Raw genomic sequence first — 56,856 nt, 5'->3', positions numbered from 1 at the left:
CTGCACGAGACACTGCCCGACGCCACAGTTGGGCGGTCGCCGCTGTCGGAGTGGCCCTCATCGCGATGTCCACCAGCGGCTGTATGCGAGCCAGCGACTACAAGGACGACCTGAGCGGCACGGCCGCAGCGTCACACGGTGTGCAGGCCGGGTGCACGCCGATCAAGGACGGCAAGAAGCCCTACATCGCCATCATTTCCAAGGGTTTTCAGCAGCAGTACTGGCAGGCCGTCTACAAGGGCGCGAAGAAGCAGGCGGCCAAGGAAGGCGCCCGGATCACGTTCAACGGCCCGGCCACCGAGTCCGATGTCCAGGACCAGATCAACATGCTGAAGACGGCGCTGACCAAGAAGCCGGATGCGCTCGGCTTCGCCGCGCTGGACTCCAAGGCGTCCGCGCCGATCATGAAGCAGTTGCAGCAGAAGAAGACTCCGGTGATCGCGTTCGACTCCGGCGTCGACTCCCCCGTGCCGCTCACCACCGCCGCGACCGACAACAAGGTGGCGGCCGCCGCAGCCGCCAAGAACATGGCCGAGCGCATCCACTACAAGGGCACCGTCGCGCTCGTCGTGCACGACCAGACCAGCGTGTCGGGCATCGAGCGCCGCGACGGCTTCGTGGAATGGATGAAGAAGCACGCCCCGAAGGTCAAGCTCCTCACGCCGCAGTATGGCGGTGGCGACGTCTCGAAGTCCGCGAACATCGCCAAGGCCCTGTTGGCCGCGCATCCGCACCTGGCCGGCATCTACGGCTCCAACGAGGGATCAGCGGCCGGCGTCGTACAAGGCGCCAAGGAGAGCGGCAACAAGAACGTCGTGATCGTCGGATTCGACTCCGGCGGCGCGCAATTGGACGCCATCCGGTCCGGCCTGGAAGCGGGCGCGATCACCCAGAACCCGATCGCCATCGGCGAGAAGACCGTCTCGGCGGCGATCAAGGCGCTGCACTGCAAACCGGTGCCGAAGCAGATCGACACCGGCTTCTACTGGTACGACAAGACCAACATGGACAGCGCCAAGATCAAGCCGTTGCTCTACCGATGAGCGGGCGCGGCGGGACGCACCATGCGGATCTCGTCGCATTCCAGCGTCTCGTCGCGTTTGGTGCCACCGTCCGGCGCGAAGCCGAGCTTGCGGTAGAACGCCTGCGCCCGCAGGTTCTCGCGCACCACCCAGAGGTATGCCGGACGGTCGCCGAGCGTCTCGTCGACGAGCAGCCGCGCCACCCCGGTGCCCTGGAACTCACGCAGCACGTTGAGCGCACCCAGCTCCTGCGGCACCGGCGCCTCGGCGTCACGCGGGCCGCCGATCATGCAGAACCCGGCGATCCGGCCACTCGGCAGGTGCCGTGCCAGCCTGGACCGGTGCCGCACGCCATCGTCCTGGTCGGCGGCGCCGTGCTCGCGCGCGCTCGTGACACCGATCCGCTTGCGCCAGTGTGCGATCCGCGGCTCGAGCTCCATGCCGTCCAGGTAGTCCTGGGACAGCATGCCGACATACGTGTCGCGCCATACCTGCATGTGCAGCGTCGCCAGCTCGCGGGCGTCGGCGTCGGTGAGCCGCTCGACCCGGAAGTCAGCCCGCGGGTCGTTGCTCACTGCTGGGACTTCAGACGCTCCTCGACCCGCTCGACCTTCTCGGTGAGTTGGCCGGTGAAGCCCGCGCGCATGTCGGCCTTGAGCACCAGGCTCACGCGCGGGCTCTTGGCTGCGACCGCTTCGCAGGCGGCCTTGACGACCGCCATGCACTCGTCCCACTCACCTTCGACGGTGGTGAACATGGAGGTGGTCTCGTTGGGTAGTCCGGACTCGCGCACCACCCGCACGGCCTCGGCGACGGCTTCGCTGACCGAGCCGTCGGGGTCGTCGGTGGTGCCGGGTGCGATGGAGAAGGCGAAGAGCATGTTGCCAGGCTATTCCACTACGCGGGCGGCGCCTGCGCCGTGTCGAGTTGCGGTGCGAGCGACGCCAAGTAGGAGTGCACCGACGGTATGGCGGCCGCGCCCTCGCCGCTCGCCGACGCCACGCGCTTCATCGAGCCGGATCGTATGTCGCCCGCGGCGAACACACCGGGGACGGTCGTGCCCAACGGCTCCGGTGGGCAGTTGTCGATCCAGGCGTCCATCGGGACCTCGCGACCGGTGAGCACGAATCCCTTGGTGTCCCGGGCGATCTCGTCCGGCAGCCAGTCACAGGACGGATGCGCGCCGAGCAGCAGGAACAATCCCGCGCACGGCTTCTGGAACTGCGCGCCGGTCTCGTTGTCGCGCACGGTGATCCACTCCAGCTTGTTGGTGCCGCCTGCGTCGATCACCTCCGAACAGCCCTTCACACCGATGCGGGGGTTGGCGTCGATCTCCCGGATGAGGTACTCCGACATCGTCTCGCTGAGGTCGGGGCGACGCACGATGATCTTCACCGACCGCGCGAACCGGGAAAGGTGCACCGCCGCCTGCCCCGCGGAGTTGCCGCCGCCGACCACCACGACGTCCTTGCCCTCGCAGCCGCGCGCAGCGCTGGTCGCGGCACCGTAATGCACCCCGAGGCCGACGAACTCCTCGATGGTGTCGACGCCGATCCGGCGATATTGCACGCCGGCCGCGATGACCACCGATCGCGCCTTGACGTCGCCGTCCTGCAGGTGGATGAGGTGGTGCCCGCCCGGGTTGGCCGGCAGCGTCATACCTCGTACGGCACGGGCCGAATAGAGCTTGGCGCCGAACCGCGCCGCCTGCGAGCGGGCCCGCTGAGCCAGCCGCATCCCGGAGATGCCGCGTGGGAAGCCGAGGTAGTTGCGGATCATCGAGCTGGAGCCGGCCTGCCCGCCGACGGCGTCCGCGTCGAAGACCACGGTGGACAACCCCTCGGACGCGCCGTACACAGCGGCACCCAGTCCGGCCGGTCCGGCGCCGATGATGACCAGATCGAAGATGTCGTCCGCGTCGAATTCCTCCATCGCGTAGAAGATCCGGCCCAGATCCTCGATCGTCGGTTGGACCATCGCCCCGCCGAGAGTCGAGTGGACTACGGGGTATGCCGGTGTCCCGTCCGGCCATTCGATGTCCTGCAGCACTTCCTCACCCGCGGGCGACTCCGGCGTCACATTGAGCACCGGCACACCGAGCCGATCGAAGAAATCCCGCAGCCGGCCCGCGCCGCTGTTGCTCTCCGGAGCGATGATGCGGGCGGCCGCGACGACCGGGCGATGGGAGTTCCAGCCCCAGTCCGAGAGCAATTCGGTGACGGCGGTGTGGAACTCCTCGTCCCGCTCGCCACGGGGCACCAGGAGACTGGCCTCGATCCGGCCGTCGACCTGCGCCTCCCGCAACGCTTCCCGGCTCCCCCGGAACTCACCGAACCCGTAGAGCATCACCCGCTTGGACTGCGGGCTGACGGCGTGCAGGCAGTCCACCGTGATGAGGCCGGGTGCGTCCGGCAGGCTGAGCTCGACGACGAGCAGCGCCACGTCGACGTGTTGTGCCTGAAGGGACTGCACCAGGCCCATCGCCGGGCCGAGACCGCGAGCGAACTCCACGCGGTAGTCGTCGGTGTAACGGTTGAACTCGCGCTGCATCTGCTCGGCGTTCGCATCGCCGACGAGCACGATCGCAGGCTGAAGGGGTTTCACCCGCTGAGTGTATGCCGGGCACGGCGCAGTCCTCCGCGCACAAAATCGCTACTGTCGTCACTTCCTCGCCCAGAAACGCCGTTCGGGCGAGAAAGTAACGACGGTAGTCAGTTGTTCGACTGGGTCAGGCGAGTCAGCCGCGTCAGCTGCGGGCCTGCGAGTCCAGCTCGACGCGCTGGGGCACGCGGACGATGAGCGCGTCACCCTGACCGCCACCGCCGCACAGGGAGGCCGCACCGACGCCGCCACCGCGACGCTGCAGTTCCAGGGCGAGATGCAGCACGAGACGCGCTCCCGACATACCGATCGGGTGACCCATCGCGATCGCGCCACCGTTGACGTTGACGACCTCGGGGTCCACACCCAACTCGCGCGTCGACACGATGCCGACCGCCGCGAACGCCTCGTTGATCTCCACCAGGTTGAGGTCGGTGGCCTTGATGCCCTCCTTCTCGCAGGCGGCATTGATCGCGTTGGCCGGCTGCGACTGCAATGAGGAGTCGGGGCCGGCGACGACGCCGTGTGCGCCGATCTCGGCCAGCCACTCCAGCCCGAGCTCCTCGGCCCTGGCCTTGCTCATCACCACGACAGCGCACGCGCCGTCGGAGATCGGCGAGCTGGACCCGGCCGTGATGGTGCCGTCCTTGGCGAACGCCGGGCGCAACCCGGACAGGCTCTCCGCAGTGGTCTCGGGGCGGATGCCCTCGTCGGTCTTGAAGTCGATCGGGTCGCCCTTGCGCTGCGGGATCTGCACACTGACGACCTCGTCGTCGAAGATCCCGTCCTTCCAGCCGCGGGCCGCGAGCTGGTGGCTGCGAGCGCCGAACGCGTCCTGCTCCTCGCGGGTCACCTGCTGCTCACCGGTGTTGGCCTGCTCGGTGAGTGCGCCCATCGCCTGGTCCGTGAAGGCGTCCCACAGGCCGTCCTGAGCCATGTGGTCCTTCATCGTCACGTCGCCGTACTTGAAACCGCCCCGGCTGCCGGGCAGCAGGTGCGGCGCCTGGCTCATCGACTCCTGGCCACCGGCGACGACGATCTCGAACTCGCCGGCACGGATCAGCTGGCCGGCGAGCGCGATCGCGTCCAGCCCGGACAGGCAGACCTTGTTGATGGTCAGTGACGGCACGGTCATCGGGATCCCGGCCTTGGCGGCCGCCTGCCGCGCCGGCATCTGACCGGCGCCCGCGGTGAGCACCTGGCCCATGATCACGTAGTCGATCTGGTCCCCGGTGACACCGGCCTTGTCCAGGGCACCCTTGATCGCGAAGCCGCCGAGGTCCGCGCCGGAGAACCCGGACAGCGACCCCTGCAACTTGCCCATCGGTGTGCGTGCGCCGGCGACGATGACAGCGGTGTTTGCTGCAGACGAAGTCATGTTCGCCACTTTAGCCGCGCAGCTTGTGTGCCCGGCCGGGGACCGTGCCTCCGGTCAGTGCCACGATCCCTGCGGCGGCCGACGGTCCCGCGCCGACCAGCACCCGGTGTGCCAGTGCCGCCGGTCCGACACGTCTCCCAGTCCGTCGTCCGGCCACACGACGACGTGCTCCAGGGAGGATGCGAGCGACTGCTGGCAGCCCGGGCAGACGTAGCTGCGTCCGGCTGCATTGCCCCGCACCGGACGGACGACGTAAGACCTGCCGCCATACGACTCACGGCGTATGCCGCTCTCCAGCACCCGCGACACGTCCGGCCGCCGATCGGGCTGACCCGATCGGCGGCTCGGACGACGGTTGCGGCGGGGCACGGTCCGGGGCGGTCAGCTCAGGAAGGGCAGGTCACGCGCCGCGTGCTCGAGCAGTAGCGGGCTGGGCACCACGCTCGGGTCCAGCACCGACTGCTCCACCACACCGTCGGCGACGACGTCCGCGCCGAGTTCGTCGAGGATCGCGAAGAGCCCGCGGGGGTAGCCACAACCGGCCGTCATGGCCGTGTCCACGTCCTGCGGGGTCGCGTAGCCTGCGTCGACCATGGCGACCGCGTCGTTCAGGTGCTGGAAAAGGAGTGCGTCGACCACCACGCCCGGCCGCGCCGGACCTGCGATCGGCACGAACCCCGCGGCGGCCAGCGTCGCGCGCACCATGGCCACCTGGTCCGGCGTCGTGCCGAGGATGACACCGACCTCAGCGACCTGACCACCCTTGGTCTCCTGGTGCAGCCGCAGCGGCAGTATGGCGATGTCCTCGCCCAGCACACCGGCGAGCACGAACTCGCTGACCTCGTCGGCCGTGAGCACGACGGTGCGGGCGTCGACCGTCGATGTGACCGTCGCCAGCCAGTCATCGACCTCGTCCCCTTCGGTGTCGAACCCGCCGTCTGCGCCACCGCCGACGACGACCACCAGAGGCGTCCCCGCCAGGTCCGCGGTGCCGGCTGCGGGGCCGTCGACCGCCGTGACGGTGACGCCGGCGCCGGCGAACGCGTCCACCAGCTGCGTTGCCAACTCGCCCTCTCCGACGACCGCCGCGGATGTCGTCATCGCATCGGTGCCGGCGTCCTCGTCGACCCCCGCATCGGCCGAGTAGTCGTAGAAACCCTGACCGGTCTTCCGCCCCAGCCGTCCGGCCAGGACCAGCTGCCGCAGCAGCGAGGGCGAAGCGTCGGAGGGGCGCTTGGTCGCGTCGTACATGACCTTGCAGACCTCATGGACGACGTCGAGGCCGACCAGGTCGCACAGGGTGAGCGGACCCATCGGCAGACCGATGCCGACGCGCCCGGCGTTGTCCAGGTCGACCCGGCTGACCTTGCCGGTCTCGTAGAGCGCGATCGCCCGGGAGAGGTAGGGGATCAGCAGCGCGTTGGCGACGAATCCGGCGCGGTCCCCCACCACGACCGGCTTCTTGCCGAGTTGCAGCGCCAGCTCGCGCACCGTGTCGGCGACCGACTCGTCGACCAGCACCGTCCTGATGACCTCGACGAGCTTGAGCACCGGTGCCGGATTGAAGAAGTGCATGCCGACGACCCGCTCCGGGTGGCGGGTTCCGGCGGCGATCTCGGTGAGCGACAGGCTGGACGTGTTGGACGCCAGGATCGCGTCCGGGCGCACGATGTCGTCCAGCGCGGTGAAGATGGAGTGCTTGATCTCCATCCGCTCCGGCACCGCCTCGATGACGAGGTCGGCATCGACGAGGTCGGTCAACTCGGCGGTGAAGGTGATGCGGTCCAAAGTGGCGTGCCGGTCCGCCTCGGTCAGCTTTCCCTTGCTCACCGCGCGATCCAGCGACTTGGTGACGAACCCGCGGCCGCGCTCGGCCAGCTCGGTGGTGCCGTCCACGGCATAGACCGCGAACTCACCCTTGGCGAAAACCTCCACGATGCCGGCACCCATGGTGCCGAGCCCGATGACCGCGACCTTTGTGACAGAAACCATGTGGTCAGTCTCTCAGGGGCGCCGTGCCGTGCCCCGAGGTCCCCGCGGGAAGGATGCCGGTTCTTCGCGGAGACAGGAGACACAGAGGACTTCATGCGGGCTGCCGCAGGGGTTTAGGGTCGTCTCTCGTGCGCGTTGTGATTGCCCGGTGCAGTGTCGACTACGTCGGCCGACTGACCGCCCACCTGCCCCTGGCCACCCGGCTGCTGATGGTCAAGGCCGACGGATCGGTGCTGATCCACAGCGACGGCGGCTCCTACAAGCCGCTGAACTGGATGTCGCCGCCGTGCGCCATGGCTGAGATCGAGCCCACCGCGGACGAGGCCGAAGAGGGCGTCGCCGGGGTGTGGTCGGTGCAGCACGCCAAGTCCGAGGACCGGTTGCACGTGCGCATCCACGAGATCCTGCACGACTCCAGCCACGACCTCGGAGTCGATCCCGGCCTGATCAAGGACGGCGTCGAGGCGCAACTGCAAGCGCTGCTGGCCGAGAACATCACGACCCTCGGCGACGGCTACTCGCTGATCCGGCGCGAATACATGACCGCCATCGGACCCGTCGACATCATGTGCCGGGACGCGGACGGTGCGACGGTCGCCGTCGAGCTGAAGCGCCGCGGCGACATCGACGGTGTCGAGCAGCTGACCCGCTATCTCGAGCTGCTCAACCGCGACCCGCACCTGGCGCCGGTCAGCGGCGTCTTCGCGGCACAGCAGATCAAGCCGCAGGCTCGCGTCCTTGCCGAGGATCGCGGGATCCGTTGTGTCACTTTGGATTACGAAGCCCTCAAGGGCATGGACGACGCGGACTCCCGACTTTTCTGAACCACCCCACGAAGTTCCTCCTCCGCTTCGCTCCCCCGGATACTTTGTGAGGACCCCGACACGCTCCTCCGATACTTCGCGAGGACCCCGGTTGACTTGAGAAGCTTGTCCGCAACGCGAAGAAGATGGAGGTGCCAGCATGAGTGAACGCTCCGCCCGGTCGGGTATGACGCGCGCCGCCATCGCCGCACCCAACGCCCTCGCCGCGCAGGCCGGGATCGACGTCGTCGCGATGGGAGGCACCGCTGTCGACGCCGCCATCGCGGCACACGCGGTCACCTACGTGACCGAGCCGGGCATCGTCAGCGCGTTGGGCGGCGCCTATGTCAACGTCTGGCCGGCCGACGGTGAGCCGCAGGTCATCGACGGCAACTGCGAGATGCCGGGCCGCAGCGCAGCGCCAGGGCGGTTCGGCGGCGGGCTGCGCGCCATACCGCTGGATTATGGGGGTGGCATCACCATCGGCGCGGGGTCCGGATCCGCCGCAACACCAGGGTCTTTCGCGGCATACCAGCTGGCGCACGAGCGGTTCGGACGAGCGTCCTGGCGCGACATCCTGGCTCCGGCGATCTCTGCAGCCCGCGAGGGATTCGTGCTGGGCCAGGCCGCGGGTCATTACCTGCAACTGACCGGTCATGGGTTGTGGTCCTTCGACGCGGAGACCAAGGCACAGCACTTCGACGGGGCGGACCCGGCCGGGCCCGGCACCCGGATGACCAATGCCGACCTCGCTGACACCCTCGAACTCGTTGCGCACGAAGGCATTTCGGAGCTCTACACCGGGTCCATCGGACACGCCATCGCCGCACACGTGACAGCCACAGGCGGCCTCATCGGGCGGGACGACCTGGCCGCCTACCGACCGGTGATCCGCCCCGCCAGCCGTGCCGTCATCGGCGAGTGGGACGTCGCGCTGAACCCTCCGCCGTCAATCGGCGGCCCCGTCCTGACCGCGATGCTGCGGCTGATCGCGGAGCGCGGGATGGCCGCTGCGACGCTCGTCGACATACAAGAGATGGTCCTCGGCTACCGAGCCGAGCACCTGGACCGAGCGACCGACCTGCGGGCGGCCGGGACCGAGCTGCTGCTCGCGCTGGAAACGACGGGTCTGGAGTCGCTGCCCACGAGCAAGGACACCGCACATGTCTCCGTCGTGGACAGTGACGGAAACGCCTGTGCCATCACGACATCCGCGGGCTACTCGTCTGGTGTGACAGTGCCCGGCACCGGGCTGATCCTCAACAACTGCCTCGGCGAGCCGGAGCTCAATCGGCTCGGCTTGCACGCGCTCTCGCCGGGCACCCGTCTCGCGTCCAACATGTCGCCGGTGACCGCGCGCAGCGCCTCCGGTGTGACGCTGGCCATCGGCACGCCGGGCGCCGACCGCATCACCACCGCTCTTGCGCAGGTGATCGGCCGCCACTGCCTGAACGGGGCCGACCTCGCGGCAGCGATCGACGCGCCGCGGTTGCACGTGGAGCTCACTGCGAGTGGTGCCCGTGCGCACTACGAGCCGGACGATGACCTGGCCGCAGGTGTCGCCAGCGCACGCGTGGTTGCGGTCGAGCACGAACAACTGGACATGTATTTCGGCGGGGTCGGTGCGGCATACGGCACGGACTCCGATGAACTCGGTGCGGCTGCCGACCCACGGCGGGCGGCGGCGACCGCGGTCAGCTGAGCAGTCCGTTCAGGCCGGCAGGATGACCGGTTGCGGCAGTCGCTGCACGGACAGTGGGATCACTCGGTGCAGGCCGGTCGCCCGCATCAAGCGCTCCAGGCGCATCGACGCGTCGGCCAACACCAGCCGGCGACCGGCGCGCTGTGCCCGGTGGTGGGCGCCGACGATGACGCCCAGGCCCGTTGCGTCCCCGATCTCGGCATTGCCGAGGTGCACCACCAGGTCACCGGTGCCATCGTCGATCGCCCGGCCCAGAGCCAGCCGCACATCGGCCACCGTGTGCACATTGAGCTCACCGGTGACGGAAATCTCCGTCCCGTGGCTCAGCACGTCGATCCTCGCTTCGTGATCCACGAACCGCGTCATCGTTCCGCCACCTTCCCCGTCAGGGTGTCTGAACGTCCTTCGAAAGCCCCTGTTTGTTCGATGCTTCCGAATTCATTGACGCATGGCAATGCGTTTTTGTTGCCCAGGATCAGGTCACGGTTTGATAACCGGCCCTCTCGCGCAGCGCTCGCACGCCGGCCGGGCGCGCCATCAGAACCGTCTGCCACGATGGCCTCATGGTCATCCTCAGCCGCATCTACACCCGCACCGGCGACGCCGGCACCACCGCGCTCGGCGACTTCAGCAGAACCGGGAAGAACGACCCGCGACTGACGGCATACGCGGACACCGACGAGACCAACAGCGTCATCGGACTCGCTGTCGCCGCCGGCGAGTTGCGCGAGGACCTGGTGGCGATGTTGCACCGCATCCAGAACGAACTCTTCGATGTCGGCGCCGACCTGTGCACGCCACTGACCGTCGAGCCGGAATTCCCCCCGTTGCGGGTCAAGCAGCCGTGGATCGACGATCTGGAGGCCGACTGCGACCGGCTGAACGACGAGGTCGAGACGTTGCGGTCGTTCATCCTGCCCGGCGGGACCGTGGGATCGGCGCATCTGCACGTTGCCCGCACCGTTGCACGCCGCGCGGAGCGGTCCGCCTGGCTGGCCATCGAGACGTATGGCGATGCCGAGGCACCTGCCGGCAGTGCGAAGGGCACCGGGGGCGTCAACCCACTGACCGCGCAATATCTCAACCGGCTGTCCGACCTGCTCTTCCTCGCGGCGCGGGTGGCGAACCTGCCCGGCGGCGACGTGCTGTGGCAGCCCGGCGGCGGCCGCGAGGAGCAGCAACAGCAGTAATCCGCCGGGCGCGTCATACCGTCGACCGGCACGCCGCCACGATCGACGAATGCACGATGACGTCGAGCGGCTACGACCGCGGGAGATCCTGAGCTGCGCGGAGCGCGGATCGGGACGCTGGCGCAGGAACTGGTCGTCGCTGATGCCGCGCTGTACTCCGACAAATGCTCCTGGGCGGACCTGGACGACGAGGTCGGGCGCCTTCCGTCGGGCGCCCGTGGCCGGCGACGGGCGGCCCTCGCCATACATCTGGCGGACGGGCGGTCGGAGTCGCCCGGTGAGTCACTCAGCCGCGCCCGCATGTACGAGTTCGGCCTCGCGCAACCGGCCTGCAGGTGAAGCTCGAGGACGACGGCGGCTGCTTCAGCTACGCCGACTTCGGCTGGCCGGGATTGGTCGGAGAGTTCGACGGCAAGGTCAAGTACATCGCGCAGGACGTGCTGTGGAAGGAGAAGCGCCCGGAGGGGCGTGTCCGGCGCACCGGCCTCGGAGTCGGGCGCCGGGGATGGCGAGAGGCATGGCATGGCGAGCCACTGCGTCAGATCCTGTATGCCGCGGGCGTGCCCCCGGCAGGAGATCCCGGATGGCGCCGGTGGGACCCGGCCCGTCAGCCACGACGTCCACGATTCACCGACTGGCACAGCTGACGCCGAGTGGCACACCTGCAGGTGTGCCACTCGGCGGGAAGTGTGCGAGTCGGCTGCGAGAGGCAGTCACGCGACGTTGGCGTTGAGGCCCGGCGGTGCGGACTCCGACCAGGAGCGCAGCGCCGTGTAGTCGCCGGGTGCGATCGCGATCAGGAAGGTCTCGTCGCCGACGGTGCACTCGACCTGCACGGGGTCGGTGATGGCGATCGGTTTGTTACGTGCAAGAACACTGGGTGCGCCGAGATCGAGATCGCCGCGGCGCCATACGAAACGCGGCCGCAGGCCGACCCCGATCACCGAGAACCCTTGCACCGAGTCGGTGCTGAAGCGGGTCATGCGGAGCTTCCAGCCTTCGCCACGCTCCACGGCCACCATGGCCAGCGGCTCACCGCGAGCGATGAGGTGACGACGGACGATGAGGGACGCGAGCCCCAGGACGACCAATAGGAGCAGGCACGCGAGACCGACTGCCACCCAGTCGATCGTCGCGATCATCCGTGCTCCTTCTCAGGCCCCGAGGCCGGCTGCGTCGACGCGCTCGGCGACGAGCGTCACCTTGTCGTTGTCGACCGACATGAAGCCGCCGTCGATCGTCACGGTTTCGCGCTGCCCACCGACGGGATCGACCAGGACGTCACCGTTGCCGAGGACCGCGAGCATCGGCTCGTGTCCCGGCAGGATGCCGATCTCACCCTCGACGGTCCGGGCGGACAGCTGGCTGGCGTCGCCGGACCACACGATGCGGTCCGGGGCGACGATTTCGACCTGCAGGCTCACGAAGAGTCAGCTCCTTGAGATGTACGGCGAAGAATCCACCGGACGGACAGGGTGGACCTTGCACTACAGCTTACCGGGCGTCGGAGGGTGCTCGGTGCACGATCCCGCGGAACGGGCCGACGCCGCCCGGGAACCACTCCGGGACGCGCTCCGTTGAACCGACCCCATGGCCTTCATGACCAGTCCCGACCTGTGGGTCGCCTTCCTGACCTTGTTCGCCCTCGAGCTCGTACTCGGCATCGACAACGTCGTCTTCATCTCGATCCTGACCGGCCGTTTGCCGGAGCGGCAGCGTGCCAGGGCGCGCACCATCGGACTCGCGCTCGCGCTGCTGATGCGCATCGTGCTGCTGGCCGTCGCGTCCTGGATCATCGGGTTGACCGCGACGATCTTCTCCATCGGCGACGCGGACGCGCTCCAGTTGTCCGGACGCGACATGATCCTGTTGCTCGGCGGACTCTTCCTGGTCTACAAGGCCGTCACCGAGATCCACGAGAAGCTCGAGGGCGCGGGCGACGACGCACCCGCCGGTACCGCTGGCGCAACCTCGACCTTCGCGCGCGTCATCGTGCAGATCCTGTTGCTCGACGCGGTCTTCTCATTGGACTCAGTCATCACGGCGGTCGGCATGGTCGACCAGTTGGCGATCATGATCGCCGCGGTCACCCTGTCCATCGGTCTGATGATGATCTTCGCCGGCCGCATCAGTGCCTTCGTCAACAAGCACCCCACCGTCAAGATGCTGGCGCTCAGCTTCCTGGTGCTGATCGGCTCGACGCTCATCGCGGAGAGCTTCGACGTACACATCGACAAGCCGGTGATCTACGGCCCGATCGCCTTCGCGATGGCTGTCGAGGCGCTCAACCTGACCTACCGCAAGCGGCAGGTGGAGCGTGAGTCCGCGACCGCCGAGCCGGCCGCGGACTGACCGCCGCACCATCGCCGAGAGGCTCAGAAACGCCGAGAGGCTCAGAAGAATCGCGCGGCCCGGCGTGATTCTTCTGAGCCTCTCGGTACTTGTGTGAGCCTCTCGGCGAAAGGGGTTGATCCGGCGGTGCTGTCAGTGCTCGACGACGATCGCCATCGGGGTCTGCTCGCCGCCCTGACCGAGCGGGTTGTCGGCGAACATCTCCTCGAAACGCGACCAGTCGCCCGGGACGTCACTGCCCAGGACGTTGCGGCCGATGTCGTTGGCATCCATGACGATCGTGCCCCCGAAGGTGTCCTTGTATGCCGCCGGCACGCGCGCACGGATGGCGGCGGTCAGCCGGGCGGCGACGTCGTTCGGGTCCTTGGGCGCGAGCTTGGCCGAGACGTTCGAGGGGTATGCCGAGTATTCGGTGGGACCGTCGATCGCCCGGATGTCGCCGCCGACCAGCTCGTAGAACATGCCGCGCTTGCCGACGAGCTTGCCGACCGCTCCCCCGGCGCTGGCGTAGAGCACCCGAGGCAGGCCGGCTTCCTGGATCGCCAGCTGCATGGTGAACGGCGAACCCAGGCCGATGCCGGCCGGCGTGCGCGTGACGTATTTGGACAGCACGCGCGCCGGACGCCCGACGTTGATGTCCCAGATGAAGTAGGAACGACCCTGGGTGATTGCGACGATCTTCTCGGAAATGAAGTAGTACCAACGCTTCCCGGCCAGCTCCGCGGCGTGCTCGGAGTCGGCGTCGAGCGTCTCGAAGAACCGGTCGATCTGCGCCATGACCCGGCTGTCGAGGTCGTCGTCACGGCTGAACAGCTCCGTGCGCAGCGGGTACCGCCGCACCGTCTGGCCGGAGGCCGTGACCAGGTCCAGCTGCTTGCCCTCGTTGGGCTCCAGGTCTGTCTTGATGCGAGCCGGCTTGTCGTCCTCCGGCTCCTTCTCGTCGAAGAACTCCTGCAGCCACATCTCCACGTTGAGCATCCGCCAGAAGACCATCGAGTCGACGTCGTTGGTGCCCTTGATCCAGCCCTCGAAGGCGTGCAGCACCTCGGACTGGTCGAAGTAGGGCCGGTTCGCGAACGACTCCGAGAGAAAGATGTTGTAGAAGTGGTTCTTCAGCCGCATGAACCACTCGCCCTGCGGGGTGGTGAAGCCGATCTTGTTGCGCCGGCGGTTGATCATGTCCGGCAACAGGCCACGGGTTGCGTCGCGCAGGATGCGCTTGTTCCAGCCGCCCTTGATGATCGCCTCGTCGGACAGGCTGAAGATGAACTTCACGACCTCCTTGTCGAGGAACGGCACGCGACCCTCGAGTGAGAAGCGCATGGTGTTCTTGTCCTCGTAGCGCAGCAACGACGGCAGTGACCCGATGAAGAGGTCCTCGATGAGGCGCTTCTTGAGGTTGGCGCCCTCGACCGTGTAGGTCTCCGCCGCGTGCGCCGAGACGAAGTCGTTCGCGAGCAGCTGGGTCATCGGAATTCCCTTGCGGCCCTTGAGTTTCGCCTGCATCTTGAAGCGACCGAGCCGGTAGATGACGTCCAGGCTCTTGGACAGCTCCGCGGCCGCGAGCTTGGCGCCCTGCGCCTTCAGCTGGCGCAGGTAGACGAAGTAGTAGGGGATGTAGCCGGCCATCATCTCGTCGGCGCCCTGGCCGTCGAGCAGCACCGTGACGTGCTGGGTCGCTTCGCGCATCACCTGGTACTGCGCGTAGGGGCCGGAGGAGATCAGCGGCTCCTCCTGCGCACGGATGAAGTCGCGCAGGTCGGCCTTGAACTCGTCAGCCGTCGGCTTGATCTTGTGGGCGTCGACGTGCCCGCGACAGATGTCGAGCACTGCGTCGACGTACTTCTCCTCGTCGTTCAGTGAGCCGGGGAACACCGCGGAGAAGGTGTTCTGTTGTGCGCCAACGGCTTCGGTGGTCGTCTCGTCGCCGGCGTTGAGCAATTGGTTGATGATCACCGCGACCGCGCTGGAGTCGAGTCCACCGGACAGCGATGTGCCAACCGGCACCTCGGACTGCAGCCGCAGCCGCACCGCCTCGATCAGCCGCGCCTTGTAGTCGGCGGCGGCCGCGTCGTCATACGGGCGTTGCTCCTTGGCGAGCTCGGCGAGTTCCTCGCGCAGACGGGTGTATGGCGCCCGCTTCGTCCCGCTGGCATCGATCGTCATGGCCTCGCCCGGCTCCAGCCGCTCGATGCCGTCGAAGAAGGTCTCGCGGCCGTCCTCGTGGATGCGGAAGCGCAGGTAGCGAAAAACGGTGCGGTCGTTGGGTTTCGGGTCGTAGAGATCGGACGCCAGGATCGACTTGATCTCCGAGGAGAAGACCAGGGTGTCGCCGAGCTGGGCGACATAGACGGGCTTGATACCGAAGTGGTCACGGCTCAGCGTCAGGCGCTGCTCCTCGCCGTCCCAGATCGCCAGGCCCCACATGCCGTTGAACCGGTCGAACGCCTCGGTGCCCCACTGCGCGAACGCGGCGAGCACGACCTCGGTGTCGGAGTCGGTGCTGAACTCGTGCCCGAGCCCGCGCAGCTCCTCGCGCAGCGGCAGGTAGTTGTAGACCTCGCCGTTGTAGACGATCGTGTAGCGACCGTCGGCGGTCGTCATCGGCTGCTGGCCGTGCGCCACGTCGATGATCGACAATCGGCGGTGGCCGAGGCCCACCGGACCGTCGCTGAAGGTGCCTTCGCCGTCGGGCCCGCGGTGCGCCTGGCAGTCGTTCATCCGTTGCAGCAGAGCTGCGTTGCCACCTGGGCCGAAGTAGCCGACGATTCCACACATGCGGGCCAGCTTATTTGTCCGAGCGGGCGCCGACCCAATCGGCATCCCTTGTGCTTGATCTCGATACACCCTCCCCCGCTGCGCTCCTCCGGGCACTCGATCAGCGCGGGCGGCTACTCGATCCGCTGGGGGCTCAGAGCTGCTGCAGGTTGGTGCGCGCCAGCTCGACGATCTCGCTGCCCCGCCCTGACAGCACGGTGCGGGTCGCGTAGAGGGTGAAGCCCTTGACCTGTGACAGCGTGATCTTCGGCGGCAGCGACAACTCCTGCCGGGCGACCCGCAGGTCGACCAGCGCCGGGCCGTCGTGCTTGAACGCGTCCTGGACGCAGTCCTGGACGTCCTTGGTGCGCTCGGCGCGGAAGCCACGGATGCCGATCGCGTCCGCGATCGCCGCGAAGTCGGGGTTGTCCAGACCGGTGCCGAAGTTGATCAGCCCGGCCTGCTTCATCTCCAGCTCGACGAAACTGAGCGCGCTGTTGTTGTAGACCATCACCTTCACCGGGAGGTTGAGCTGCCGCAGCGTGATCAGATCGCCCAGCAGCATCGCCAGGCCGCCGTCGCCCGCGAGCGCCACCACCTGCCGCTGCGGGTATGCCGCGGAAGCGCCGATCGCCTGGGCGAGCGCATTGGCCATCGACCCGTGGTTGAAGGAGCCGAGCAGCCGGCGCTTGCCGTTCATCCGCACGTAGCGCGCCGCCCAGACCGTGGGCGTCCCGACGTCGCAGGTGAAGACCGCATCGTCGGTGGCCGCCTTGTCGATGACGTCGGTGACGAACTGCGGGTGCAGCGGCGTCTCCCTCGGCTTACCGGGCTCGGCCAGCTCGTCCAGCTTCGCGCGGCGCTTGCGGTGGTGCTTGACGATAGTGTCCGCGAAGCTGCTGTCGTGCTCACCCTTGATGCGGGATTGCAACTGCGGCAACGTGTCTCGCACCGTCCCGACCAGCGGGTTGGACACCTGGACACGCCGCCCGATGCGCTCGCCGCGCACGTCTATCTGGATGACCGGCACGTCGTCGGGCAGGAACGGCCGGTAGGGGAAGTCGGTCCCGGCCATGATCAGCACGTCGCAGTGCTCCATCGCGCGGTAGCCGGAGTCGTAGCCGATGAGACCGGTGAGCCCGACGTCGTAGGGGTTGTCCCACTCGATCCATTCCTTGCCGCGCAGCGAGTGCACGACGGGAGCCTTGATCGCATCGGCGAACGCCACGAGCTCGTCGTGCGCACCGGCACACCCGGCACCGGCGAGTATGGCGGGACGTTTGGACTTCCCGATGATCTCGGCGGCGGCCTCCAGGTCCTGCGCCGGCGGCAGCACGACCGACTCTCGGGTTCGCACCGGCAGCACGTCGGGCGCGGACCACTCCTCCATGAAGATCTCGCCGGGAACCACGATCACCGCGACACCGCGGCGACTGATCGCCGCCTGCAGCGCCTGCTGGAACACCACCGGGAACTGCTCGGCGCAGGACACCAACTCGGCGTAGACGCTGCACTCGTTGAAGATCTGCGTCGGGTGGGTCTCCTGGAAGTAGCCGCTGCCGATCTCCTCCCGCGGGATCTGCGCGGCGATCGCCAGCACCGGCGCGTGGCTGCGGCCGGCGTCATACAGCCCGTTGATGAGGTGGACGTTGCCCGGTCCGCAGCTGCCGACACAGACCGCGAGCTCGCCGGTCAGCTGCGCCTCCGCCCCGGCTGCGAACGCGCCGACCTCCTCGTTGCGCACGTGCGCCCACTGCAGGTCGCCGTCGCGGCGCAGTGCGTCGGTCAGCCCGTTGAGGGAGTCGCCCGGCACGCCATACAGCCGGCGGACGCCGCTTGCCTTGAGCGTGCGAATGATCGAGTCCGCGATAGTCGCCATGGCACCCATTGTGTCCCCCGCCGGGTCCGGGGCGGCCGGGGCGCTCCCTGTCGGTCACGATGAATTCGGCAGCCGGAAACTTCCCCGGCCCCATCCCACCATCGGGGCGCCGACTCGGGCATCATCGACGGCGCGATGACACGCATGCACGATTCTCAACTGGCCATTCACCCGGAATTTATGGAATCGTGATCATGAGCCCATTGACAAATGGGCTTGGCAATCGTCGTCGATCTGAGCAAAGGGTGTCCGGGTGGCCACAGCGCTCCCATCAGCTACAGATGTTTCGGATCCGCATGCCCGCGGCCCGGCGCACGGCTCCCGCGGCGCCGCCACGTCCGCGCGGTCCGGCAGTGCCGACCGGTCCGAGGGCCACGGCCAGCGTCCGGACATCCAGGGCATGCGCGCGATCGCGGTGCTGCTGGTGGTCGCGAGTCATGCCGAGATCAAGCACATCCTCGCCGGCGGCTACATCGGAGTCGACGTCTTCTTCGTCGTCTCCGGCTTCCTGATCACCGGACTGCTCGCCCGCGAGGTGCGCTCCACCGGACGGGTGTCGTTCGCGGGGTTCTACGCCAAGCGCGCCCGCCGCATCCTCCCCGCCGCATCGGTCACCCTGCTGCTGACGTTGCTGGTGTCGACGTTGGTCTACACCGACGGCGACCTCAGCAAGGTCGCCACCGACGTCAGGTGGGCCGCGTTCTTCGCCGCGAACCTGCACTTCGCGCAGGCCGGCAACGACTACTTCGCCGCCGCGACGTTCGAGACGCCGGTCCAGCACTTCTGGTCGCTCGCCGTCGAGGAGCAGTTCTACCTCGTGTGGCCGGTGCTCATCGCGCTGATGCTCGTGCTCCCCTGGCGCCGACGCGAGAAGCTGATCAGCCGCGGCCCGCGGGCCACGCGGGCCAGGATCGCGCTCGGCCGGACGCAGGCGCTGCGCCGCGCGACGGTCCTGATCGCGCTGCTCAGCCTCATCTCGCTCGGCTGGTCCATCCACGACACCGCCGCGTCGCCGCAGTCGGCATACTTCTCGACCTTCACCCGCGGCTGGGAGCTGGGCCTCGGCTCGCTGCTGGCGCTCACCGCGCATCACGTCGGACACCTGCCGGACAGGGTGAAGGCAGTCATGTCCTGGACCGGTCTGGCGGCGGTGTTGTTCGCCGCGGTGGTCTACACGCCCGCGACGCCCTTCCCCGGCGTCGCTGCCCTGGTGCCCGTCCTCGGTGCCGTGCTGATCCTCGCCGGCGGTATCGACGGGCCGCGCTACGGCGCAACGCTCGTGCTCGGGATCCGGCCGGTGCGGTTCATCGGGGACATCTCCTACTCCGTCTACCTGGTGCACTGGCCGGTGCTGATCCTCGCCAATGCGTATGCCGGGGGCCAGCTGCGCATCCGGTACAAGCTGATGCTCATCGTGGTGGCCATCGCGCTGGCCTGGTTGAGCTACCGCTGGGTGGAGACGCCCTTCCGGTCGACCAAGCGACGAGGGCGCCATACGACCGTCCGCGCGTTGGCACTGTGGCCGGCCGCTCTTGCGATGGTCCTCGCTCCGGCGGCGGTCATCTACCAGTCGACGATGGCGCAGTCCTCGACGACGGCGGCCGCGGCGCAGAAGGTCGCCCAGAAGGAGGCCAAGAAGCCGTCCGCCGTGTCGTCGCTGCGCGCCGAAGTGGCCAAGGCCAGCGACAAGGCGCAGGCGGGTGATGCGCTGCCGACCAAGCTCGTGCCGAGCCTCGTGCACCTGGAGGACGACAAGACCGAGCCCTCGGACGACTGCTGGGCCGGCACTCGGGACAAGACATCGCACAAGTTGTGTCCTTCCGGTGACACCAAGGCGACGACAACCGTTGTCATCTATGGCGATTCGCACGCCGCGCAGTGGTTGAAGCCGCTGAGCGCGATGGCGAAGCAGCACCACATCAAGCTGATCCCGCTGACCAAGGCCGGCTGCATGCCGGCGGATGTCCACCTGCGCTACAAGGGCATCGCCTACGACCAGTGCGACACCTACCGCACGTGGGCCATGCAGCAGATCAAGCAGATCAAGCCGAAGCTCGTCATCCTCAGCGGCCTCCTGGACACCCCGATCCTCGACCCGGACACGGGCAAGGAGATGCCTGGTGCCAAGGGCACCGAGCTCTTCAAGGCGGGTGCGGCACGCACCCTCGAAGAACTGCACACCGTCACCGACGAGGTCGACATCATCTCCGACCAGTCGCGACTGCCCAAGGACGCCGGCACCTGCCTCGGCTCACGCACGGCGAACCTGAGCACCTGCGCCGAGAGCCCGGACAAGGTCACCGTCGCGCGCGATGCGGCATGGAAGAGCACCGCAGCCAAGCACGGCGCCGACTACATCGACATGCGGCCGTGGGAGTGCCACGACGACGTCTGCCCGATCGTCGTGGACGGCACGATCGTCTATCGGGACGACCATCACCTCACCACCACGTATGCCGAGCGGCTGCGGCCGGTGCTCGCCGAGAAGATCGACTTCAAGGCGTTGTGACCTGAGCGAGGGATGCAGCATGCCGTGACACCATCACCGCATGCTGGCGTTGCTGGGTGCGGTCCTCGGGGCACTCGCCTATGGCACCGCGACCGTCCTACAGGCCGTCGGTGTGCGGCGTATGGCGGCAGTCCCGCACGCCTCGTCCTGGCCGGCACGTGCTCGCGCCGGCCGGTTGTATGCCGTGGGCCTCGCACTCGACGGCGCGGGGTTCATCGCCAGCCTCGCCGCCCTGCAGACACTGCCGCTCTTCCTGGTCGAGTCGATGCTGGCGTCCTCCGTCGGCGTGACCGCCGTGCTGGCGGTCGCGTTCCTCGGCCTGCGGCTCGCTGCGCTGGAGATCGGGGCGCTCGTGGTCACCGGTTCCGGGCTGGTGCTGCTGGCGGTCGGCGCGCACGAAGGTCCGGCACACCGGATGGACGCCACCGGCGGCTGGCTGTTGCTCGCCGGCGCCGTGGTGGTGGCGCTGACCTTCGCCGTGGGCCTGGCCGATCGCGACCGTGCGAGATCATCACTGGTGCTGGCGGCCGCGAGTGGCCTCGGTTTCGGTCTCACCGGGATCGTGGCACGGGTGCTCGATGCATCGAATCCCTTGTGGCGCACGGTGTTTCAGCCACAACTCTGGGCGCTGGTGCTGGCCGGGGCGGTGGCGGTCGTGGCCTACGGTTTCGCGCTCGAACGCGGCCGGACCACCAGCGTCGCAGCGATCACCTTCGCCGTGGAGACCGTCATACCGGCGGTGATCGGGCTCGCCTGGTTGGGCGACTCGGTGCGCCACGGCTTCGCCGCGGTCGCCGTGCTGGGCTTCATCGCCACGCTGGGCGGGTGCCTCGCACTCGCCGGACACGCCGAAGTAGCGGCCTGAGCCGTCAGCCGGCCGCAGCAGCAGCGGCAGCCGCGCGCTCGACCCAGCCGGGCGTCGCGCCGTAGCGCTGGCTCGGGATCAGTCGCCCCGCGGCACTGTCCCCGACGAGCTGTGCCATCCGCCGGTCGCGTGTCGTCTGCTGCTTCGCGCTGAGGACCCAGTTGACGCACACGCGGCGGTAGCTGTTGGTGGTCACCTGCCAGAAAGCGGTCGCAGCAGGCGACGCCGCCAGCTGCGCGGCGTAGGCCGGCGGCAGCTCGAGCGGCCCTTCCCGCTCGTGGGTGTATGGCGCTGCCTCTCTGCGCCGCGCCTCCCAGATGGCCAGGCCCGCCGGCTGCATCCTGCCCTCCCCGCGCAGGCGTTCGACAAGCTCGAGGTTGACCTTGCTCCAGTGACTGGTGCGCTTACGCGGCGTCCAGCGCTGGCGCACGAAGTCGTCATCGATCCGCTGCGCGACCGAGTCGATCCAGCCCCAGCACAGGGCCTCCGGGACCGCGTCGGCCCAGGTCAGGCCACGGTCGGCCACGTGTTTCTTGGCCAGGCCCATCCACAGCTCGGTCTCGGTGTCGTGGTGCGCCGCCAGCCACGCGCCGAACTCGGCCGCATCGGCGAAGAAACGCGCCGGACGGTCCGAGGTGCCACCCATGCGTCCCGGAGTCGGGTTCTTCGTCATACCTCCCAGCCTGCCACCGGGCGGTGACAAGAATGGTCCGGTTCGCTCACTTCACCAGGTCGACGGTCGGCTCGGGCGCGAGTCCATCGTTCCGATCCAGCTGCACCATCGGGGCCGGCGTGGTCGGATCCGGCAGCACCTTGCTGACCGTGTTGATCGCGCGCATCAGGTGATAGGCGACCAACACCGCCATGGTGCCCAGCGCGATGCCCGCGAGTTGCACGTCGCCGATCGTCCAGGTGAAGTCCGCGATGCCGATGATCAGCCCGATCGCGGCCGGGGTCAGGTTGATCGCGTTGCCGAAGTCGATGCGTGCCTCGATCCAGATCCGCGCACCGAGCAGCCCGATCATGCCGTAGAGCACCACGCCCGCTCCGCCGAGGACGCCGACCGGGATGGTCGCGATCGCCTCACCGAACTTCGGGCAGAAGCTCAGCACGAGGGCACCGAGCGCCGCGAACCAGTAGGCCGCCGTCGAGTAGACCTTGGTCGCCGCCATCACCCCGATGTTCTCGGCGTATGTCGTCGTGCCCGACCCACCGCCGACGCCTGCGAGCGCGGTGGAGATGCCGTCGGCGAACAGCGCCCGCCCCTGCACGTCGTCCAGGTCGCGCGCAGTCATCTGGGCGACCGACTTCACGTGCCCGATGTTCTCGGCGACGAGCACGAGCAGCACCGGCACGAAGAGCGCGATGACACCGGTGTCGAAGTGCGGGCTGTGGAAGGTGGGCAATCCGACCCAGTCGGCCTTGCTCACCGCATCGAAGTCGACCTCGCCGCGCACGCAGGCGGTCACGTAACCCGCGGTGACACCCCCGAGGATCGCCAGCCGGCCCAGGATGCCCCTGCCGAGGACCGTCACCAGGCAGATCAGCGCGACGGTCACCGTCGCCGTGACCGGCGCCTTCACATAGTTGTCCTTGGCCGCACCGGCCAGGTTGAGGCCGATCAGCGCGACGATCGCGCCGGTCACCAGCGGCGGCAGCAGCGCCCGGATCCACCCCGCGCCGGCGACCTGCACGATGAGACCGATCACCGCGAGCGCGACACCCGCCAGCACGATGCCGCCGAGCGCCCCCGCCATACCGTGATCGGCCTTGGCCGCGGCGATCGGTGCGATGAACGCGAACGACGAGCCGAGATAGCTCGGCACCCGCCCGGCAGTCAGCAGCAGGAAGATGATCGTGCCGAGACCGGAGAAGAAGAGCGTCGTCGACGGCGGGAAGCCGGTCAGCAGCGGCACCAGGAAGGTCGCGCCGAACATCGCGACGATGTGCTGCAGCCCGATGCCGGCGGTGCGCGGCCAGGTCAGCCGCTCGTCCGGTGCGACCACCTCCCCCGCCGGAACCGATTTGCCGTCACCGTGCAGGGTCCAGGAGGGAAGAAGACTCACAGGCGCACAGCATATGGCGTGGCTGGACGGGTCCGACGCACGCTGGGCGGTGGCGGGTGAAGCGGCGTGCGGGGCTGATCAGCGCAGCGTGCCGAACTGCCCGGGTCACCCGTCCCGGCATACCGACCGTCGGTCCTTCGAGACGCGATTTCCGCACGCACCCGTCCCGGCATACCGACCGTCGGTCCTTCGGGACACTCTCACGGCAAAATCCCGTCCCGAACCCACGACCGTCGGCACTTCGGGACGCCCTCCCGGCAAAATCCCGTCCCGAACCCACGACCGTCGGCACTTCGGGACGCCCTCGCAACCATCACGGACACGCGAAAACCCCCGAACCACAACTGGTCCGGGGCCTTTCGCTACTGCTCGTATGACGCAGGTCGACTCGTGATTCAGTCTTCCTTGGCCAGCTCGGCGGCCTTCTTCTCGACGTCGTCGAGGCCACCGCACATGAAGAACGCCTGCTCGGGCGTCTGGTCGTATTCGCCGTCGGCGATCTTGTTGAACGCCTCGATCGTGTCGGCGAGCGGCACGGTCGAACCCTCGAGGCCGGTGAACTGCTTGGCCACGTAGGTGTTCTGCGACAGGAAGCGCTGGATCCGGCGAGCGCGGTTGACGAGGATCTTGTCCTCTTCGGAGAGCTCGTCGATGCCGAGGATCGCGATGATGTCCTGCAGCTCCTTGTTGCGCTGCAGGATCTGCTTCACGCGCACCGCGGTGTCGTAGTGCTCGGTGGAGATGTAGCGCGGGTCCAGGATGCGCGAGGTCGAGGTGAGCGGGTCCACCGCCGGGTAGATACCCATCGAGGCGATGTCACGCGACAACTCGGTCGTGGCGTCCAGGTGCGCGAACGTCGTCGCCGGCGCCGGGTCGGTGTAGTCGTCTGCGGGGACGTAGATCGCCTGCATCGAGGTGATCGAGTGACCACGCGTCGAGGTGATCCGCTCCTGCAGCTCGCCCATCTCGTCGGCCAGCGTCGGCTGGTAACCCACCGCACTCGGCATACGACCGAGCAGCGTGGACACCTCGGAACCGGCCTGGGTGAAACGGAAGATGTTGTCGATGAAGAGCAGCACGTCCTGGTTGGCGACGTCGCGGAAGTACTCCGCCATCGTCAGCGCCGACAGGGCGACGCGCAGACGCGTGCCCGGCGGCTCGTCCATCTGACCGAAGACGAGGGCGGTCTGACCGAGAACGCCGGCCTCCTCCATCTCGACCATCAGGTCGTTGCCCTCACGGGTGCGCTCACCGACACCGGCGAACACCGACACACCACCGTGGTCACGTGCCACACGGGCGATCATTTCCTGGATGAGGACGGTCTTGCCGACACCGGCACCACCGAACAGGCCGATCTTGCCGCCCTGCACGTATGGCGTCAGCAGGTCGATGACCTTGATGCCGGTCTCGAACATCTGGGTCTTGGACTCCAGCTGGTCGAAGGCCGGCGCCTTGCGGTGGATGCCCCAACGCTCGTTGACCTCGAGCTGCTCGCCCTCTTCGAGGTTCAGGCACTCACCGGTCGCGTTGAAGACCTTGCCCAGGGTCGAGTCGCCGACCGGCACCGTGATGGGGCCGCCGGTGTCGTGCACGGCCTGGCCGCGGACGACGCCGTCGGTCGGCTGCAGCGACACGGCGCGAACCATGTTGTCGCCGATGTGCTGCTCGACCTCGAGCTTGATCTGCTTCTTGCCTTCGGTCTCCTCGCCCGGAGCGGACAGGTCGACCTCGAGGGTCAGCAGGTTGAAGATCTCCGGCATACCGTCGGCGGGAAACTCGACGTCGATGACCGGACCGATGACCCGTGCCACACGCCCCACGGCGCCCGGTGCGGTCTCCTCCGCCTTCGTGTCGAGAACGTTGGTCTCACTCATTGGCTATCTCTTTCTCGTCAGACGTTTCAGGAGGCGTCCGCGAGAGCGCTGGCGCCACCAACGATCTCGCTGATCTCTTGGGTGATCTCGGCCTGCCGCGCCTGGTTGGCGAGGCGGGTGTAGGTCTTGATGAGTTCCTCGGCGTTGTCCGTCGCCGACTTCATCGCACGCTGACGCGCGGCGAGCTCGGAGGCGGATGCCTGCAGGAACGCGTTGTAGATCCGGGCGTTGACGTACTTCGGCAGCAATGCGTCGAGCACGTCGTCGGCGCTGGGCTCGAACTCGTACAGCGGCAGCGGACCGTCGGGCACGCCGTCGCCGTCGGCATCGGCCTCGCCCTCGACGACTTCCAGCGGCAGCAGGCGCACGACCTGCGGCTCCTGGTTCACCATGCTGACGAATCGCGTGTAGACGATGTGGACCTCGTCCACTCCGCCTTCGGCGCTGCCGTCGACGAACTGCTCGGTCAGGACGTCGCCGACCTCCTTGGCAACCTCGAAATCGGGGCTGTCGGTGAAGCCGGTCCACTCCTGCGCGAACTCGCGACGACGGAACTTGTAGTAGCTGACCGCCTTGCGCCCGACCAGGTAGGGGACGACCTCCTTGCCCTCGCCCTGAAGCCGCTCGATGAGTTCGGCGGCCTTCTTGATGGCGTTGACCGAGTAGGCACCCGCCAGACCGCGGTCGCTGGTGCAGATCAGCACCGCGGCGCGCTTCGGCTCGTCCCGCTCGGTGGTCAGGGCGTGGTCGGTGTTGCTGTGCGTCGCCACGGCGGAGCACGCACGGGTCAGCGCGATCGCGTATGGCGTCGACTGCTCGACCCGCTGGCGCGCCTTGACCACACGCGATGCCGCGATGAGTTCCATCGCACGCGTGATCTTCTTGGTGGCCTGGACAGACCGGATGCGCTGACGGTAAACCCGCATCTGCGCGCCCATGTTGTCCCCTTCCTTCTCGAAAGTTGTCGGTCATCCGTCGGCCGCGGGGCGGCCATCGGATTCCAGCGACTGACGTGAGGGTGAGATACCGATCCTCACGTCAGCCGCCGAGGAGTCAGCTCTTCTTGTTCTTGACGATCTTCGCCTGGTCGATCTGGTCCTGGGCGATCTCGTCGTGGGACTCGGCGCCTTCGCCACCGTGGTCCGGGCCGCCCTGGAACTGCGACTTCAGCTTCTTCATCGCCTCTTCGAAGACCTGCTTGCCACCGTCGTCCAGCTTGGTGGTCTCGTCGATCGCGTCGAGGGTGTCCTGGTGCTCGCGACGCAGCAGGTCGAGGAACTCGGCCTCGAACCGGTTGATGTCGGTGGCTGCCACGTCGTCCAGCTGACCGGTCGTGCCCGCCCACAGCGACGCAACCTGCGACGACAGCGAGTAGGGGCTGTTCTGGGGCTGCTTGAACAGCGACATCAGACGGTCACCACGTGCCAGCTGGTGACGGGACGCAGCGTCCAGGTCGGAGGCGAACATCGCGAACGCCTGCATCTCGCGGTACTGGGCGAGGTCGACCTTGATCGAACCGGTGACGGCCTTGAGCGCCTTGGTCATGGCGGCACCACCGACACGCGACACCGACACACCGACGTCGACCGCCGGGCGCTGGTTGGCGTTGAAGAGGTCGGCCTGCAGGTAGATCTGACCGTCGGTGATCGAGATGACGTTGGTCGGAATGTATGCCGAGACGTCGCCCGCCTTGGTCTCGATGATCGGCAGACCGGTCATCGAGCCGGCGCCCAGCTCGTCGGAGAGCTTCGCGCAACGCTCGAGCAGCCGGCTGTGCAGGTAGAACACGTCACCCGGGTATGCCTCACGGCCCGGCGGGCGGCGCAGCAGCAGCGACATGGCGCGGTAGGCCTCGGCCTGCTTGGTCAGGTCGTCGAAGACGATCAGGACGTGCTTGCCGTCATACATCCAGTGCTGACCGATGGCCGAACCGGTGAACGGTGCGAGGTACTTGAAGCCCGCGGCCTCGCCGGCCGGCGCGTTGACGATGGTGGTGTATTCCATCGCACCGGCCTCTTCGAGGGTGCGGCGGACCTCGGCGACGGTGGAGTTCTTCTGGCCGATGGCGACGTAGATGCAGCGGACCTGCTTGTTCGGGTCGCCGGTCTCCCAGTTTGCCTTCTGGTTGATGATCGTGTCGGTGGCGATCGTGGTCTTGCCCGTCTTGCGGTCACCGATGATCAGCTGACGCTGGCCACGGCCGATCGGGGTCATCGAGTCGATCGCCTTGATACCGGTCATCATCGGCTCGTGGACCGACTTACGGGACACGACGTTGGGAGCCTGGAGCTCCAGCTCACGGCGGGTCTCGGTCTTGATGTCGCCGAGTCCGTCGATCGGGTGGCCGAGCGGGTCCACCACGCGGCCGAGGAAGGCGTCGCCGACCGGCACGGAGAGCACCTCGCCGGTGCGCTTGACCTGCTGGCCCTCCTCAATGCCACCGAAGTCGCCCAGCACGACGACGCCGATGTCGTGGACGTCGAGGTTCAGCGCGATGCCCAGGGTGCCGTCCTCGAACTCCAGCAGCTCGTTGGTCATCGCCGAGGGCAGGCCCTCGACGTGCGCGATGCCGTCAGCAGCATCCACGACGGTGCCGACTTCCTCACGGCTGGCGGCACCCGGCTCGTACGACCGGACGTAGCCGTCCAGTGCTTCCCGGATCTCGTCCGGACGGATCGAAAGCTCCGTCATGTTGTTTCTCCTCCACGTGGGCGGACCGCCGACGGCCCGTTCAGTTCTTGCTCCGGCGTCATGTGCCGGAAGGTCTCTTGCGAGGGTCAGCCCGCCATGGTGCGGCGGGCGTCCTCCAGTCGGGTTGCGATCGTGCCGTCGATGACCTCGTCGCCGACCTGCACCCGCAGGCCTCCGACGATGTTCGGGTCGACGATGACGTTGAGCTGGACCGGACGGCCGTAGACGCGAGCCAGTGACTGGCCCAGACGGGACCGGTCGGCCTCGCCGAGCTCCACTGCCGAGGTCACGGTCGCGGCGAGCCGGTCGCGCAGCTGCGCGGCGACTGCGACATACGACTCCAGCACCCGCTCGACCCGACGACCACCGGGGTTGGCGGCTGCCTGGCGAGCCAGGCGAGTCGTCTCCGCGGCGGCCTTCCCATCGAGCAACGTGCCGACCAGGTCTGCCTTGTCCTTGCCGGAGCGTCGGCGGTCACCGAACGCGTCCCGCAGACCGGCGTCTCCGGCGATCGTGCGCTCGAAGCGAAAGAGCTCGTCCTCGACGTTGTCGAGACGTCCGGCACGCTCTGCCGACGTCAGCGTGGCTTCGACACCGAGCTGTTCCAGCGCGTCACCGAGGTCACGCTCACCGGCCCAACGCTGGCCGACCGCCTTGCGCAGCACCTGCTGCGCCGCGTCGCCGACCTTGCCGCCGAACAGCCGGTCCGCGAGAGTTTCCTTCGCGGACGCCTCGGCCGTCGGGTCGGTCAGCGCTCGCCGCAGCCCGGCACTGGACCCGAGCACCTCTGCGATCGCGAACAGTTCGTCACCGATCGAGTTCGCGTCCGAGCCCGACCCCAGCAGCGAGCTCAGCTCCTGCCGAACGGCCAGCAGCGATCCGCGCGAAGCGCCCTGCATCAGGCACCCTCGCTCGGCGTCGTGCCGACCTTCTCCGGCTTCACGTCACCGGACTCGAGGTCGGCGAGGAAGCGCTCGACGATGCCGCGCTGGCGGGTCTCGTCCTGCAGCGATTCGCCGACGATCTTGCCGGCCAGGTCGGTCGACAGCCGCCCGACGTGGCTGCGCAGCTCGACCTGGGCCTGCTGACGCTCGGCCTCGGTCTGCTTGTGCGCGCTCTCGATGATGCGCTCGGACTCGGCGTTTGCCTGGGCGCGCATCTCGCTGACGATCTGCGTGCCCTGGGTCCGAGCCTCCTCGCGAATGCGGGCTGCTTCGGCACGAGCGTCGGCGAGCTGGGCCTCGTACTGCGACTTGGCCTCCTCCGCCTGCTTCTGGACCTCGGCGGCCTGCTCCATACCGCCTTCGATGGCGGCCGTCCGCTCCTGGTACGCCTGCTCCAGCTTCGGAACGACGTACTTCCAGATGACGAACAGAATCCCGGCGAACACGACGAGTCCGAAGATCAACTCCGACCACTGCGGGAGGATCGGAGCCCTCTCCGCGACGTCGTGGTCGCTGGAGGCGGCGAGCCCCGCTACGGCGACACTGTGCATGACTCTCTCCTAAGAGACTGGGCTGATGGCGATCGGTGTGGTGACGCGGTCTGTCACTTGAAGACGAACGCGAGGACCAGACCGAAGATGGCGAGCGCTTCGGCGAGCGCGAAGCCGAGGATGGCGATCGACTGCAGCATGCCGCGAGCCTCGGGCTGGCGAGCAACGCCGTTGATGTAGGCGGCGAAGATCAGACCGATACCGACACCGGGGCCGATAGCGGAGAGGCCGTAGCCGAGAATCGCAATGTTGCCTTGCACGATGGTCTCTCTTTCTGAGTTTGTCTTTCATTGCTCCGACCGGCGGGACCGGTCAGAAGTTGGTGGGTGGTGCTGTATTCGGTTGTAAGTAGCTGAGGAGCTGTGCGCGCAATCGGCGCTCAGTGCTCCGTGGCGATCGAGTCGGCGATGTAGGTCGCCGCGAGCAGGGTGAAGATGTAGGCCTGCAGGAACTCGATCAGGATCTCGAACAGCGTCATCAGCACCGCCATCAGGAACGACCCGATGCCGAAGATCTTGTACTGGAAGCCGTCCTGGTGCAGCAGCATGAACTCACCACCGGTGATGAACAGCAGCAGCAGCATGTGGCCGGCGAACATGTTGCCGAAGAGTCGCAGTGCCAGCGTGACCGGGCGGGTGATGAAGTAGGTGATGATCTCCAGCACCAGGATCATCGGGCGGATCCACATCGGCAGGCCGGGCGGGATCAGGCTCTTCAGGTAGCCGACGACACCCTTGCGCTTGAACGCGATCGCCTGGTAGATGACGTAGACGAAGAGGGTCAGCGCGATCGGGAACGCGACGCGGCCCGTGGGCGGGAACTGGAAGAACGGGATGACGCTCATCAGGTTGCTCAGCAGCAGGGTGCAGAACACCGCGAAGAGCAGCGGCACGTACTTGAGGAACTCCTTGGTGCCGATGATGTCCTGGGCGATGCCGTTGCGGATCGGTGCGTAGACCTGCTCGGTGAGCCACTGGCCCTTGCTCGGAACGATGGCCGCCTTGCGGGTCGTCATCACGAGGAAGGTGCACACGACGACCCCGACGACCAGGAAGAGCACCATCGGGCGGGTGAACGACCAGTCGCCGTGGCCGAAGAACCGCTGGTAGAACTCCTGCGGGTTCGGCGGCTCGAACGATTCCGTCTTCACCGCAGCTAGTGGGCTAAAGCTCACAGGCGCTCCTCAGTCTTCTTTCAGGTTGGTCAGGAACTCTGGTCTGATGCTGGGTTCACTGGGTGACGTATGTCGCCCGACGGCAACGCGCACCGACAGCTGAATCGTGGCTGTCATTCCGCACCGTACCGAAACCAGATCAGGTAGATCGACAGGGCCATCCCCGCGAGGAGGCCGATCGGGACCAGGAAGCCGGTGTGCAGCCAGCGGTCCAATCCGTAGCCGATCAAGGCGAATACTACCGGTCCGCTCAGCAGATAACTCAGCGCACTCACCCCGACCGACTCGGTCATGCCGGGACGCTCGGTCTTCCAGTCCGACGAGCTCGCCAGGAAGGTGCCGAAGAGCCCTCCGGACTGGGCGTACTTCGAGGGCTCGGTCGGCTTCTTCGGCTCTACGGGGCGCGGTGCGTCGTCGTGCTGTTGCGACATACGGACTCCACTCATCGGGTGCTCCCCTCGGCGGTGTCGGTGGCCAGCTCGGAGTAGACCGCCTTGGGCGCACGCAGGTAAGCGGCCACTTGGGCCACCTGCCACACGAGCGCGGTCACCAGGACGGAGAGACCGAATGCCCAGCCATCGATCCAGTCCCGCTCGGAGAACAGCAGGATGATGACGCCGAGAAAGATGACCTGTCCAAGGTAGACCGCGAGGGCACTGGTCATCAGCATCATCGTGTTGTCGTCCGGGACGTGCTGCAGAATGCCGAGCCCGCCGGCGAAGAAGACAAGGGCGACCAGGACGCCGATCGCGGCGCTACCGCCACCCTTGGGTCCGTTGATCGCCCAGAAGACGATGGCCAGCACGGGCAGACAGATGGCGTTGGCCACGATGCCGGATCGCAGCATCGTCGCGAACGGAACGGCCGGAGGATCCGGGGCCGGTTCCGGTCGGGAGTCCGTCATGGGCTCGTACCAATCTGCCTGGTTCGTGGGCGTCGAAGGGGCGTCGCACAGTAGGCATTCGAGGCTGTTATCACCTCGTCGTCCTGCTTGTGAAAGTTATCACAAGCTCCCTGGCAGAGGGAAATCCGAACATGACTGCAGAGGTCCAGAGGCGTTCGACCGCAACCGTATGGCGCCCGCGGCGACTCAGTGACGGGCCAGCCGCGGCAGCCCGAGGGTCAGCACCAGGCACAGGGCGATGAGGCCGGCCAGCACGGCGGTCGCGATGGGGGTCGACAGGAAGTTGAAGAGCAGCACTCCCCCGGACACCGACGCCGACCACAGGTAGAGCAGCAACACAGCCTGCCGGTGCGGATGGCCCATCCGCATCAGCCGGTGGTGCAGATGCTTCTTGTCCGGGTGCCAGAACTTCCCACCGCGTCGTACGAACGCGAGCAGCACGTCCAGCACCGGCAACGCCAGGACCAGCACCGGCAACGCGATCGGCAGCAGGATCGCGACGGCCGAGCCGTTGCTGCTGCCCGGATCGAAGTTGCCGGTGAACGAGATGAGCGCGGCCGACAGCAGCAGACCGAGCAACAACGACCCGGCGTCGCCCATGAAGAGCTTGGCCGGGTGGAAGTTGTGCGGCAGGAAGCCGATACAGCAGCCGACGACGGCCGCCGAGATGAAGGTCGCGAGCGTGAAGACGCCGTAGTCGTAGTTCTGCCGGGTCGCGTAGCTCCAGATGAAGAACGCCGTTGCCGCGATGGCCGTCGTGCCGGCGGCCAGACCGTCAAGCCCGTCGGCGAAGTTGACCGCCTGGGTCGTGGCCAGCACCACCAGCACGGTGAGGCCGAACAGCACCGACTGCGGGAAGTAGGTCTGGGTGCCGAGGATCGGCAGGAACAGCAATTGCACTCCCCCGAAGACCGACATCACCAGCGCCGCGACGATCGTGCCGGCCACCTTGGTCAGCGGGTCCAGCTCGCGCAGGTCGTCGATGGCGCCGAGCGCGGTCACGATCGCCGCGGCCGCCAGGACCCAGAGCACCGACGAATAGTCGATCTTGGTGCCCAGATAGGGCAGTTGCTTGGCGACCAGGATGGCCGCGGCGAAGCCGAGCAGCAGCGCCACCCCGCCGAGGCGTGGGATAGGGACGGTGTGCACGTCCCGGCCACGCACCGGCGTGACGGCGTTCCAGCGGACTGCAGCCCAGCGGATGCCGGGAGTGGTGATGAAGGTGATCGCCGCCGCGACGATCGCGATGAGCAGATATTCACGCACGGAGGCTCATGCTCCGTTGCCTGCACTGAACGAACTTCACGGCGGAGCGAGGTCCTTCGGGTTGTGGATGTGCTGGTCGAGTCTTGCGGGTCGAGTAGTGCGAGGAACGTATCGAGACCGCGGGGCAGAGCTGACTCAGCGAGGGTACGCCGGGAACCGCTCGACAAGCTCCGTGACCTGGGCACGCACCTTCTTCGCGGCGGCATGCTCCGGAGTGCCGTCACCCTCGGTGATCGCGGTGTGGATCAGGTCCGCGATCTGCTTCATCTCGTCGGTGCCCATACCCTGCGTCGTGACGCACGGTGCCCCGACGCGGATGCCCGAGGCGATGTTGGGCTTCGCCGGGTCGAAAGGTATGGCGTTCTTGTTGAGCACGATGCCCGCGGCGTCGGCGCGCTTCTCCGCGTCCGCGCCGGTGACACCGATGCCCTGCAGGTCGTGCAGCGACAGGTGGGTGTCGGTGCCGCCGGTCGTCGGTCGTATGCCGTGTTCTCCCAGCGAGGTCGCCAACTGCTGTGCGTTGGCGATGACCTGCTTGGCGTAGTCGGCATACTCCGGCGTCGCGCACTCCTTGAAGTTGACCGCCTTGGCGGCGATGGAGTGCATCTGTGGGCCGCCCTGCATCATCGGGAAGACCGCCTTGTCGATCGCCTTGGCGTGCTCCTCCTTGCAGACGATCGCGCCGGCACGCGGTCCTCGCAGCACCTTGTGCGTGGTGAAGGACACGACGTCGGCATACGGGACCGGGCTGGGGATCGCTTTGCCGGCGACCAGTCCGATGAAGTGTGCGGCGTCGACCCAGAAGATCGCGCCGATCTCGTCGGCCAGCTTGCGGAAGAACTCGAAGTCGATCAGCCGCGGAATGGCGGAGCCGCCGGCCAGGATGATCTTCGGCTTGTGCTCCTTGGCGAGACGCTCGACCTCGGCGTAGTCGATGTCCTCGGTCTCCTTGTCGACGCCGTAGTTGACGGCGTTGAACCACTTGCCGGAGAAGCTGACCTTGGTGCCGTGCGTGAGGTGGCCGCCCATCGGCAGTGCCATCGACAGGATGGTCTCGCCGGGCTTCATGAACGCGCCGTAGACCGCCTGGTTGGCACTGGCGCCGGAGTGCGGCTGGACATTGGCGTGGTCGGCGTCGAAGAGCGACTTGCAGCGCTCGATCGCGAGGGTCTCGGCCTTGTCGACCTCGGAGCAACCGCCGTAGTAGCGACGGCCCGGGTAACCCTCGGCGTATTTGTTGGTCAGCGTCGAGCCCAGCGCGGTGATGACCGCGGGGCTGGACATGTTTTCACTGGCGATCAGCTGCAGGCCGCCGCGGATGCGATCGAGTTCGGAGATCAGGACACCGGCGATGTCGGGGTCGAACTGCTGCAGGGCGTCGAAGTCGGAACCGTAGAAGGGCGTGGTCATGTCGGACACCTTATTCGTCGTCACTTGTCGTCTTCGGGGGAAGTCTCGCGCCACTGATCGCCCAGCGTCGGCGGCTGGTCGGGTGCATCGGCGGAGGAGTGGATCTCGTCCGGCGCAACGGGATCCGCCGCTGCGCGGTCCGGCTCCGTGTCCGGCTCGGAGTCCGGCTCGGAGTCCGGCTCGGAGTCCGGCTCGGAGTCCGGCTCCGTGTCCGGCTCCGTGTCCGGCTCGGTGTCGGGCTCGGCTGGCTTGGCGAGGTCGACCGGCGACGCGTCGGATGAGTCGGTCTCGTCCTCGGTGCCGGCCTCGTCGGTCGGTTCAACGGGTGAGTTGATAGCGCGGCCGGTGATCAACTCCACGTCACCGAGCACCTTCTGCAACTCCTCGTTGCTGACGGAGCCCTCGCGCAGGACGACCGGGTCGGCCTTGGTGCAGTCCAGGATCGTGGAGGGCACGCCACCGGCCCGCTCGCCGCCGTCGAGGTAGATGTCGACGTAGTGCCCGAGCATGAAACCGGCCTCGGTCACGGTCGTCGCGGACGGCTTGCCGGTGCGGTTGGCGGAGCTCACCGCGAGCGGGCCGGTGCTCTCCAGTAGCGCGAGCGCGATCTCGTCGTCCGGCATACGCAGTCCGACCGTGCCGTTGGTGTCGCCGAGGTCCCAGGCGAGCGACTGCTGGGCGCGGAAGACGAGGGTGAGGCCGCCGGGCCAGAAGGCGTCCATCAGCCGCCCGGCGTATGACGGCACGGACATCGCGAGGCCGTCGACGGTCTGCCGGGACGGGATGAGCACCGGCGGCGGCATGTCGCGACCGCGGCCCTTGGCCTCCAACAACTGCGCGACGGCGGTCGGGTTGAAGGCGTCTGCGGCGAGGCCATAGACGGTGTCGGTCGGCACGACCACACACTCGCCACGGAAGATCGCCTCGGCTGCTGTGCTGATGCCTTCGTCGCGTGACTCGGGGACGTTGCAATCGAAGACTGGGCTCACTCGCGCAAGTCTGTCAGATGCCCCCGGGGCGCAGCGGACGTGTCTCGTGCATCCGCCGCTGCGCGCCGCAACGACCGGAGATCAGGCGATGCAGAGGCAGAACGGGTGCCCGGCCGGATCGAGGAAGACGCGGAACGACGACGGATTGGGCTGCACCTCGTGCTTGGTCGCACCGAGCTCGAGGGTCTGCCCCTCCGCCGTGTCGAGATCGTCGACCTCGACGTCGAGGTGCATCTGCTGCGGATGCTCCTGCCCCGGCCACTGCGGCGGGTGGTAGTCGGCCACCTGCTGGAAGTTGATCGGTGGCCAGCTCTCCGTGTAGATCTCGGCCCAGCTGTTGTCGTCGTCGATCTTCACGGCGAAGTCGAGCAACGTGCCGTAGAACGTCGCCAGCTGTCCGGGGTCGTGACAGTCGATCACCAGGGTGGGTGTGCGTGCGATAGCCATGGAGTGAAGTTACCCACGCCCGCCGACAGGACCCTCGAGCTCGTGCAGCACGTCGACACGACGAAAGCCGAAGGCATCGTTGGTGTGCTGCATCGCGGTGTTGTGCTGCTCGGTGTAGGTCTGCACCCAGCGCCGGCCGGCGCCCGTCCGCGCGCGCAGCGCGTCAAGATTGTCGAGGTTGGCCAGCTTCAGCCGCGCCCCGAGACGATGGCCGCGATGCGACCGGTCCACGAACGTGTCGTCCTGTATGACGAACTCGTCGTCATACCGCGACACGAACATCTCGGTGTATCCCGCACCCGATCCGTCCGGGGTGAGTGCCAGCGAGCGCAGTCGCGTCCAACCCTGCTCGGCGAACGTGCGCTCGGCATCACGGATCCGCGTGACGTCGACCTGCTGCGGTGTGTGGGTAAGCTCCCCCATCGGCACGTCCTGGTTCATGTGCGTCTGCATGCGTGCCCACTCGACGACATACGCGTCCGGCACCCGGTCCACGAAGGACGTGATGCGATAACCGTCCTCGACGGCGCGCAGCTTGGCGACCCGCTCACCGTCGACGGGCAGCTCGAGCAGGAACCGGTCCTCTGCGCTGACCGAGCGCATGCCGCGTGCCGACGCGAAGCGTCCGCCGTCGGTGTCGCCGACCGTCATCCCGGCGGGCACGTGCAGTTCCGCCTGCAGGACCGTCCGATCGTGTTGTGCCGCAATGTTTTCCACGTATGCCGCGAGGGACGTGCCGACTCCACGGCCGCGATGCAGGGGAGGGACTCCGAGTTCGACCGAGATCGTCTCGATGTCGTGCTGCAGCGGCATGGCTAGTTCGGCGCCGCCGACGCAAGTGGCACCGTCGAAGGCGCCGATCGCCATGCGTGCGAACCGTGTTGATTTCCGACCCAGGTAGACGCGGGTGGACTCCGGTGACTCCCACCACGACGACTCACGACCGGCCCGGTGCGCTGCCCGGATCCCGGCGTGCCACGCCTCGAACGCCGGATCCTCCGCCGTGAGCTGCCTGATCTGCACCATGCCAGCCATCCAACGGACTCGCTTCGGTCACCGCAAACCGTTTACTCCCTTCGCCGAGAGGACAGCCTTTCGTCGACGGGACAGGCGATCTGTGACGGAAGTGGCTGGTGAGGCGGGTATCGCATGTCCTCTCGGTCATAGCGTGTCCTCTCGGCGGAGGGGGCTGCGTCGGGTGGTGGTGTCAGACTCCCCGCATGGAGCTGATCGACGAGACGTATGACGGGCGTGATCTCCTCACCGCGCTGGCGACCACGACCGATGCGGTGTCGCTGATCCGCTGTGACCTGCGCGGATCTGACCTGCGCGACGCGGACCTGACCGAAGTGGCGTTCGTCGACTGCGTGCTCGACGAGGTCCGGCTGGACGGCGCGTCCCTGGGCGGCGCGAGCTTCACCGGGTGTCGCCTGATGGGTGCTTCGCTACCGCACACGCGCGGTCTCGGATTCACCATGCAGCGCTCGAATCTCTTTGCTGCCAACCTGATCGGTGCGGTCATCTCGCACACGGACCTGACGGGGTGTCGCTTCACCGAGGCGGTGCTGCGTGGCGCCGACCTGCGCTCTTCTGTGCTGGACGGGTGCGAGCTGAGCCATGCCGATCTGTATGACGCGAAGCTCGACGGAGCCGACCTGCGTGGTGCGGCGCTCGGACCGTGCGACCTAGACCGGCTGCACGCGCTGAAGGGCGCGATCATCACCGGTCAGCAGGCTCAGGACATCGTCGTCGAGTTGGCCGGCGTGACCATCGTCGACAACGGTTGAATGACCGCTCGGTCTCGACAAGATTCGAAAAGCGCGCGTCAGTGGGCCGATTCGCTCTCCAGCAGGACCACGCCACCGATCACCAGCAGGATGCCCAGGCCCATCTTCGCGGTGAGCGGGTCACTGAAGATCGCCTTGCCGAGCAGCGCGGTCAGTGCCACGCCGATCGCCGACCAGATGCCGTAGGCGATGCCTACCGGCATACCCTGCTTCAGCACCTGCGCGAGCAACACGAACGATCCGCCGTAGCCGATCACGATCGGGATCAGCCAGACGAGCTGTTTGAAGCCGTCCGACGCCCGCAGGCTGAGCGTCGCTCCGACCTCCAGCACGATCGCCCCGAGAAGCATTGCCCACACACCCCAGCGTCCGGTCATGCTGCAAGGTTACGACCGCGCGGGACGTGCGCCGGATCTCGATACGCTCCTTCGTCGCTACTCGATCAGCCTGGCCGGCGCGCGGTCACCGCGCGGGGGCGGCCTGCCAGATCCAGGTGATCCACCACGTGCGACCAGCCGGCGTGATCCAGCGCTGCCGGGAGCGAGTTCCCTTGACTGTCAGCGTGTTCCATCACCAGCAGACCACCAGGTTGCAGCAGCGCGTGCGCCCGGCGCGCGACGTCGAGCGGGATCCGCAGGCCGTCCTCGCTGCCGCCGTACAGGGCAACCTCGGGGTCGTGGTCGCGCACCTCGGGGTCGATCGGCACCATCCCGACCGGAATGTATGGCGGGTTGCTCACGACCACGTCCAGCGTGCCTTCCCGGCCGGGCAACGCCGACTCGGCCGGACCCTGCAGCACCTGCACGTCGAGGCCGAGCAACTCCGCGTTGCGGGCCGCCCAGGCGTGCGCCATCGGGTCCAGCTCGACGGCGTCCACCGTCGCCGAGGGCGCCTCGTGCTTGATCGCGAGCGCGATGGCGCCGGAGCCGGTGCACAGGTCGACGACCTGCGCCTCGGGCCGGTCGCCGACCTCCGCCAGCACCAGGTCCACCAGCAGCTCGGTCTCCGGTCGTGGCACGAAAACCCCTGGCCCTACACGTAGTTCGATGCCGCGGAAGGGCGCCATACCGGTGAGGTGTTGCAGGGGCACGCGCATCGCGCGTTGCTCGAGGAGATCGACGAGGCGGCGTTCCACCGGCTCCGGCGGTTCGTCGCCGAGCAACCGGCGACGTTGCAGCTCACCGACGGAGATGTCCCAGGCGTGCGCCAGCAGCAGCTGCGCGTCGTTGGCGGCGCTGGGAACCTCTGCCCTGGTCAGCCGCTCTGTCGCGGACGCGAGCAGCGCGCGGACCTCGGTCATGCGTGGCTCACGATGTGCGGGACCCTTCGGCGACGGCCGCCATCCGGGCCGCGTCGTCGGCGTCGATCGCCGACTGGATGACCGCGCCGAGATCGCCATCGAGGACGGCATCCAGGTTGTGCGCCTTGTAGCCGGTGCGGTGGTCGGCAATGCGGTTCTCCGGGAAGTTGTAGGTGCGGATCCGCTCGCTGCGGTCCACCGTGCGCACCTGCGAGCGCCGGGCGGCCGACGCCTCGGCCTCCCGCTCCTCCTGCGCGATCTGCCGCAACCGTGCCTTCAGCACCCGCAGCGCGGCTTCCTTGTTCTGCAGCTGCGACTTCTCGTTCTGGCATGAGACGACAAGTCCCGTCGGCAGGTGGGTGATCCGGACCGCCGAGTCGGTCGTGTTGACCGACTGGCCGCCAGGGCCGGACGACCGGTAGACGTCGATCTTCAGGTCGTTGGGGCCGAAGACGATCTCGTCGTCGTCACCCTCGTCGAGGTCGGGCATCACCATGACACCGGCTGCGGAGGTGTGGATCCGCCCCTGGCTCTCGGTGACGGGCACCCGCTGCACCCGGTGCACGCCACCTTCGTACTTCAGCTTCGCCCACGGCGCCTGCCCGGGCTCCGGTTGGCCCTTGGCGCGGATGGTCAGTCGCACGTCGGTGTAGCCCCCGAGGTCGGACTCGGTGCCGTCGGTGATCTCCGCACGCCACCCGGAGTGCTCGGCATACCGGAGGTACATGCGGACGAGATCGGCTGCGAACAAGGCGGATTCGGCGCCACCGGCGCCCGCCTTCACCTCGAGTATGACGTCCCGGTCGTCGTCCTCGTCCCGGGGCAGCAAGAGTTTGCGCAGCTTGTCCTCGGTCGCGCTGACCGTCTCCTCCAGAGCGGGGATCTCCTCGGCGAACGCGGCATCCTCGTCGGCGAGTTCGCGCGCCGCGGCCAGGTCGTCACGCGCCGCGGTCCAGGCTCGGTACGCCGCCACGGTGGGCGCGAGGGCGGCATACCTCTTGTTGAGCCGGCGCAGCGCCTTCGGATCGGCGTGCACGGCCGGATCGGCCAGCTGCCGCTCGAGGTCGGCGTATTCCTCGGCGACGGCTGCTGCTGACTCGATCATGGGGTGCCTTCCGGAACCTGGTGCGGTGAATGGTCTGACAACGCAAACGCCGGCCCTGACCGCAATGGGTCAGGACCGGCGTCGAAAAAGCTACTTGGCCGCGGTCTTCTTGCCGTAGCGCTCCTGGAAGCGAGCAACACGACCACCGGTGTCCAGAATCTTCTGCTTACCGGTGTAGAAGGGGTGGCACTGCGAGCACACGTCGGCGGAGATGGAGCCGCCCTCTGCGGTGCTGCGCGTGGTGAAGGTGGCGCCACACGTGCACGTCACCTGGGTCTCGTTGTAGGACGGGTGAATGTCCTTCTTCATGGAATCTCCTCGCGATCTTGCGCCCTCCGGGTCGCTGTCGCGGATGCGGAGCGTGAACCGGCGGACCAACCGTTGATTCTGCCAGCTGGCAGACCAACAGTCCAAACGAGAACCGTTCCCGACATATTCCGTGCGCAACCGCCGCGAGTGACGGCTCTCTCGCCGAGCGACGGTCCCATCGCGCCGTCACTCGGCGAAGAAGCCGTCATTCGGGTGAGGGTGGTGTCGGGCCCGGGCCGCAATGTGGATCAACCGGGTGTCGGTGGACAGCACTAGCTTGCCGAGGATGAAGTTCGCGTATGTCGTCCCCTTCACGACCGAGCTGGAGTTCGTCGAGCTGGCGCAGCTGGGCGAGGAGCACGGGTGGGACGCCGTGTTCAGCTGGGAGGCGGTCTACCGGCACGACGCCTGGGCGACGCTGGCGGCCGCCGCGGTATCGACCGAGCGCATCCGACTGGGCACGCTGCTCACACCGCTGCCGCGCTACCGACCGTGGGACCTCGCAGCACGGGTGGGCAGCGTCGACCGCCTCTCCGACGGCCGAGTGCTCCTTGGCGTCGGACTCGGCGCACCCAACGCCAACTGGTTGTCCTTCGAGCCGGACGAGGGCCGCAAGATCCGTGCCCAGAAGCTGGACGAGGGACTCGACATACTCACCGGGCTGTTGGCCGGGCAGCCGTTCAGTTATGACGGCACGCATTTCAGCGCCAGGCCGGTCACCGAGCTCGCGCCCCCACCGCCGGTGCAACGCCCGCACCCGCCGATATGGGTCGTTGGGGCTCTGGTCGCCGGCCGCGAACGCCAGCCGTCACTCGCTCGCGCCGCACGGTATGACGGCATCTTCCCGGCAGTGGTCCGCGCGGGTGAGCCGGCCGACATCACGCCGGAGTCGTTCGCCGAGATCGTCCGGCGCGTGCGTGATTTCCGCGCGACGGACGGCCTGGCAGACCGACCCTACGACGTCGTGATCGAGGCCGACTCCTACCGCGGTTTCGTCGATCTCGAGGGCGACCCTGCGGCCTGGGAGGCGGCCGGGGCGACCTGGTGGATCGAGTCGTGGTGGGACCTACCGGACACGCCCAAGACGGTGGACGAGCTGCGCCGCAGGGTCGCCGCCGGACCACCCCGAAATTGAGCGCTCTCCGGAAACCATTTACACGCGAGACCGTGCCAAGGTGAAAGAGTCAGCTCTCCCCTGGGCCGACAGTTCCCCCTGATGATCACGGAGACACGATGACTCATCCACTTTCCCGACGTAATTTCCTGGTGGCCGCACTCGCCGTGCCGGTCGCCACAGTCGCCACCGCGGGGCCTGCCCTTGCTGTGGATCAGCATGACCAATTCACCGCGGCCTCAACCAAATACGGCGTTCCCGCGGCTGTCCTCGCGGCTGTCTCCTACGGCCAGACCCGCTGGGAGGACCACGCCGGCGCCCCGAGCACCAGCCTCGGCTACGGCCCGATGCATCTGATCGACGGCGCCGCGGCACAGGCTCAGCGGGACGCCGCGGCGGGCAAGCGGGCGGCGACAGTCATCGACACCCTCGGTCATGCGGCGACGCTGACCGGCCTGTCCAAGGACACGCTGCGCACCGACCCGGCCGCCAACATCATGGGCGCCGCCGCCGTGCTGGCCGCGGCACAGCGCACGGCCGGTCACGCGACGGGCGCACACACGGACCCCGCCACCTGGTACGTCGCGATCGCATCGACCAGCGGCTTCTCCGCCGTTGCCAGCCAGCGCGGCTTCGCCGACGACGTGATCAGCGACTTGCGCTCTGGCGTCGCCAAGCAGGCGTCGGGTGTCCGCCTGGAGCTCAAGGCCGGCAAGGTCGGCAGCGTCACCTCGCAGCGCGCTGTCCTCAGCAAGCGGTTGGCCGCCGCCGATCAGGCCACGTCGGGCAAGATCGACGCCCCAAAGGGCCTACCGGTTGAGTGGGTGGAGGCGCCATACGAGCAATTGAGCTCGGACCCGGGCAACTACGGCAACCACGACCTCGGCAACCGGCCGGTCTCCCCCGCCCTCAACACCATCGTCATCCACGACACCGAGTGCTCGTATGACGAGGCGCTGAAGCTGGTGCAGATGCCGACCTACCTGGCCTGGAACTACACCGTGCGGTCCGACGACGGGATGATCGCGCAGCACCTCGAGGCCAAGGACGTCGGCTGGCACGCGGGCAACTGGTACGTCAACGCGCACTCCATCGGCGTCGAGCACGAGGGTTACGCGACCGCCGGGCCGACGTGGTTCACGGAGGCGATGTACCGCAAGTCGGCACGCCTGATCGCCTACCTGTGCAAGAAGTACCAGATCCCGGTCGACCGCGCGCACATCATCGGCCACGACCAGGTGCCGGCGACGACGATGAACGGCATCAAGTCGATGCACTGGGACCCGGGCCCCTTCTGGGACTGGGAGCACTACTTCGAGCTGCTCGGCGCGCCGCTGACGCGCGGCACCAAGGGCATCAACCGGTTCTCGGCCGGTGACATGATCCGGATCCTGCCCGGCTTCGACGGCAACGAGCAGGTCGTCACCGGCTGCGACACCAACAACCCGCCGATCTGCGTGGTCGACGGTCCGCAACCCGGCACCAATTTCGTCACGCTGCACCAGCAACCCGAAGCCGACTCGCCGCTCGCGCAGGACATCGGCCTGCACCCGGGTGGCGGGCCGTCCGGCTCCGGTCCGGCGGACGTCGGCGCTCGCGCGGCCGCGGGCGAGGACTACGTCGTGGCGGACGTCGACGGTGACTGGACGGCGATCTGGTACCTCGGCAACAAGGTCTGGTTCCTCAACCCGGCCGGCAGTCCGACCGCGCGCCTGCTGAAGAGCGGCGTGAAGGCGAAGCCGAAGGGCGGCGAGGCGATCCAGGTCTACGGACGTGCCTACCCCGAGTCGTCGGCATACCCCGATCCCGACTGGGATGCGGGCGTTTCGCCATACACCTACGTGTGGGGCGCCGACCAGGAGTATGTCGTCGCGGACACCGACGTGCCGACCGACTACTACAAGGCATGGTTCTACGACATCAACACACCGAACGACCACATCGACATCGTCGGTAAGACCAAGTACTACCTGGTCTACTTCGGGCACCGCGTGATGTACGTCCAGGCGGACGACGTCGAGCTGAGCTGAGTCCTTGGCGACAACTCCTCGCGAGTGACAGGAAGGCCCGGTCGAGTCCGCTCGACCGGGCCTTCCTGTGCCCGGTCGGCCGCACGCGCGAACTCGCCGAGCTTTGGAAACCATTTACGCGCGCTGTCATGACAGGGTGAAACAGTCGGCTCATCCCGGGCCGATCGCCCCTGATGATCACGGAGCCACCATGACGAAGCCGATGTCCCGACGAAATTTCCTGGTCGCCGCGGTCGCGGTGCCGGTCGCCGCCGGCGTGACCGCTGCGACGGCCGCTCCGGCCCTCGCGGTCGATCAACACGATCAGTTCACCGCTGCGGCCACGAAGTATGGCGTCCCCGCCGCCGTGCTCGCAGCGATCTCCTACGGCCAGACTCGTTGGGAGGACCACGCCGGCGCACCGAGCACCAGCCTCGGCTACGGCCCGATGCACCTGGTCGACGGAACCGCCGCGCAGGCACAGCGCGACGCGGCCGCCGGCAAGGGGACGAGCACGGCCGGCGTCATCGACACCCTCGGTCGCGCCGCGAAGCTGTCCGGCCTGTCCGAGGACATCCTGCGCACCGACCCGGCCGCCAACATCACGGGCGCCGCCGCAGTCCTCGCGAACGCCCAGCGCACCCTCGGCCACGCGGTCGGCACGCACACCGACCCCGCCACCTGGTACGAAGCGATCGCCGCGAGCAGCGGATTCACCACGGCCGCCAGCCAGCGCGGCTTCGCCGACGACGTGATCGCCGACCTGCGCTCCGGTGTCGCCAAGAAGGCCTCCGGCGTGCGCCTGGAGCTCAAAGCCGGCAAGGTCGGCAGCGTCACCTCCCAGCGCGCTGTCCTCACCCGCCGGGTCGAGACCGCCGCCAAGACGGCCAAGCCTGCGCCATACCCGATCGACGCCCCGAAGGGTCTCCCGGTCGACTGGGTGCCGGCGCCGTACGAGCAACTCAGCGAGGACCCCACCGACTACGGCAACCACGACCTCGCGCGCCGCCCGGTGTCCCCCGCGCTCAACACGATCGTCATCCACGACATGGAGGGCTACTACGCGGGCAGCCTGAAGCTGGTGCAGGACCCGACCTACCTGGCCTGGAACTACTCGGTGCGCTCCAGCGACGGCCTGATCGCCCAGCACCTCGAGGCCGCGGACGTGGGCTGGCACGCGGGCAACTGGTACGTCAACTCGCACTCCATCGGCGTCGAACATGAGGGCTTCGCGGTCTCCGGGCCGACGTGGTTCTCCGAGCCGATGTACCGCAAGTCGGCGCGACTGATCCGCTATCTCGCCCAGGAATACAAGATCCCGCTCGACCGCGCGCACATCATCGGTCACGACCAGGTGCCGGCGACCACGACGGCGGGCATCAAGTCGATGCACTGGGACCCGGGTCCCTTCTGGGACTGGGAGCACTACTTCGAGCTGCTCAAGGCGCCGCTCACCCGCGGCACCGGCATCAAGAGGAAGCTCGACGTCGGCGACGTCATCCGGATCCTGCCCGGCTTCGACGGCAACGAGCAGATCATCACCGGCTGCGACACCAACAACCCGCCCATCTGTGTGGTCGACGGACCGCAGGCGGCGACCAACTTCGTCGCCCTGCACCTGCAGCCCGACGAGGGCGCACCGCTGGTCAACGACATCGGTATGAAGCCGGACGGCTCGCCCGCGACCACCAAGCCCGACGACGTCGGAGCGCGGGCCAACACCGGCACCGATTTCGTGGTCGCCGGTGTGTATGGCGACTGGACCGCGATCTGGTATCTCGGTCAGAAGGCGTGGTTCCAGAACCCGGCCGCGGCGCCGACCGCGCGGCTGCTGAAGAAGGGCGTCAAGGCGGTGCCGAAGGACGGCAGGGACATCCAGGTCTACGGCCGTGCCTACCCGGAGGCTTCGGCATACAGCAATCCCGACGACGTGCAGGCGATCTCACCGTTCAGCTACACCTGGGCCGCCGGCCAGGAGTACGTCATCGCGGACCAGGACGTGCCGACCGACTACTACAAGGCCAAGACGTATGACGTCACGACCGCCGGCGACCACATCGACATCGTCGGGACGACGAAGTACTACCTGGTCTACTTCGGGCACCGCGTGATGTACGTGATGGCCGACGACGTCGAGTTGAGTTGATTCGTCCGGCCAGAGGCTCGTTCACACTCGGCCAACCCCTTGCCGAAGGACGGCTCTCTCGCCGGATGACGGTCCGATACGGCCGTCACTCGCCGAGGAAGCCGTCACTCGGCATGGTGGCCGTATGACGAAAGCGCCCCTCGAACAGACGACGGAACGACAGGTGGGCTATCGCAACGGGCCACGATGACCCGACCGCACGACAAGCGGACGCCCGCGGAACGACGACCACGACAGCGACGGCCCCGCACGAGCTTGCTCGTGCGGGGCCGTCGCTGTCGTGCGAGGGGTGGAGCGAAAAGGCTCAGTCCTCGTCGTCGAGCTTGATCGAGCTGGTCTGCTGGACCTGCATCAGGAACTCGGTGTTGGACGCGGTCTTCTTCAACCGGTCCAACAGCACCTCGATGCTCTGCTGCGAGTCGAGCGCGGCCAGCACGCGACGCAGCTTCCACATGATCTTCAGCTCGTCGCCGCCGAGCAGGATCTCCTCGCGGCGGGTGCTGCTCTGGTTGACGTCGACGGCCGGGTAGATGCGACGCTCCGCGAGCTGACGCGACAGGCGCAGCTCCCAGTTGCCGGTGCCCTTGAACTCCTCGAAGATGACCTCGTCCATGCGCGAGCCGGACTCGATCAGCGCGGTCGCCAGGATGGTCAGCGAGCCGCCGTTCTCGATGTTGCGGGCGGCACCGAAGAACTTCTTCGGCGGGTAGAGCGCAGCCGAGTCGACACCACCGGACATGATGCGACCGCTGGCCGGGGCGGCCAGGTTGTAGGCGCGGCCCAGGCGGGTGATGCCGTCCAGCAGCACCACGACGTCCTGACCCAGCTCCACAAGTCGCTTGGCACGCGCGATGGCGAGCTCGGCGACCTCGGTGTGGTCCGTCGCGGGACGGTCGAAGGTCGAGGAGATGACCTCACCCTTGACCGAACGCTGGAAGTCGGTGACTTCCTCGGGACGCTCGTCGACGAGCACGACCATCAGGTGGCACTCGGGGTTGTTGGTGGTGATCGCGTTGGCGATCGCCTGCATGACCATGGTCTTACCGGACTTCGACGGGGCCACGATCAGGCCACGCTGGCCCTTGCCGATCGGTGCGACCAGGTCGATGACGCGGTTGGTCAGGTGCTTCGGGTCGTCCTCGAGGCGCAACCGCTCCTGCGGGTAGAGCGGGGTCAGCTTGCCGAACTCGACACGCTGCTTGGCCTGCTCGGGCGTCATACCGTTGACGGTGTCCAGGCGGACCAGAGCGTTGAACTTCTGGCGGGCCGGCAGCTGCTCGCCCTCGCGCAGCGCACGGATCGCACCGGTGACGGCGTCACCCTTGCGCATGCCGTTCTTCTTGACCATGCCCATCGGCACGTAGACGTCGTTGGGACCCGCGAGGTAACCGCTCGTGCGGACGAACGCGTAGTTGTCGAGCACGTCGACGATGCCGGCCACGGGGACCAGGACGTCGTCCTCGCGCACCTGCGTGTCCACGTCACCGAAGTCGTCGGCACCGCGGCCACGGCCGCGCTTGCGGTCGCGGCCACGCTGGCGTCGACGGTTGCGGTTGCCACCGTCGTCGTCGTTCCACCGGTCGCCGCGGTCGTTGTTGCGGTTGCCGCGGTCAGTGTTGCCACCTTGGCGGTTGCCACCCTGACGGTTGTTGCCGCCCTGGCGGTCGCCGTCGTTGTTGCGGTCGCCGCGGTCAGTGTTGCCACCCTGGCGGTTGCCACGGTCGTTGCGGTCGTTGCCGCGGTCGGTGCGGTCACCGGAGTTGCCGCGGTCGTTACCGCCCTGCTGCTGGTCCCCCTGGCGGTTGTTGCCGCCCTGCTGCTGGTCGCCCTGACGGTTGTTGCCTCGGTTGCCGCGGTCGCTGTCGCCGCTGTCGGCACGGTTGTGGTCGCCACGCTTGTCGCCGTTGTCGGCCCGCTGGCCGTCGCGCTCGTTGCGCTGCTGGTCGGCCGGCTCCGCCGGCTTGTCGGCAGCGTTGTCGGCGGGCCTGGAATCTGCGGGCCTGGAATCTGCGGGCCTGGAATCTGCGGGCTTGGAGTCGGCAGGCTTGTCGTCAGCAGGCTTGCTGTCGGCCGGTTTGCTGTCGGCCGGAACGGTCTGGGGCGCGGCGCTCTCAGCGGGGCCGGCCGGAGCGGAGGCCGCCCGGCGCGACCGGCGCGGAGTGCTCTGCGCACTGTCGGGAGCAGCGGACTTGTTCTCGCCCCCGCGCTCACGGATCGCGGAGAGCACATCGCTCTTGCGCATCTTGGAAGTGCCGCTGATGCCCATGGTCACCGCGAGCTGCTTGAGCTCATCCAGCTTCATCGTGCTCAGGCTGCCCTTGGAGGTGCCGCTGGAGCTCGAAGCAGGCGCCGCTGCGGGCGCGGAGAGTTCGGTGGTATCGGTCACGAAGGTTCCTTCCCCCTCGTTCGTCCGGCGCTGAGGCCGGTGTGGGGTGTGCCAAAAATAGTTAGCTTCTCAAAGCGAAGTAACACTCATCACCGGGATGCGCACTGCCGAAAGAATCGGCGAGCGACGTTGCGGTGAGGCATCGACATCCGGGACGAAACTGTCACTCGGTCGGCTTGGGCCGTCGATGCAAAACCAAACTTACACCGTCACGGGTGCGGAATGCGAAACGACTCGCACACCCGATGTGGCGATTCCCGGACGGAGCACCTGCCAGCCCACCGGCAACTCGTCGGCGCCGAGTGCGAATTCCCCTGCACCCAGCACCAACACGGCCGGCCCGGCACCCGAGATCGTGGCTGCGAGCCCGCGTGCTCGCAGCTGGTCGACGACCCCCATGCTCTGCTCGTATGACGCCCTGCGGGGCTCCTGGTGCAGCCAGTCCCGCGTGGCCGGCAGCAGCAACTCCGGCTCCTGGGTCAGCGCGTGCACCAGCAGGGCAGCACGTCCGGCGGTGGAGGCGGCAGCCGACAGCGAAACACTTTCGCCGAGCGCGGCCCGCGCGGTGTCGGTGGCCAGCGTCGCCTCCGGCAGGAGCACCGCCGACGTCACTTCGGGATGCAGCTGCGGACGCACCGTGCGCCACCCCGCGCCCTCGTCGTCGGCCCAGGAGACGGTCAGGCCGCCATACACACTCGCGGATGCGTTGTCCGGGTGGCCCTCGGACTGACCGGCGAGGTTGCTGAGCAGCGCCAGTGATGCCGGGTTGTCGATGCGTTCGCGGACCAGCGCGAGTGCCGTCGCCATACCTGCGACGATCGCGGCGGCCGACGATCCCAGACCTCGAGAGTGCGGAATTGCATTGCGGCAGTGCAGGATCAGGTCGGTCGGCGGCTCGATGCCGAGGTTCTGCCACATGGCCAGCGCCGAGCGCCAGACCAGGTGCGTGCCGTCCGTCGGCACGGCTCCGGTGCCGTGGCCTTCGACGGAGATGTGCAAGCCGTCACCGCCGATCGTGGCCTGCACCGTGTCGGTGATGCCGAGCCCAAGACCGATCGAGTCGAACCCCGGGCCGAGGTTGGCACTGCTCGCAGGCACCTCGATGGTGACCGAGGAACCGGGCGAAAACACTTCAGAATCCATGGAATTGAGTCCCGGTCAGCCTTCCAGGCCGAGGGCCCGCGCAGCAGTCACCGCGTCGACCGGCACCTTGGTCGGCTGCACCTGCTGCCCGTCGGCGTCCTGCAGCGCCCACTGCGGGTCCTTCAGGCCGTGCCCGGTAACGGTGCAGACGATCGTCGCACCGGCCGGGATCTCACCGCGCTCGTGCATCATCAGCAGGCCGGCGATGCTCGCGGCCGAACCCGGCTCCACGAAGATGCCTTCCTTGCTCGAGATGATGTGGTGCGCGTGCAGGATCTGCTCGTCGGTCACGGCGTCGATCAGGCCGCCGGACTCGTCGCGTGCCGCGATCGCCTGCTGCCACGACGCCGGATTGCCGATCCGGATCGCTGTCGCGATGGTGTCCGGGTCGTCGACCGGGTGGCCCTTCACGATCGGCGCCGCGCCAGCTGCCTGGAAGCCCCACATCTTCGGCGTCTTCGTGGTCGCACCGTCGGATCCGGTTGGCAGTGCCGCGGATTCGCGGTAGCCCTTCCAGTATGCGGTGATGTTGCCGGCGTTGCCGACCGGCAGGCAGTGGATGTCCGGCGCGTCGCCGAGCACGTCGATGACCTCGAAGGACGCGGTCTTCTGGCCCTCGATGCGTGCGGGGTTGACCGAGTTGACCAGCTCCACCGGGTAGGCCTCGGCCAGCTTGCGCGCCAGCGTCAGGCAGTCGTCGAAGTTGCCGTCGACCTGCAGCAGTTGCGCACCATGCGCGATCGCCTGGGCGAGCTTGCCCATCGCGATCTTGCCCTCGGGGACGAGCACGCCGCACGTCATACCGGCCTTGGTGGCGTATGCCGCCGCCGAAGCGGACGTGTTGCCGGTGGACGCGCAGATCACTGCTTTCGCACCGGCTTTCGCGGCTGCCGAGATCGCTGCCGTCATGCCGCGGTCCTTGAAGGAGCCGGTCGGGTTGAGGCCCTCGAACTTCACGTGCACGTCCGCGCCCACCTCGCCGCTGAGCCACTCCGCGTGGATCAGCGGCGTACCACCCTCCCCCAGCGTGATGACCGGCGCACCCTCCAACGAGGGCAACCTGTCGGCGTACTCACGAATAACGCCTCGCCACTGCTGGCGGCGTGCAGATTCGTTCCTCATCCCCACGCCTCCAGCCTGAGTTGTTGCTGCGCCCTTCGGTCGCCAGGTGCCATTACATTCCTTCCACACGGAGCACGGAGCTGACCTCGTGCACATCATCGAGCTTGCGAAGTTCTTCGACGGTCGCGACCAACGACTCGTCCGCCGCTTGGTTCGTGACCAGCTGCAGGATCGCCAGACCTTCCTCCGACCGGCGCACGCCCTGCCGCATGCTCTCGATCGAAACATCGTGTGCGCCAAAGACATTCGCGACTCGTGCGAGCACACCTGGGCGGTCCAGCACGTCCAGCCGGATGAAGTAGCTGGTCTGTGTCCGAGCGATCGGCAGCACCGGCAACTCGGCGTATGCCGACTCCCGCGGGCCGTGCCCTCCGACCACTCGATGACGGCCGGCCTGGACCAGGTCACCGAGCACGGCCGACGCCGTCGGCGCCGCTCCGGCTCCCTTGCCGTAGAACATCAGCTCACCGGCCAGCGCCGTCTCCAGGAAGACTGCGTTGAATGCGTCGTGCACCGAGGCGAGCGGGTGCGAGCGCGGCACCAGCGTCGGATGCACGCGCGCGCTGACTCCGTCGGGGGTCCGCTCGCAGATCGCGAGAAGCTTGACGACACAACCGATCTTGCGCGCATCGCGGATGTCGGCGTCGGTGATCCCCATGATCCCTTCGCAGTGCACGTCATCGCTGGAGACGCGGGTGTGGAAGGCGAGCGAAGCCAGGATCGCAGCCTTGGCCTGCGCGTCGTGTCCCTCGACGTCGGCGGTGGGGTCGGCCTCGGCATACCCGAGCTCCTGTGCCTCGGCGAGCACGTCGGGCAGCGCGGCACCGGTGCGGTCCATCTTGTCGAGGATGTAGTTCGTGGTGCCGTTGACGATGCCCATGACCCGCTGCACGTCATCGCCGGCGAGCGACTCCCGCAACGGTCGCAGCAGCGGTATGGCGCCCGCGACCGATGCCTCGAAGGACAGGTCGACGTTGCGCGCGTCCGCCGCGGCATATAGGCGGGGTCCGTCGGCGCCGAGCAGCGCCTTGTTGGCGGTGATGACCGCCGCGCCGTGCTCGATCGCCCGAAGCAGCAGCGTGCGCGCGGGTTCCAGCCCACCCATCAGCTCCACGACCAGGTCGGCATTGGAGACCAGTGACTCCGCGTCCGTGGTGAAAAGCTCTGGTGGCACACCGGATTCGGGGCGCGGCTTGGTCACGTCCCGAACTGCGACACCGATCAGCTCGAGCGGTGCGCCGACACGAGCGGCGAGGTCCGCGGCGTCATCGGTCAGCTGTCGGGCTACTGCACTGCCGACCACTCCGCAGCCGAGCAGCGCAACCCTCAGTGGCTTCGCCATACGTTTCTACTCCCCTTCGAGGGCCAACAGATCGTCAATCGTCTCGCGGCGCAGCCACGTGCGCACGCCGTCCGGCGTGACCGCCAGCACGGGCGGCCGCGTGACGTGGTTGTACTGGCTGGACAACGCCCGACAGTAGGCGCCGGTGGCGGCGACGGCGAGCAGGTCTCCGGGCTGCACATCGGACGGAAGTTGCTGGTCGCGCACGACGATGTCGCCGGACTCGCAGTGCTTGCCGACGACGCGTGATTGGGTCTGCTGCGCCTCACTGCGCCGATTGGCAAGCGTGGCAACGTAATCGGCCTGGTAGAGCGCCGGCCGCGGGTTGTCGCTCATACCGCCGTCGACCGAGATGTATGTGCGGACGAGTTCGTCGGTGGCCTGCACCGGCTTGACCGTGCCGACCTCGTAGAGCGTGATCCCGGCGGGTCCGATGATCGCGCGGCCGGGCTCGATCGACACGCGCGGCACCGGAGTCCGGGTCTCCTCGCACGCCGCCTGCACGATCGCGGCGAGCTGAGTCGCCATCTCGCGCGGGGCCAGCGGCTCGTCCTCGGGCACGTAGGCGATGCCGAACCCGCCACCGAGGTCGAGCTCCGGCAGCACGACGCCGTAGTCCTGCGCGATCTGCAGCTGTATGGCGATGAGGCGCTGCGCCGCGACCCGGAAGCCGTCGGAGTCGAAGATCTGCGAGCCGATGTGCGAGTGGAATCCCAACAACTGCAACTCATCCGGGTGTCGCAGCACCTCGCCGGCGGCCTCGGCCGCCTGCCCGCCCGACAGCGAGAAGCCGAACTTCTGGTCCTCGTGCGCGGTGGCGATGAACTCGTGGGTGTGCGCCTCGACCCCGGTCTTGACGCGCAGCATCACCCCGACGCGGACGCCACGGCTGCGGGCGATGGCGACGACCCGATCGATCTCGACCATCGAGTCGACGATGATCCGGCCGATGCCGTGGTCGACAGCGGCCTCGATCTCGGCGACGGACTTGTTGTTGCCATGCATGCCCGTGCGTTCGCCGGGGAAGCCCGCCTTCGCGGCCACCGCGAGCTCACCGCTGGTGCACACGTCCAGGCTCAGTCCTTCGGCGTCCAGCAGGCGCACCAGGGCGGAGCAGAGGAACGCCTTGCCGGCGTAGAACACGTCACACGTCGTCCCGATCGCCTCGAACGCAGTCCGAAACTCGTCCCGGAACGCGCAGGCGCGGGCGAGCAGATCCGGCACGTCGACCAGGTAGGCCGGCGTGCCGTATGTCGTCGCCAGCTCACTGAGCGGATGCCCGTGCAGGGCCAGCTCGCCGCCGGCGTTCTCACTGAGGCCGCTCGGCCACACGTGGGCGTCAAGTCGGGTAGCGGAAGTCACGGGCGACACGATACGGCGGCGCCGATGCGCCATACCGCCTCGTCCGACGGCTGAACATCGCGCGTCACGCGTAACCGTGTCGTGAGCACCACCCGGCGGCTGATAATCTTTGCGACGTGCTGGCCGCAGGACGGGCCATGGCACAGGCGGCTGATGCGATGATGAGGAACGAGTCCTTGCGTCCGGTTCGCCGCACGCCCCCGTAGCTCAGGGGATAGAGCACCGCCCTCCGGAGGCGGGAGCGCAGGTTCGAATCCTGCCGGGGGCACAAAATTCCAGCAGCTTGCTGCTGGTTTTTTTGTGCCCCCGGCAGAAGTAACAGGCGCATCGGACGACCGAGGAACGAGGTCGCACGAGGCGCCGACGGGGGCACAAAATTCCAGCAGCTTGCTGCTGGTTTTTTTGTGCCCCCGGCAGAAGTAACAGGCGCATCGGACGACCGAGGAACGAGGTCGCACGAGGCGCCGACGGGGGCACCGCTCAAGTGGCGGCGTTCACCACGCGACGGGTCCGGCCTCGTCGAAGAACTCACCGGTGGGTCCGTCGTCCGGCAGAGTCGCCAGCTGTATGGCGATGTGCGCGCCCTCCTCCGGAGTGCGGGTGCCACGGAAGCCGTTGAGGTCCGTGGCGCAGAATCCGGGACATCCGGCGTTGATCAGGATGCTCGTGTCTGCGAGTTCCTTCGCGTATTGCACGGTCACCGCGTTGAGGAACGTCTTCGAGGGCGCATACGCGACCGCGATCGGGCCGACGAAGGCGCCCGGCGTGGTCTGCAGCGTCAACGACCCGACACTGCTGGACATGTTCACGATGCGCGGCGACGCCGATCGGCGCAGCATCGGCAACATCGCGTTGGTCACGCGGATGACGCCCACGACGTTCGTGTCGACGACCTGCAGCATCGTGGCGGGCTCGACGGTGGTGGGCAACTGCGAGGCCCCGCCGGTGATGCCGGCGTTGTTGACCAGGACGTCCAATCCGCCCTCGTCGTGCTCGATCTGCCGGGCGGCCGCGGCGACGCTGTCGTCGGACGTCACGTCCAGCGGCACGCCGAACGCGTCCGCGCCGTTCGCGCGCAGCTTGTCCACCGCGTCCTCACGGCGCTGCTGGTCACGGGCGCCTACACCCACTCGCCACCCGAGCCGGCCGAGTCCGGCCGCGATCTCGTATCCGATGCCCTTGTTCGCGCCGGTCACCAGCGCAATCGTCTTTTCGCTCATGCATCGATCCTCGGCTCGACGACCGCTTCTGCGCCAAGACCGATCAGGTCGGCGGCGATACCTCTTGGGTATCGCCTCCGGCGTAGCGTGGTCGCCGTGGAGACTCGGGAATTGCGTTATTTCGTCGCGGTGGCCGAGGAGCTGAACTTCGGGCGCGCCGCGCAGCGGCTCGGCATGGCCCAGCCACCCCTCTCCCGCGCCATCGCTCAACTCGAGCGCCGGCTCGACGCGACGCTGTTGGAGCGGACGAGTCGCGGCGTGACTCTCACCGGTGCCGGCGCGGTGCTGCTCGACGAGGCACGGGCGGCTCTCGACGCAGTCGTCGCTGCCGAGCGTCGCACCCGGCGCGCCGCGGAGGTCGCCGATGGCAGGCCTGCGGTGGTCCTGGCCTCCAAGGCGGGCGCGTCGACGGAGTTGATCGCGAAACTGCTGGATGCCTACGCCTCCGAGCCGAACTCCGTCAGCGTCGACATGCTCCTGTGCGGCCCCGGAGAGCAGGGTCGGCTGTTGCGCACCGGCCGAGCGGACGTGGCGCTCTTGCACCGCCCGTTCGACTCACTCTCCGGACTGGACCACGAAACCCTCAGCACCGAGGGTCAGGTCGTCCTGCTGCCGGCCGGCCACCCGCTCGCCGGCCGGCCGCAGGTGCGCACCAGCGACGTGACGGACCTCCCCGGACTGCCGCAGCCGCGATGGCCGCGGGCCGACGGCGGCTACCCGGACGGTCCCGGCCCGAAAGTGCGCGACCACGCGCAGCTGCAACAACTCGTCTCGCTGGGCCGCGCGTCGGTGATCGCGCCCGAGTCCGCACGCACGAACCTCGGCCACGACCTGACCGCCATACCGGTCGTCGACGCCCCACAGGTGACCACGGTGATCGCCTGGCCACCGCACAGCCGGTCGGTGGCGGTCGCGGACCTGGTCCGCACGGCGGCCCGGCTCTGAACACATAGCGGACGTTCAGCCCCGCGGCTTCGCGCGCACGTGCGCCTTCTCCCCCTGCGTCCCGAAGAGACTCAGGCACTCGACCGGCTCGTCGTCGGCCGCCCCGAACCAGTGCGGTGTGCGGGTGTCGAACTCGGCGGCGTCACCCGGCTGCAGCACGAGATCGTGCTCGCCCAGGACCACCCGAAGCTTGCCGCTGAGCACGTAGAGCCAGTCGTAGCCCTCGTGCGTCTTGAGCTCCGGCTCCACGTGCCGGCCGACCCGCCGCGGCACGATGATCTTGTAGGCCTGGATGCCGCCCGGTCGCTGACTCAGCGGCAGCATCGTGATCCCGTGCGCCTTGATCGGTCGCATGTTGACCCGCGGGTCACCGGTCGGCGGCGCGTCGACCAGCTCGTCGAGCGTCACCCGGTAGATCTTCGCCAGCGGCAGCAGCAGCTCCAGCGTCGGGCGGCGGCCGCCGGACTCCAGCCGGGACAGCGTGCTCACCGCGACACCGGTCGCCCGTCCGACGTCGGCCAGCGTGAGCCCGCGCTGCTCGCGCAGTTGTCTGAGTCGCGGGCCGACCGCTTCGAGTGCCGTGTCCGAGTCCTCGTTCGCCATCCTGTTCGCCATACGACCAGTTTGCCATATCAGCAACAAGATTTGCCACCACGACATGTGCCGCGCAGGCTGTTCGTATGACTACAGACATGCTTCCCACAGACCAGGACGTCGTGGTGATCGGCGGCGGCGCCGCCGGCCTCAGCGGCGCATTGATGCTCGGCCGCTCAAGGCGATCCGTGACAGTGATCGACGCCGGCTCCCCACGCAACGCACCGGCCGACGGCATACACGGACTGCTCGCGTATGACGGAATGCCGCCCGCCGAGTACCTCCGGCTCGGCACCGAGAACGTTCGCCGGTATGGCGGTGCCGTCGTCGCCGGTGAGGTCTCGGCGGTCACCCGGGACGAGACCGGATTCGCGGTGACCCTCGCCGACGGACGCAGCACCCACGCCCGCCGGATCCTGCTCACCACCGGTCTGGTCGATGAGCTCCCGGACATCGCGGGCCTCGCCGAGCGTTGGGGCCGCGACGTCGTGCACTGCCCCTACTGCCACGGCTGGGAGGTGCGCGATCGGGACATCGCGGTGTTGGCCACCGGACCGATGGCGTTCCACAGCGCAGTGCTCTGGCGCCAGTTGTCCGACCGAATCACGTTGCTGCGCAACGGGATCGACTTCTCGGCCGAGCAACTTGCACAATTGGCAGCACGCGGGGTGCGGATCGTCGAGGGCCGCGTCCAGTCGGTCGTCACCGCCGACGACGCCATCACCGGTGTCGCGCTGGTCGACGGACAGGTCGTCCCGTGCGAGGTCATCGCGGCCGGCACGCACATGGTGGCGCGTGGCGGCGTGGTCGAGTCACTCGGCCTGTCGGCCGTCGAGCACCCCTCTGGCATGGGCGTCCATGTCCCCGCCGACGCCATGGGACGCACCGAGGTGCCCGGCGTGTGGGCCGCCGGCAATGTCACCGACCTGAGTGCGCAGGTCGGCGCCGCCGCCGCTGCGGGCGCCATGGCGGGCGCGCAGATCAATGCAGAGCTGGCGATGCAGGAGACCGCGGAAGCCACAGCCGGGTCGGCGGACTCAGTGGCCTGAGTCGGCCGTCGCCGCTGCGTCTGCGGTGAGCTGCCTAACCTTGGACACGTAAGGAACGCACCTCGACGAAGGCGGGCCATGAACCCCGACGGTTGGATGGGCCACACTGGCATCTGCTCAGTGACCTTCCGTCAGCTGCCACCGGCAGAACTGGTCGAGGCCACCGCCGCCGCCGGCCTGCATCGCATCGAGTGGGGATCCGACGTGCACGCGCCGCCGGATGATGCGGGTGCGCTCGACAACGTGCGGGGGCTCACGGCCGCGGCCGGGCTCACGGTGACTTCGTACGGCAGCTACTGGCGCGCGGGTGACAACGATCCGGCTCCGGAGCCGGCGGATCGCCCACCACCATCGATCGAGCAGCTGGTGTCGGCCGCTACCCGGATCGGAGCACCGCGGATCCGCGTATGGGCCGGCTCAGCCGGATCCGCGGAATGCCCTGCCGGGCAACGCGATCGGATCGTCCGGGACCTGCGGCACGCCGCGGAGGTGGGGGCTGTCAGCGGCATACAGATCGGCCTGGAGTTGCACCGGTTGACCCTCACCGACACGGT

General features: G+C 67.9%; 53 protein-coding genes and 1 tRNA gene (2 of these 54 cut by a window edge). 16 read left to right on the top strand and 38 right to left on the bottom strand.

The genetic code is table 11. The features are described 5' to 3' along the window. Positions 1–1,043, top strand: partial view of an ABC transporter substrate-binding protein gene (locus IEX71_RS00820; RefSeq protein ID WP_229749350.1) — the 3' portion only. Its footprint begins 4 nt before the window's first position; only the last 1,043 of its 1,047 coding nucleotides appear in the window; its start codon lies beyond the left edge, outside the window; its stop codon occupies positions 1,041–1,043. On the opposite strand, the gene IEX71_RS00815 is transcribed toward IEX71_RS00820, so the two are convergent. From IEX71_RS00815 to IEX71_RS00790, 6 genes are all read right to left on the bottom strand, one after another. Further along, positions 1,034–1,597 carry a GNAT family N-acetyltransferase gene (locus tag IEX71_RS00815; RefSeq protein WP_188835088.1) on the bottom strand — a complete coding sequence of 188 codons (564 nt, stop codon included), beginning with the start codon at positions 1,595–1,597 and terminating at the stop codon, positions 1,034–1,036. The genes IEX71_RS00820 and IEX71_RS00815 overlap by 10 nt on opposite strands. Beyond that, entirely contained in the window at positions 1,594–1,902 is a 309-nt protein-coding gene (locus tag IEX71_RS00810; protein WP_188835087.1) for an MTH1187 family thiamine-binding protein, read from the bottom strand. The genes IEX71_RS00815 and IEX71_RS00810 overlap by 4 nt, the downstream gene beginning before the upstream one ends. A gap of 17 nt (positions 1,903–1,919) precedes the next feature. After that, positions 1,920–3,626, bottom strand: coding sequence for an NAD(P)/FAD-dependent oxidoreductase (locus IEX71_RS00805; protein ID WP_229749349.1), 1,707 nt, complete (start codon positions 3,624–3,626; stop codon positions 1,920–1,922). 142 nt (positions 3,627–3,768) lie between these two features. Next, the gene (locus IEX71_RS00800; RefSeq protein WP_188835086.1) at positions 3,769–5,001 is read right to left on the bottom strand and encodes an acetyl-CoA C-acetyltransferase; all 1,233 of its coding nucleotides are present in this window, start codon (positions 4,999–5,001) and stop codon (positions 3,769–3,771) included. Between the two features lie 54 nt (positions 5,002–5,055). Then, complete coding sequence (locus IEX71_RS00795) at positions 5,056–5,370, bottom strand: Rv1322 family protein (protein ID WP_188835085.1); 315 nt, start codon at positions 5,368–5,370, stop codon at positions 5,056–5,058. A gap of 12 nt (positions 5,371–5,382) precedes the next feature. Continuing rightward, on the bottom strand, positions 5,383–6,993 hold the full coding sequence (locus IEX71_RS00790) for a 3-hydroxyacyl-CoA dehydrogenase family protein (protein WP_188835084.1): 1,611 nt from the start codon (positions 6,991–6,993) through the stop codon (positions 5,383–5,385). A 128-nt stretch (positions 6,994–7,121) separates the two neighbouring features. Here IEX71_RS00790 and nucS point away from each other — a divergent pair, with 128 nt between their 5' ends. Continuing rightward, positions 7,122–7,817 (top strand): endonuclease NucS, encoded by a 696-nt coding sequence (gene nucS / locus IEX71_RS00785; RefSeq protein WP_188835083.1) that lies wholly within the window; start codon positions 7,122–7,124, stop codon positions 7,815–7,817. Between the two features lie 139 nt (positions 7,818–7,956). After that, positions 7,957–9,498 (top strand): gamma-glutamyltransferase, encoded by a 1,542-nt coding sequence (locus IEX71_RS00780; protein WP_229749348.1) that lies wholly within the window; start codon positions 7,957–7,959, stop codon positions 9,496–9,498. Positions 9,499–9,507: 9 nt separating this feature from the next. On the opposite strand, the gene IEX71_RS00775 is transcribed toward IEX71_RS00780, so the two are convergent. Beyond that, a complete protein-coding gene (locus IEX71_RS00775) occupies positions 9,508–9,864 on the bottom strand; it encodes an STAS domain-containing protein (RefSeq protein WP_188835082.1) in 357 nt (118 codons plus the stop codon). A gap of 197 nt (positions 9,865–10,061) precedes the next feature. On the opposite strand from IEX71_RS00775, the gene IEX71_RS00770 reads away from it, so the two are divergent. Together IEX71_RS00770 and IEX71_RS00765 are read left to right on the top strand one after the other, a co-directional pair. Then, positions 10,062–10,688: a cob(I)yrinic acid a,c-diamide adenosyltransferase gene (locus IEX71_RS00770; protein ID WP_188835081.1), complete on the top strand. Its 627-nt coding sequence runs from the start codon at positions 10,062–10,064 to the stop codon at positions 10,686–10,688. A gap of 335 nt (positions 10,689–11,023) precedes the next feature. Continuing rightward, positions 11,024–11,335, top strand: coding sequence for a hypothetical protein (locus IEX71_RS00765; protein ID WP_188835080.1), 312 nt, complete (start codon positions 11,024–11,026; stop codon positions 11,333–11,335). A gap of 66 nt (positions 11,336–11,401) precedes the next feature. Here the strand turns inward: IEX71_RS00765 and IEX71_RS00760 are convergent, their stop codons facing one another. Beyond that, positions 11,402–11,830 (bottom strand): DUF2550 family protein, encoded by a 429-nt coding sequence (locus IEX71_RS00760; protein ID WP_188835079.1) that lies wholly within the window; start codon positions 11,828–11,830, stop codon positions 11,402–11,404. Between the two features lie 12 nt (positions 11,831–11,842). Continuing rightward, positions 11,843–12,112 carry a F0F1 ATP synthase subunit epsilon gene (locus IEX71_RS00755; protein ID WP_188835078.1) on the bottom strand — a complete coding sequence of 90 codons (270 nt, stop codon included), beginning with the start codon at positions 12,110–12,112 and terminating at the stop codon, positions 11,843–11,845. A gap of 175 nt (positions 12,113–12,287) precedes the next feature. On the opposite strand from IEX71_RS00755, the gene IEX71_RS00750 reads away from it, so the two are divergent. Then, positions 12,288–13,040 (top strand): TerC family protein, encoded by a 753-nt coding sequence (locus IEX71_RS00750; protein WP_229749347.1) that lies wholly within the window; start codon positions 12,288–12,290, stop codon positions 13,038–13,040. Positions 13,041–13,172: 132 nt separating this feature from the next. On the opposite strand, the gene asnB is transcribed toward IEX71_RS00750, so the two are convergent. Together asnB and poxB are read right to left on the bottom strand one after the other, a co-directional pair. Next, entirely contained in the window at positions 13,173–15,818 is a 2,646-nt protein-coding gene (gene asnB / locus IEX71_RS00745) for an asparagine synthase (glutamine-hydrolyzing) (protein WP_188835076.1), read from the bottom strand. A gap of 133 nt (positions 15,819–15,951) precedes the next feature. Continuing rightward, positions 15,952–17,676: a ubiquinone-dependent pyruvate dehydrogenase gene (gene poxB / locus IEX71_RS00740; RefSeq protein WP_188835075.1), complete on the bottom strand. Its 1,725-nt coding sequence runs from the start codon at positions 17,674–17,676 to the stop codon at positions 15,952–15,954. A 253-nt stretch (positions 17,677–17,929) separates the two neighbouring features. On the opposite strand from poxB, the gene IEX71_RS00735 reads away from it, so the two are divergent. Further along, positions 17,930–20,185 (top strand): acyltransferase family protein, encoded by a 2,256-nt coding sequence (locus tag IEX71_RS00735; protein WP_188835074.1) that lies wholly within the window; start codon positions 17,930–17,932, stop codon positions 20,183–20,185. Positions 20,186–20,225: 40 nt separating this feature from the next. Further along, the gene (locus tag IEX71_RS00730; protein WP_188835073.1) at positions 20,226–21,050 is read left to right on the top strand and encodes a hypothetical protein; all 825 of its coding nucleotides are present in this window, start codon (positions 20,226–20,228) and stop codon (positions 21,048–21,050) included. A gap of 4 nt (positions 21,051–21,054) precedes the next feature. Here IEX71_RS00730 and IEX71_RS00725 read toward each other — a convergent pair whose 3' ends face one another. The 16 genes from IEX71_RS00725 to IEX71_RS00650 form a co-directional block, all read right to left on the bottom strand. Next, positions 21,055–21,723, bottom strand: coding sequence for a YdeI/OmpD-associated family protein (locus IEX71_RS00725; RefSeq protein WP_188835072.1), 669 nt, complete (start codon positions 21,721–21,723; stop codon positions 21,055–21,057). Positions 21,724–21,769: 46 nt separating this feature from the next. Beyond that, the gene (locus IEX71_RS00720; RefSeq protein ID WP_188835071.1) at positions 21,770–23,116 is read right to left on the bottom strand and encodes a uracil-xanthine permease family protein; all 1,347 of its coding nucleotides are present in this window, start codon (positions 23,114–23,116) and stop codon (positions 21,770–21,772) included. A 395-nt stretch (positions 23,117–23,511) separates the two neighbouring features. Then, positions 23,512–24,993, bottom strand: coding sequence for a F0F1 ATP synthase subunit beta (gene atpD, locus IEX71_RS00715; RefSeq protein WP_188835070.1), 1,482 nt, complete (start codon positions 24,991–24,993; stop codon positions 23,512–23,514). Between the two features lie 26 nt (positions 24,994–25,019). Then, the gene (locus tag IEX71_RS00710) at positions 25,020–25,931 is read right to left on the bottom strand and encodes a F0F1 ATP synthase subunit gamma (protein WP_188835069.1); all 912 of its coding nucleotides are present in this window, start codon (positions 25,929–25,931) and stop codon (positions 25,020–25,022) included. A 115-nt stretch (positions 25,932–26,046) separates the two neighbouring features. Continuing rightward, the gene (gene atpA, locus IEX71_RS00705) at positions 26,047–27,684 is read right to left on the bottom strand and encodes a F0F1 ATP synthase subunit alpha (protein WP_188835068.1); all 1,638 of its coding nucleotides are present in this window, start codon (positions 27,682–27,684) and stop codon (positions 26,047–26,049) included. An 86-nt stretch (positions 27,685–27,770) separates the two neighbouring features. Further along, positions 27,771–28,583, bottom strand: a complete 813-nt coding sequence (locus IEX71_RS00700; RefSeq protein ID WP_188835067.1) for a F0F1 ATP synthase subunit delta — start codon at positions 28,581–28,583, stop codon at positions 27,771–27,773. After that, the gene (locus tag IEX71_RS00695) at positions 28,583–29,179 is read right to left on the bottom strand and encodes a F0F1 ATP synthase subunit B (protein ID WP_188835066.1); all 597 of its coding nucleotides are present in this window, start codon (positions 29,177–29,179) and stop codon (positions 28,583–28,585) included. Before IEX71_RS00695 ends, IEX71_RS00700 begins: the two co-directional genes overlap by 1 nt. Before the next feature lie 53 nt (positions 29,180–29,232). After that, complete coding sequence (atpE, locus tag IEX71_RS00690) at positions 29,233–29,439, bottom strand: ATP synthase F0 subunit C (protein WP_188835065.1); 207 nt, start codon at positions 29,437–29,439, stop codon at positions 29,233–29,235. A 119-nt stretch (positions 29,440–29,558) separates the two neighbouring features. Next, positions 29,559–30,329 carry a F0F1 ATP synthase subunit A gene (atpB, locus tag IEX71_RS00685; RefSeq protein WP_229749346.1) on the bottom strand — a complete coding sequence of 257 codons (771 nt, stop codon included), beginning with the start codon at positions 30,327–30,329 and terminating at the stop codon, positions 29,559–29,561. Positions 30,330–30,466: 137 nt separating this feature from the next. Beyond that, entirely contained in the window at positions 30,467–30,784 is a 318-nt protein-coding gene (locus IEX71_RS22325) for an AtpZ/AtpI family protein (RefSeq protein WP_229749345.1), read from the bottom strand. Between the two features lie 11 nt (positions 30,785–30,795). After that, positions 30,796–31,257: a Cg1360 family ATP-synthase-associated protein gene (locus tag IEX71_RS00675; protein WP_188835063.1), complete on the bottom strand. Its 462-nt coding sequence runs from the start codon at positions 31,255–31,257 to the stop codon at positions 30,796–30,798. 186 nt (positions 31,258–31,443) lie between these two features. After that, positions 31,444–32,523 (bottom strand): glycosyltransferase family 4 protein, encoded by a 1,080-nt coding sequence (locus IEX71_RS00670; protein ID WP_188835062.1) that lies wholly within the window; start codon positions 32,521–32,523, stop codon positions 31,444–31,446. A 135-nt stretch (positions 32,524–32,658) separates the two neighbouring features. Beyond that, positions 32,659–33,933, bottom strand: coding sequence for a serine hydroxymethyltransferase (gene glyA / locus IEX71_RS00665; protein ID WP_188835061.1), 1,275 nt, complete (start codon positions 33,931–33,933; stop codon positions 32,659–32,661). 20 nt (positions 33,934–33,953) lie between these two features. Next, entirely contained in the window at positions 33,954–34,922 is a 969-nt protein-coding gene (locus tag IEX71_RS00660) for an L-threonylcarbamoyladenylate synthase (protein WP_188835060.1), read from the bottom strand. Between the two features lie 81 nt (positions 34,923–35,003). After that, the gene (locus tag IEX71_RS00655; RefSeq protein WP_188835059.1) at positions 35,004–35,369 is read right to left on the bottom strand and encodes a VOC family protein; all 366 of its coding nucleotides are present in this window, start codon (positions 35,367–35,369) and stop codon (positions 35,004–35,006) included. Positions 35,370–35,378: 9 nt separating this feature from the next. Then, the gene (locus IEX71_RS00650; RefSeq protein WP_188835058.1) at positions 35,379–36,395 is read right to left on the bottom strand and encodes a GNAT family N-acetyltransferase; all 1,017 of its coding nucleotides are present in this window, start codon (positions 36,393–36,395) and stop codon (positions 35,379–35,381) included. 194 nt (positions 36,396–36,589) lie between these two features. On the opposite strand from IEX71_RS00650, the gene IEX71_RS00645 reads away from it, so the two are divergent. Next, a complete protein-coding gene (locus IEX71_RS00645; RefSeq protein WP_188835057.1) occupies positions 36,590–37,156 on the top strand; it encodes a pentapeptide repeat-containing protein in 567 nt (188 codons plus the stop codon). Between the two features lie 38 nt (positions 37,157–37,194). Here the strand turns inward: IEX71_RS00645 and IEX71_RS00640 are convergent, their stop codons facing one another. The 4 genes from IEX71_RS00640 to rpmE form a co-directional block, all read right to left on the bottom strand. After that, positions 37,195–37,533 carry a DMT family transporter gene (locus IEX71_RS00640; RefSeq protein ID WP_188835056.1) on the bottom strand — a complete coding sequence of 113 codons (339 nt, stop codon included), beginning with the start codon at positions 37,531–37,533 and terminating at the stop codon, positions 37,195–37,197. A gap of 65 nt (positions 37,534–37,598) precedes the next feature. Continuing rightward, entirely contained in the window at positions 37,599–38,456 is an 858-nt protein-coding gene (prmC, locus tag IEX71_RS00635; protein ID WP_188835055.1) for a peptide chain release factor N(5)-glutamine methyltransferase, read from the bottom strand. 7 nt (positions 38,457–38,463) lie between these two features. Beyond that, positions 38,464–39,561, bottom strand: coding sequence for a peptide chain release factor 1 (gene prfA, locus IEX71_RS00630; protein ID WP_188835054.1), 1,098 nt, complete (start codon positions 39,559–39,561; stop codon positions 38,464–38,466). A 90-nt stretch (positions 39,562–39,651) separates the two neighbouring features. Then, positions 39,652–39,870 carry a 50S ribosomal protein L31 gene (gene rpmE, locus IEX71_RS00625; RefSeq protein WP_188835053.1) on the bottom strand — a complete coding sequence of 73 codons (219 nt, stop codon included), beginning with the start codon at positions 39,868–39,870 and terminating at the stop codon, positions 39,652–39,654. A 286-nt stretch (positions 39,871–40,156) separates the two neighbouring features. Here rpmE and IEX71_RS00620 point away from each other — a divergent pair, with 286 nt between their 5' ends. The 3 genes from IEX71_RS00620 (at position 40,157) to IEX71_RS00610 (ending at position 45,139) form a co-directional block, all read left to right on the top strand. Next, on the top strand, positions 40,157–41,005 hold the full coding sequence (locus IEX71_RS00620) for an LLM class flavin-dependent oxidoreductase (protein ID WP_188835052.1): 849 nt from the start codon (positions 40,157–40,159) through the stop codon (positions 41,003–41,005). A gap of 98 nt (positions 41,006–41,103) precedes the next feature. Further along, positions 41,104–43,014 carry an N-acetylmuramoyl-L-alanine amidase gene (locus IEX71_RS00615; RefSeq protein WP_188835051.1) on the top strand — a complete coding sequence of 637 codons (1,911 nt, stop codon included), beginning with the start codon at positions 41,104–41,106 and terminating at the stop codon, positions 43,012–43,014. Between the two features lie 190 nt (positions 43,015–43,204). Beyond that, positions 43,205–45,139, top strand: coding sequence for an N-acetylmuramoyl-L-alanine amidase (locus IEX71_RS00610; protein WP_188835050.1), 1,935 nt, complete (start codon positions 43,205–43,207; stop codon positions 45,137–45,139). A gap of 304 nt (positions 45,140–45,443) precedes the next feature. Here the strand turns inward: IEX71_RS00610 and rho are convergent, their stop codons facing one another. The 5 genes from rho to lysA all read right to left on the bottom strand — a co-directional run bounded on the left by rho (position 45,444) and on the right by lysA (position 52,494). After that, positions 45,444–47,525, bottom strand: coding sequence for a transcription termination factor Rho (gene rho / locus IEX71_RS00605; protein WP_188835049.1), 2,082 nt, complete (start codon positions 47,523–47,525; stop codon positions 45,444–45,446). A 201-nt stretch (positions 47,526–47,726) separates the two neighbouring features. Then, positions 47,727–48,668 carry a homoserine kinase gene (locus tag IEX71_RS00600; protein ID WP_188835048.1) on the bottom strand — a complete coding sequence of 314 codons (942 nt, stop codon included), beginning with the start codon at positions 48,666–48,668 and terminating at the stop codon, positions 47,727–47,729. 15 nt (positions 48,669–48,683) lie between these two features. After that, positions 48,684–49,790, bottom strand: a complete 1,107-nt coding sequence (thrC, locus tag IEX71_RS00595; protein WP_188835047.1) for a threonine synthase — start codon at positions 49,788–49,790, stop codon at positions 48,684–48,686. A 52-nt stretch (positions 49,791–49,842) separates the two neighbouring features. After that, complete coding sequence (locus IEX71_RS00590) at positions 49,843–51,132, bottom strand: homoserine dehydrogenase (protein ID WP_188835046.1); 1,290 nt, start codon at positions 51,130–51,132, stop codon at positions 49,843–49,845. A 6-nt stretch (positions 51,133–51,138) separates the two neighbouring features. Continuing rightward, complete coding sequence (lysA, locus tag IEX71_RS00585) at positions 51,139–52,494, bottom strand: diaminopimelate decarboxylase (protein WP_229749344.1); 1,356 nt, start codon at positions 52,492–52,494, stop codon at positions 51,139–51,141. A gap of 196 nt (positions 52,495–52,690) precedes the next feature. Between lysA and IEX71_RS00580 the strand changes: the two genes are divergently transcribed. Beyond that, positions 52,691–52,762 (top strand) — tRNA-Arg (locus IEX71_RS00580). 226 nt (positions 52,763–52,988) lie between these two features. Here the strand turns inward: IEX71_RS00580 and IEX71_RS00575 are convergent. Next, on the bottom strand, positions 52,989–53,714 hold the full coding sequence (locus IEX71_RS00575) for an SDR family oxidoreductase (RefSeq protein ID WP_188835044.1): 726 nt from the start codon (positions 53,712–53,714) through the stop codon (positions 52,989–52,991). 96 nt (positions 53,715–53,810) lie between these two features. Between IEX71_RS00575 and IEX71_RS00570 the strand changes: the two genes are divergently transcribed. After that, the gene (locus IEX71_RS00570) at positions 53,811–54,659 is read left to right on the top strand and encodes a LysR family transcriptional regulator (RefSeq protein WP_188835043.1); all 849 of its coding nucleotides are present in this window, start codon (positions 53,811–53,813) and stop codon (positions 54,657–54,659) included. Between the two features lie 15 nt (positions 54,660–54,674). Here the strand turns inward: IEX71_RS00570 and IEX71_RS00565 are convergent, their stop codons facing one another. Continuing rightward, a complete protein-coding gene (locus tag IEX71_RS00565) occupies positions 54,675–55,274 on the bottom strand; it encodes a helix-turn-helix domain-containing protein (RefSeq protein ID WP_229749343.1) in 600 nt (199 codons plus the stop codon). A gap of 65 nt (positions 55,275–55,339) precedes the next feature. On the opposite strand from IEX71_RS00565, the gene IEX71_RS00560 reads away from it, so the two are divergent. Then, positions 55,340–56,302: an NAD(P)/FAD-dependent oxidoreductase gene (locus tag IEX71_RS00560; protein ID WP_229749342.1), complete on the top strand. Its 963-nt coding sequence runs from the start codon at positions 55,340–55,342 to the stop codon at positions 56,300–56,302. Between the two features lie 78 nt (positions 56,303–56,380). After that, positions 56,381–56,856, top strand: partial view of a sugar phosphate isomerase/epimerase family protein gene (locus IEX71_RS00555; protein ID WP_229749341.1) — the 5' portion only. Its footprint extends 352 nt past the window's final position; only the first 476 of its 828 coding nucleotides appear in the window; its start codon is at positions 56,381–56,383; the stop codon falls past the right edge of the window.

Source organism: Flexivirga endophytica, from assembly GCF_014640635.1.
In the GTDB taxonomy this organism is placed as follows: domain Bacteria; phylum Actinomycetota; class Actinomycetes; order Actinomycetales; family Dermatophilaceae; genus Flexivirga; species Flexivirga endophytica.
This window is presented reverse-complemented; position numbering and strand designations above follow the sequence as displayed.

What these genes read in the sequence shown, in the direction of transcription:
- IEX71_RS00810 (WP_188835087.1), bottom strand. Translation starts at nt 1,902, where the DNA reads ATGCTCTTCGCCTTCTCCATCGCACCCGGCACCACCGACGACCCCGAC.
- IEX71_RS00800 (WP_188835086.1), bottom strand. Translation starts at nt 5,001, where the DNA reads ATGACTTCGTCTGCAGCAAACACCGCTGTCATCGTCGCCGGCGCACGC.
- IEX71_RS00790 (WP_188835084.1), bottom strand. Translation starts at nt 6,993, where the DNA reads ATGGTTTCTGTCACAAAGGTCGCGGTCATCGGGCTCGGCACCATGGGT.
- IEX71_RS00780 (WP_229749348.1), top strand. Translation starts at nt 7,957, where the DNA reads ATGAGTGAACGCTCCGCCCGGTCGGGTATGACGCGCGCCGCCATCGCC.
- IEX71_RS00775 (WP_188835082.1), bottom strand. Translation starts at nt 9,864, where the DNA reads ATGACGCGGTTCGTGGATCACGAAGCGAGGATCGACGTGCTGAGCCAC.
- IEX71_RS00770 (WP_188835081.1), top strand. Translation starts at nt 10,062, where the DNA reads ATGGTCATCCTCAGCCGCATCTACACCCGCACCGGCGACGCCGGCACC.
- IEX71_RS00760 (WP_188835079.1), bottom strand. Translation starts at nt 11,830, where the DNA reads ATGATCGCGACGATCGACTGGGTGGCAGTCGGTCTCGCGTGCCTGCTC.
- IEX71_RS00750 (WP_229749347.1), top strand. Translation starts at nt 12,288, where the DNA reads ATGACCAGTCCCGACCTGTGGGTCGCCTTCCTGACCTTGTTCGCCCTC.
- asnB (WP_188835076.1), bottom strand. Translation starts at nt 15,818, where the DNA reads ATGTGTGGAATCGTCGGCTACTTCGGCCCAGGTGGCAACGCAGCTCTG.
- poxB (WP_188835075.1), bottom strand. Translation starts at nt 17,676, where the DNA reads ATGGCGACTATCGCGGACTCGATCATTCGCACGCTCAAGGCAAGCGGC.
- IEX71_RS00730 (WP_188835073.1), top strand. Translation starts at nt 20,226, where the DNA reads ATGCTGGCGTTGCTGGGTGCGGTCCTCGGGGCACTCGCCTATGGCACC.
- IEX71_RS00725 (WP_188835072.1), bottom strand. Translation starts at nt 21,723, where the DNA reads ATGACGAAGAACCCGACTCCGGGACGCATGGGTGGCACCTCGGACCGT.
- atpD (WP_188835070.1), bottom strand. Translation starts at nt 24,993, where the DNA reads ATGAGTGAGACCAACGTTCTCGACACGAAGGCGGAGGAGACCGCACCG.
- IEX71_RS00710 (WP_188835069.1), bottom strand. Translation starts at nt 25,931, where the DNA reads ATGGGCGCGCAGATGCGGGTTTACCGTCAGCGCATCCGGTCTGTCCAG.
- atpA (WP_188835068.1), bottom strand. Translation starts at nt 27,684, where the DNA reads ATGACGGAGCTTTCGATCCGTCCGGACGAGATCCGGGAAGCACTGGAC.
- IEX71_RS00700 (WP_188835067.1), bottom strand. Translation starts at nt 28,583, where the DNA reads ATGCAGGGCGCTTCGCGCGGATCGCTGCTGGCCGTTCGGCAGGAGCTG.
- IEX71_RS00695 (WP_188835066.1), bottom strand. Translation starts at nt 29,179, where the DNA reads ATGCACAGTGTCGCCGTAGCGGGGCTCGCCGCCTCCAGCGACCACGAC.
- IEX71_RS22325 (WP_229749345.1), bottom strand. Translation starts at nt 30,784, where the DNA reads ATGTCGCAACAGCACGACGACGCACCGCGCCCCGTAGAGCCGAAGAAG.
- IEX71_RS00675 (WP_188835063.1), bottom strand. Translation starts at nt 31,257, where the DNA reads ATGACGGACTCCCGACCGGAACCGGCCCCGGATCCTCCGGCCGTTCCG.
- glyA (WP_188835061.1), bottom strand. Translation starts at nt 33,933, where the DNA reads ATGACCACGCCCTTCTACGGTTCCGACTTCGACGCCCTGCAGCAGTTC.
- IEX71_RS00655 (WP_188835059.1), bottom strand. Translation starts at nt 35,369, where the DNA reads ATGGCTATCGCACGCACACCCACCCTGGTGATCGACTGTCACGACCCC.
- IEX71_RS00650 (WP_188835058.1), bottom strand. Translation starts at nt 36,395, where the DNA reads ATGGTGCAGATCAGGCAGCTCACGGCGGAGGATCCGGCGTTCGAGGCG.
- IEX71_RS00645 (WP_188835057.1), top strand. Translation starts at nt 36,590, where the DNA reads ATGGAGCTGATCGACGAGACGTATGACGGGCGTGATCTCCTCACCGCG.
- IEX71_RS00640 (WP_188835056.1), bottom strand. Translation starts at nt 37,533, where the DNA reads ATGACCGGACGCTGGGGTGTGTGGGCAATGCTTCTCGGGGCGATCGTG.
- prmC (WP_188835055.1), bottom strand. Translation starts at nt 38,456, where the DNA reads ATGACCGAGGTCCGCGCGCTGCTCGCGTCCGCGACAGAGCGGCTGACC.
- prfA (WP_188835054.1), bottom strand. Translation starts at nt 39,561, where the DNA reads ATGATCGAGTCAGCAGCAGCCGTCGCCGAGGAATACGCCGACCTCGAG.
- rpmE (WP_188835053.1), bottom strand. Translation starts at nt 39,870, where the DNA reads ATGAAGAAGGACATTCACCCGTCCTACAACGAGACCCAGGTGACGTGC.
- IEX71_RS00620 (WP_188835052.1), top strand. Translation starts at nt 40,157, where the DNA reads ATGAAGTTCGCGTATGTCGTCCCCTTCACGACCGAGCTGGAGTTCGTC.
- IEX71_RS00615 (WP_188835051.1), top strand. Translation starts at nt 41,104, where the DNA reads ATGACTCATCCACTTTCCCGACGTAATTTCCTGGTGGCCGCACTCGCC.
- IEX71_RS00610 (WP_188835050.1), top strand. Translation starts at nt 43,205, where the DNA reads ATGACGAAGCCGATGTCCCGACGAAATTTCCTGGTCGCCGCGGTCGCG.
- IEX71_RS00600 (WP_188835048.1), bottom strand. Translation starts at nt 48,668, where the DNA reads ATGGATTCTGAAGTGTTTTCGCCCGGTTCCTCGGTCACCATCGAGGTG.
- thrC (WP_188835047.1), bottom strand. Translation starts at nt 49,790, where the DNA reads ATGAGGAACGAATCTGCACGCCGCCAGCAGTGGCGAGGCGTTATTCGT.
- IEX71_RS00590 (WP_188835046.1), bottom strand. Translation starts at nt 51,132, where the DNA reads ATGGCGAAGCCACTGAGGGTTGCGCTGCTCGGCTGCGGAGTGGTCGGC.
- IEX71_RS00575 (WP_188835044.1), bottom strand. Translation starts at nt 53,714, where the DNA reads ATGAGCGAAAAGACGATTGCGCTGGTGACCGGCGCGAACAAGGGCATC.
- IEX71_RS00565 (WP_229749343.1), bottom strand. Translation starts at nt 55,274, where the DNA reads ATGGCGAACAGGATGGCGAACGAGGACTCGGACACGGCACTCGAAGCG.
- IEX71_RS00560 (WP_229749342.1), top strand. Translation starts at nt 55,340, where the DNA reads ATGACTACAGACATGCTTCCCACAGACCAGGACGTCGTGGTGATCGGC.